Here is a 56,505-nt window from a genome sequence, read left to right as displayed (position 1 = left end):
GGTCTCGCCCTCGTGGACGGTGAAGTTCAGCTTGTCGACGACGGGGATCTCGCCGTAGCGGTCCGGGAAGCGGATCGCCAGATCGCGTACGACGAGGAGTTCCTCGGCGTCCGCGCGGACCGGCGTGATGGTGGGCTCGGTGGCGTTGATGTGCCGGGCGAGCTTGGTGAGGGCCGCGTCGATGTCGACGGTGGCGGCGGCCTCGACCGGGTCCGGTGCGGCGGTCGCGTTGGGGTCGGCGGCGGCCCGGGCGCTCTTGGGCGCCGCGGAGGCGTCGGTGAGGCCCTCGGAGAGGATGTTGAGCGCGAGCACCGTGATCAGCAGGGCGAGGCCGGGGAAGAACGTGGCCCACCAGCCGCCCGCGAGCAGGATCTGCCGGCCGTAGGCGAGGACGCTGCCCCAGCTGGGGTCGGGGTCCTGCACACCGGCGCCGATGAAGGAGAGGCTCGCCTCGAAGATGATGGCCTCGGCGACCATGACGGTCGCGAAGACCATGACCGGGGCCATGCAGTTGACCGCGACGTGCTTGAGCACGATGTAGCCGCGCCGGGCACCGATGACCTTCTCGGCGGCGACGTAGTCCTCGCCGTACTGGGAAAGGACGTTGGCGCGCACCACACGGGCCAGCGACGGGGTGTACACGAAGGCGATGGTGAAGATGATGACGGGGATGCTGGTCCCGAAGACCGCGACGAGGACGGCGGCCAGCGCGATCGGCGGGAACGACATCACCACGTCGAGGGTGCGCATCACGGACTCGTCGCCGAGCTTGCGCGAGGTGGCGGCGAGCGAGCCGAGCAGGGCGCCGGCGACCAGGGCGCAGGCCGTCGAGCCGAGGCCGATGATCAGCGAGTAGCGCGAGCCGTGCAGGACGCGGGCGAACACGTCGCGTCCCGCCCGGTCGGTGCCGAACCAGTGGTCGGCGCTGGGGGCCTGGACGGGGTTGCCCGTGGCCAGGGGGTCCTGGGTGAGCAGAGGGGCGAGTACGGCCCCGAGGATGACGACGATCAGGACGCCGAGAGCGACGCGGGAGGTTACCGGGAGGGCGCGGAAGGCGACGCCCGGTCGGGAGAGCTTCTTGGCCAGACGGCCCGTGGCGAACATGTCACACCGTCCTGATGCGCGGATTGACCAGCAGGTAGAGCAGGTCGACGATGACGTTGACCACCAGGAACGCGATGGCGATGGTCAGTACGGTGCCCTGGACCAGGGCGATGTCGCCTCCGGTGACACCTTCGAGGATGAGCTTGCCCATGCCGGGCAGGTCGAAGATCGCCTCGATGACGACGGCGCCGCTGAGCAGGTAGCCGACCTTGACGCCGAGCACGGTGAGCGGGGTGACGAGCGCGTTGCGCAGCACCGAGCGGATGACCAGGAAGACCGGCAGGCCGTTGCCCTGCGCGGTACGCACGTAGTCCCGGTCGAGTTCGGTGACCATCGAGGTGCGGATGAGGCGGGCGAGCGAGGCGGCGACGGGCACCGCCAGGGACACGGCGGGCAGGATCATCGTTCTGAGCCACCCGCCGAACGAGTCGGCGATGTTGGTGTATCCGCCGGTCGGGAAGATCTGGGAGTTCAGCGCGAACTGCTGGATGAGCAGGACGCCGAGCCAGAAGGACGGCACGGCGACCCCGGCCATGGACAGGATCCGGAAGAGCTGGTCGGGCCAGCGGTCGCGGTACATCGCGCCCAGGACGCCACCGATGACGGCGAGGACGACGGCGATGATGAGCCCGAGGATGGTGAGCTGGAGGGTGAGGGGGAAGGCGGCGGTGATCCGGTCGATCACGGGCTGGCTCGGCGGCACGGTCGACCCGAGGTCGAAGTGGATCAGCTGGCCGAGGAAGTGGAAGTAGCGCACGGGCAGCGGGTCGTTGAGCCCGTTGGCCTCGGCGAAGGCCTCCCGGGCCTCGGGGGTGGCGCTCTCCCCGAGCGCGTTGTAGGCCGGGTCGACCGGCGAGAACTGCAGCACCACGAAGACGAGCAACGCGATACCGAGGATCATCACCGGCATCATCGCGACGCGGCGCAGCGCGAGCCGGAGAAAAGCAACCATCGTCGGGTTCCTTGCGGTTGGGCGGTCATCCGGTCCAGGACACGGGGGGGGCGCTGTGCAGGACCGGGCTATCGGGCGCGCGGCGGGCGGCGCCGGTCTGTGGCTCGCGTCCGGATCGGGCCGGGGCGGCCCGGTCCGGACGCGAGTGCTGGGGGCCGGGCCGTACGGCGGCCTGTGCGGGGGCTGTCGTACGGCCCGGCGGGAATCGCCGGTCAGGCGGGGCTGACGTCCAGGAAGGACAGGCCGGTGGTCGGCAGCGGCTTGAAGCCGGTCAGGCCCTTCTCGTTCCAGGCGGTGGGCAGCTTGCGGTGGAGGATCGGGTAGAGCGGCACCTCGTCGGCGACGAGGTCGGTGACCTGGGCCCACAGCTGCTTGCGGGTCGCCTCGTCGCCGGCCTGGGCGGCCTTGTCGAGGAGCTGCTTGACCTTCTTGTACTCGGCGGTCTTGGACCAGCCGTAGCGGTTCTCCGGCCAGAAACCGTAGTAGAACCAGCGCAGCAGCAGGTCCGCGTCGTTACCGAAGACCGAGGGGTCGCCGGGTGCGACGAGGACCTCGAAGTCGCCGCTGTCGACCTTGGCGTACTGGGCCGCGGACTGGGCGATGCCCAGGGTGGCCTCGATGCCGGCCGCGGCCCAGCTCTCCTTGATCAGCGGGGCGATGTCCTTGACCCAGCCGGTGTCCGTGGTCAGGACGGTGAACTTGAGGTTCTTCACCCCGGCCTCGGCGAGCAGCTTCTTCGCCTTGGCCACGTCGTGCGTGTAGACGGTGGCGGCCTTGTGGTAGTCGGGGTGCGTGGCGGGCACGTAGCCCGTGGCGGCCGACGCGTTCCCGACCATGGCGGTCTTGATGATCTTCTCGGTGTCCAGCGCGTAGAACAGGGCCTGGCGGACCCGCTTGTCGGCGAACCGCTTGTCGGCGGTGTTGAACATCAGGAAGAGCAGACCGAAGGACTGCACCGACTCGGTCTTCGCCGTGCCGGAGAGCCCCTTCACGTCGATGTACGGAACGTCCTCGATGGCCTGGACGCGGCCGGACTGCATGGCGCTGACGCGGGCCGACTGGTCCGAGATCAGGCGCCAGACCATCTTCTTGGCCTTGGCGGGGTGCGCGCCGTTGTACTTGTCGAACTTCTCGAAGACGATCTTGTCCTCGCGGGTCGCCGAGATGAACTTGTACGGCCCCGAGCCGACGGGCTTGGCGTCGAAACCCTTGACGTCCGCCTCGACGATCTTCTTCGGGACGATCCGGGCCACGGCGATGCGGGACGGGAAGAGCGCGAAGGGGTACTTGAGCTTGAACTCCACCGTGCCGGCGTCGACGGCCTTGACCGTGTCGATGAACGGCACGAACTGCGCCATCAGCGAGGCGTTCTTCGGGTCCAGGATCCGCTCGAAGCTGAACACCACGTCGTCGGCGGTGACGGCCGATCCGTCGTGGAAGGTCGCACCCTTGCGGAGCGTGGCCCGGTAGGTGGTGGCGTTGATCTTCTTCGGCATCTCGGTGGCGAGAGCGGGCCGTGCCACGAGTGTTGCCGGATCGAGATCCACCAGACCCTCGAAGATGTGCATATTGGCGGCGTACGGGGTCGCGCCCGAGGTGATCATCGGGTCGAAGCCGGTCGACAGCGGGTAGGACAGACCGGCCTCGATGAGGTCGCTGCCGCTGCCCTTGCCCGCCGAGCCGTTGGCGGTCGAGGACGGTCCGCCGCACGCGGAAAGGCCTGCTGTGATGGCGGCTGCGGCACCGACGATGCCGGTGTAACGCAGGAAGGTGCGGCGCTCGACACCGGCTGATCTCAGCTCGGGCACGGGTCCTCCAGGGACTTTGAGGTGGGGCGGCGGGGTAAAAACGGGGGGCTGGCACAGGTTCACGGGAGACCGCGGAGCCTGAAGCATCAGACGTCAGATGTCTGATGCCTTGATAGCGTGGGAACGTAGCTTGACAATCGAGAGGGGTCAAGAGGTGGGGAGTTCACATATGTCCGAAACGAGGCCCGGCCGGCAGCTGCTCCGGCAGGAAGTCGTCGACGGCATCAAGCGGTACATCCTCGAAAAACGGCTCCGCCCCGGGGACCCGCTGCCCACTGAGCCCGCCCTGTGCGAGGCCCTCGGCGCCAGCCGCTCCAGCGTTCGCGAGGCCGTGAAGATCCTCAACGCGCTGGACATCGTCGAGGTCCGCCACGGGCACGGCACGTACGTCGGCCGGCTGAGCCTGTCCGCACTGGTGGAGAGCCTGACCTTCCGGGGGCTGCTCTCCCCCGACGACGACTTCCAGGTGATGGCCGACCTGGTCGACGTGCGCGAGCTCTTCGAGCGCGGGATGGCCGACCGGATCGTCTCGCTGCTCTCCCCGGAGCAGCTCGACGCGCTGGACGGCCTGGTGGCCACCATGCGCGAGACCGGGGCCCAGGAGGGGCACGGCTTCGTCGACGCCGACCGCGCCTTCCACGCCCTGCTCGTCGCCCCGCTGGGCAACGACCTGATCGGCCAGCTCTCGATGGCCTTCTGGGACGTGTACGCGATCGTCGCGCCGCATCTGGACGGGTTCACGCACGCCGACGAGACGGCGACGATCGCGGCCCACCAGAACATCGTGGACGCCGCCCGGGCCGGCGACATCAACGGGTTCATCAAGGCGCTCGGCGAGCACTACGCCCCCGTCAGGCGCCGGATCTCCGAGGCCCGGGCCCGGGGCTGAGCCGGGCCGCCGGCGCCGGCCCCGGGCCGAGCCGTCGAACCGTCTTCCGCCGCACTCCGGGCGGCGACGACCGTTCGACGACACGACCCGGGGCCGGCACGACCGGACCGGCGAACCCTTGACGGCCCCCGCGGCAGATGCCTAGGGTCCGTGTGCCGACAGGACATCTGACGTCATCCGTCTGATGATCAGTGCTTCACCTTGCACATGGCACTCCCGCCGCACCCCAGGAGGGCACCTCCATGCCGTTGACGGACCTCTCGCTCGCGGACTGCCGCGACTACAGGCCGACGCTGCCCGTTCCGGCGGACTTCGACGTCTTCTGGTCGCGGACCCTGGACGAGGCCAGGTCCTGTGCGGCGGACGAGCCGGCCTTCACCGAGGTGGAGACCGGGCTCACCCAGGTCCGTACCTACGACGTGACGGTGCCCGGCTTCGGCGGGCAGCCGGTGCGCGGCTGGCTGCGGATGCCGGCCGGTGCGCAGCGGCCGCTGGGCTGCGTCGTGGAGTTCCTGGGCTACGGCCGCGGCCGGGGTCTCGCGCACGAGAACCTGCTGTGGGCGTCGGCCGGCTACGCGCACCTGCTCATGGACACCCGCGGGCAGGGCTGGTCGGCCGCCGGCGGCGACACCGCCGATCCGCACGGCGGGGCGGCCGGGGTCGTACCCGGTTTCCTCACCCGGGGCATCGAGAGCCCCGAAACGTACTACTACCGGCGGCTGTTCACCGACGCGGTGCGCTGCGTCGACGCGGTGCGCGGTCACCCGGCCATCGATCCGGACCGGATCGTGGTGACCGGGGTCAGCCAGGGCGGCGGGATCGCGCTGGCCGTCTCGGGGCTCGTGCCGGGGCTGGCCGGGGTGATGCCGGATGTGCCGTTCCTCTGCAACTTCCGTCGCGGGGCCGAGATTTCGGGCCGCCCGCCGTTCACCGAGATCGCCGAGTACATCAAGCTCCACCGCGACCGCGCCGAGACCGTCTTCTCCACGCTGTCGTACTTCGATGCCGCACTGCTCGCCACCCGGGCCACGGCACCCGCCCTGTTCTCCATCGCGATGATGGACGACATCTGCCCGCCCTCCACGTGCTTCACCGCCTACAACGGCTACGCCGGGCCCAAGGACGTGAGGATCTACGCGTTCAACGGGCACGAGGGCGGCGCGGAGTACCAGCAGCGGGAGCAACTGGCCTGGGTGCGTTCCCTGTTCGCAGGCCTGCCGTCGGGGCAGGCCGGCCACTCCTGACCGGAGGCACCTTCCGTGCGCAGACGATCCATGCTTCTTGCCGCAGGCGCGGCGGCCCTGAGCACCCAGCCAGGCGGCCGCGCCTTCGCCGCCGCTTCGGGCAGCGGCCCGATCCTGGACCACGACACCCCCGTGGACCTGGACGGCAGCGAGTACGTCGACCTGTCGAACCAGGCCGGCGCACTCGCCCCGCTCACCACGGGAACCATCGTCGTCACCTTCCGCACCACCAGCCACAACGAGGCGATGACGCTGATCAGCGCCTCGGACCCCACCGCCCCCTCCTCCAACATCACGCTGAACCTGAGCGGCGGCGCCCTTCAGTTCTCCGTACGGGAGAAGGGTGCGGTCCTTATCAATGTCATGACCAGGACACGTTACGACGACGGGCTGCGCCACACCGTCGCCGTCACCGTCGGCCCCACGGGCACCAAGGTGCACGCCGGCGGGCGCGCCGTGTTCGACACGGCCCAGCGCTCCTTCTTCGGGAACGTGTCCAGGCCGACCGCCCTCACCCTGGGGCGCAACACCGACAGCGACCACCCCGGCGGGGAGTGGTTCTTCACCGGCACCATCGAGCGGGCCGCCGTCTGGGACCGGGTGCTGAGCGAAGCCGAACTGGTCGCGCAGTGCCCGCGCCCCGAACTCGCGGACCAGGGCCGGATCTCCACCATCCTCAACAGCAACACCCCGGCCACCTGGGTCATCACCGGTGACAGCATCACGCACGGCGCCCTGCACACCAACGGCTGGCGCAGCTACCCGGAGCACTGGACGGAAAGGGTCCGCTGGGAGCTGGGCAAGCCGAAGAACCGCGACTTCGTCATCGATTCCGGGGTGAGCGGCGCCACCAGCGCCGAACTCGTCGCCCAGTTCCGCGAGCGGGTCACCGCCTTCTCGCCGCAGGTCGTCTCGATCATGATCGGTACGAACGACATCGCGACGTCGGGCCTGGGCCCGGACGTCTACCGGGCCAACCTCGTCTCCCTCGTGCGCTCGGTGAGGGCCCTGCCCGGCTCCCCCGTACCGGTGCTCCAGTCACCCAACCCGGTCGATCCGGCGAAGTGGCCGGGCCGGGTGAACCTGTCGCAGTACGCGCAGGTGATGGGCGAGGTCGCGGCGCAGGAGAGCGTCCTGTTCATCGACCACTACAACGACTGGCTCGACGGCGACGGCGGCCAGGTCCCCCTGACCCTGCTCAACGACGGGCTCCACCCCAACGAGCGGGGCCACCACCGCATCGTCCTCAAAATGATCAAGGACCTGCGGATCTTCGACGCGAGCAGCCGGGTCTGCTCCCTGCACATCCCGTAGTCCCGGCGCCTCCCCCCTGTCTCCCACCCTTCGAGAAGCACCACCCCTTCCGAGAAGAGAGATCGTCCATGCAGCGAACTGTCCCTGTCGCCCTGCTCGGTGCCGCCCTGCTGGTGGTCACCACGACCGGCACCGCGCAGGCCGCGGCACCCGCCCCCGGCACGCTCACCTCGCAGGACCTCACCGTCGACGGCGTCGGCTCCCCCCACTACCGCATCCCGGCCCTGACCACCTCGGTCAAGGGCACCGTGCTGGCGGCGTACGACGCCCGGCCCACCCTCGGTGACCTGCCGTCCAACATCGGCATCGTGCTGCGGCGCAGCACCGACGGCGGTACGACCTGGCAGGCGCAGCAGGTGGTCCGCAAGGACGCCGCACCCCAGGGCTACGGTGACCCGAGCCTGCTCGTCGACCGGACGACCGGCCGGATCTTCCTCTTCTACGCGGCCGGCGTGAACCAGGGCTTCTTCGGTTCGGCCACCGGCAACGACGAGTCCGACCCGAACGTCCTTCAGGCCGACTACAGCTACTCCGACGACGACGGGGTGACCTGGACCCACCGCCGGATCACCAAGCAGATCAAGGACCCCGCCTGGGGCGGGATGTTCGCGGCGTCCGGCGAGGGCATCCAGCTGCGCAACGGGGCCCACAAGGGCCGGCTGATCCAGCAGTACGCCATCCGCAACAACGGCGCCAACTACGCGGTCAGCGCGTACAGCGACGACCACGGCGCCACCTGGAAGATGGGCACGCCGGTCGGCCCCGGCGGCGACGAGAACAAGACCGTGGAGCTGAACGACGGCACGGTCATGCTCAACAACCGCTCGGCGCCGTACCGGACGATCGCGTACTCCACCGACGGCGGGGCCACCTACACCCCGTTCGTCCAGGACACCGAGCTCCCCGACCCGGCGAACAACGCCTCCGTCATGCGCTACGCCCCCGACGCCCCGGCCGCGAACCCGCAGTCCTCCTGGCTGCTGTTCAGCAACACCGAGGCCACGTCGCGCAAGAACCTCACGGTCAAGATGTCCTGCGACAACGGGAAGACCTGGCCGATCAAGAAGGTCGTCGACGCGGGCGCATCGGCCTACTCGACCCTGACCCGGCTGCCCGACGGCCGGCTCGGCCTGCTGTACGAGCGGGGCAACTACGAGCACATCACGTACTCCTCGTTCGACCTGAAGTGGCTCGGCGGCACCTGCGCCGACATCACGATCACCCCGCCGGCCGCCCTCAAGGCGGGTGCCGCCGCCGAGGTGACGGTCCGGGTCGTCAACCGGATGGACGTGCGCCGCAGCGCCGGCACGGTCGACCTGGCCGTGCCGGCCGGGTGGACGGCCACGCGGACCGCGATCCCCGCGCTGAGGCCCGGTGAGGGCGCCAACATCAAGGTCCCGGTCACCGTGCCCGCGGGCACGACGGGGAACGCCACGCTGACCGCCACCTACTCGGCGGACGGGAAGCAGGCATCGGGCAGCGCGACGGTGACCGTCACGCCGTAGCCCGGACGAAGGCCCTGCGTCCAGCCGCCACGGGGCGGTTGGACGCAGGTTGCCGCCACGCCGTTCAATGGGCGCCACACACAGTGACCGGAGAGGGCGGTGGCGGACGTGGCGGGAGCCGGATTACGCATCGGGGTGGTCGGCGGGAGCGTCGCCGGCTGCGCGATGGCGATCGCCGGGGCCGGAGCCGGGGCCGAGGTCACGGTGTACGAGCGCAGCGACGGGGCGCTGGAGGACCGGGGGTTCGGCATCGTCGTCCCGCCGCCGCTCCACGCCGAGCTGGTCGCGGCCGGGTATCTGGACGCCGGTATGCCGACGGCCCCGGTGCCCTCGCGGGTCTGGCTGACCCGGGAGCCAGGGCGGCATCAGGCGCGTGAACTGGCCCGGCAGGAAGCGGCGGTGACGCCGTGCCACTGGGGTCTGCTGTGGCGCACACTGCGTGCGAACGCCGAGGGGGTGACTTATCACCGGGGCCGCCCCGTCACCGAGGTGCTGCGCCGGCCGTCGGGCGGCGCCGTGATCCGTACGGCGGATTCCGAGGAGCGGTACGACATCGTCGTCGGGGCGGACGGACCGCGGTCCGTCACCCGGGCGGCTGTCGCCCCGGAGGTGCGGCCGGCTCCGGCGGGGTACGTGGTGTGGCGCGGCACCCTCCCGCTCGACGCGTTCACCGGACACCCGCAGCAGCTGGAACTGGTTCGAACTGCCTGGATCACGCTGGGATTCCGTGGCGGGCACGGCGTGTTCTACCTGATCCCGGGCGCCCTCGACGGGTCCCGGCTGCTGGCCTACGCCATCTACGGCACCCCTCCCCCGCCGTCGTGGACCGCCGGGCGCGAGGAGTACGTGCGGCGCGTCGCCGAGGAGCACTTCCCCGCGGACTGGGCCGAGATCGTCGGCCGGGGTGCGCATACCTCGCTGGCCTGCCACGACGTCGCCGACTTCCATGTGCCCCGGGTGGCGAAGCCGCCGTTCCTGCTGGCGGGGGACGCCGCGAGCATCACCAGACCGCACACCGCGAGCGGCGCCACGAAGGCCTTGCAGGACGCGCTCTGCCTGGAGCGAGTGCTGCGCGCGTCGTCGTCGGCGGACGGGGCGCTGCACCGGTACGCGGACGAGCGGTCGGCCGAGGGCGCCCGTCTCGTCGCCCTCGGCCGCAGGCTGGGGCACGCCATGGTCGAGCGGACGCCGGACTGGGCCTCGATGGGGGCCGCGGAGGTGGCGGCGTGGTCCCGGGCCACGCTGGACGGCGCGGACAGCTATCTGTACGGCGGCGGCCGGCGGCAGTGACGTCGAGGGTCTGATTCAGCGGCCTGCCGGTGCCGCGCCGGCGGTCAGTGCGGCCATGTCCACGACCCGGTCGGCGGCCTCCGCCACGGCCGGGTCGTGCGTCGCCACGACCGTGACGCAGTTGTCCTGGTGGGCCCGTTCAGCGAGGAGCGCGGCCAGGTCACCGGCCTGGGAACGGTCGACAGCCGCCGTCGGTTCGTCGATCAGCAGCAGCTTCGGCGAGAGGAAGAGCGCACGAGCCAGGGCCACACGCTGGCGTTCGCCGCCGGAGAGCTGTTCGGGGCGGTGGCGCAGGCGATGGCCGAGCCCCACCCGGGTCAGGGCCTCCCCGGCCCGGGAGCGGTGCGCGCGGGGGCGTTCGCCGCCGATGTACACCGCGGCAAGCAGCTGGTCGGTGGCCGTGAGGCCGGAGAGCAGGTTGCCGCTCTGGAACATGTAGCCGATCCGTTCCCGGCGGGCCTTGGCGCGCCGGGCGTCGGAGAGCCCGGCGAGGTCCTCGCCGTCCAGCAGGACCTGGCCCGCGGTGGGCCGAAGCAGCGCGCCCGCGACGGCGAGCAGCGTGGACTTGCCGGAGCCCGACGGGCCGACGAGAGCCGTCATGCGGCCGGGTTCGAAGGTGACGTCGAGGCCGTCGAGGACGGTGGTACGGGCATCGGCGCGGCCGAACGTGACGGTGACGCCGTTCAGTTCGAGGCTCATCGGTTGGCTCCCAGCATGGTCAGCGGATCGGCTCGGGTGACCCGGCGCAGGGTCAGGGCGGTGCCCGCGAGGCCCACGGCCGCGACGGTGCACATGGTGACGGTGAGAGTGGCGGCGGGCAGGCTGAACGGCACCTGTTCGCCGACCAGCAGCCCGACCGCTCCGGCGAGCAGGGCGCCCGCGGCGGTCCCCAGGGCGACGACCAGGGCCGCCTGGAGAACGGTGTGGGCGAGGAGCCGCCTGCGGGAGGCGCCCATGGCGCGCAGCAGGGCGAGTTCGGGCTGCCGCTGTACGGTCCACACGGCGAAGAAGGCGCCGACCACGAGTGGGGCGATCAGGTAGAGGAAGACCTGGATCGAGTTCATGGTGACGCGCTCCCCGGTGTAGCCGGGGGCCGCCTCGTACGCCTTCTCCTTGGAGAGCGTGGTGGTGGAGTACCGCGCGTCGAGGGCGGCGGTCGAGGCCCCGTCCGGCGGGGTGCGCAGGGCGAGGGCGCTGAACTGGCCGGGGATCGCTGCTGTCGCGGACGCCGGGGCACCGGGGGTGCTGAAGCGGATGCGCTGCCAGGTCCTCAACGGGACGTAGGCGACGGGCACATGGCCGTAGCTTGAGCGCTCGGTCCGTCCGACGACGCGCAGTTCGATGCCGAGCCGGTCGATGACGAGGGTGTCACCGACGCGGACGCCCTCGTCGGCGAGCTTGGCGGACATCACCATGCTGTCCGCCGCCGCGCCGCCGAGACCGTCGCCCTCGGATACCGAGGGGGCGAGGAAGGAGTCGGGCTCGACGCCGAAGGCGGCGAGGTCGACCTCGGCGCCACGGTTCGTCGTGCCGCGGGTGATGGCGACCCCCAGCGGAGTCGTCTCGGTGTCCGCGTCCTCGCTCCACCCGGCGGCGGTCTTCTCGTCGAGGAGGCTGCGGGCGAACTGGTCGGACCGGGCGTCCGAGGAGAAGACCAGCTGCGAGGCGGGCAGGCGGCGCAGCGCGGAGATGGTGTCGTCACCCAGGCCGGTGGTGAAACCGGAGACGATGCCGACGAGTGCGGCGACGAGCACCACGACGGATCCCATGAGCAGGAAGCGCCCTCGGGCGGCGCGTAGCTCCAGCAGAGCGAGGAACACGGCGGTTCCCTTCGATGGATCGATGTTAGGGACAGTGCGTCGCTAACATAGATGATGGCGACGCGACGTCCCTAAGTGGGGGCCTGATGCACCGCGGGGACTTCTAGACTGGGCCGGTGCCCAGGATCAGAGCCGCGACGGTTGCCGAGCACCACGCCCAGCAGCGACTGGCCCTGGTGCGAGCGGCACGTGAGCTGCTGGAGAGCGGCGACGCCGATGCCGTGACCTTCACCGCGATCGCCAAAGCCACGGGCCTCGCCCGCAACAGCGTGTACAAGTACTTCCCGGGCCGCCCCGAGCTGCTCGCCGCGGTCGTCGAGGACGCGATGCCCCGCTGGACGGACGCCATCCGGGCCGGCATGTCGGCGGCCGGCACGCCCGAGGAGAAGATCGCCGCCTACGTGTCGTCGCAGTTGGCCCTGGTACGCGGCGGGGAGCACCGGATCGCCCAGGCGCTGGCCGGGGTACGGGACGCGGCGGTGGTGCGGGAGAGCGCGGTGCGGGCCCACCGGGAGCTGCTCACCCCGCTGATCGACGCGCTCACGGAGCTGGGCGAGGAGGATCCGCGGCGCACCTCGCTGCTCCTCCAGGGAATCGTCAACGCGGCCACGACGGCGATCGAGAACGGCGACGACCCGGCCGCGGTGACGGACCGCGCGGTACGCATGGCCGTCACCGCGATCACCGGGACGATCCCGGGACAGTGAGAGCGCCGGCCGGTGCCGGGCCCGGCACCGCGTCTACGGGACCAGGGCGGGCTCGAGGCGTTCGCGGATGCCGTCGAAGTGGGTGCGCATCGCCCGTACCGCGCGTTCGCCGTCGGCCGCCGCGACCGCCGCGACGATCTCGCGGTGCTGGACGCAGGTGACCAGCGGGTCCTGGTGGCCGTCGTCGAAGTCCTCGCGCACCCGGTCCATGGCCGCCCAGAACGCGTCGAGCACCTCGCTGAGCAGGTGGTTGTCGAGCGAGGCGTACAGCGCGAGGTGGAAGGCGCGGTCGGTGGAGCGTGCCACCCGGCCGGTGACGGCCTCCTCCTCCATCTTCGCGACCAGGGCGCGCAGCACCCCGATGTCCTCGTCCGGGACACCGGCCGCGACGGCCCCGACGAGCCCCGCCTCCAGTGCCTCGCGCACCTTCATCAGCTCGGCGAGACCCGGCTCGCCCTGGCGGTGGCGGACAGCCGCGCGGAAGGCGAGCCCCTCGGCGAACGGTGACAGGGACAGTGAGCCCACGAAGGTGCCGTACCCCCGGCGGATCTCGACGACGTTGACCGCCTGGAGCGACTTGAGGGCCTCGCGCACCGAGACCCGGCCGGCTTCGAAGAGCTCCATCAGCTCGGTCTCCGTGGGCAGAGCGTCGCCCGGCGCGAGCCGGCGCTCCAGGATCAGTTCCTTGATCCAGCGCTCGATGTCCTGAGCCATGGTGGGCCGCGCCACAACATCCTCCTGAGGTGCCGTTGCCCCTTGACCGGTTGCAGGAGCATCTGTTTAAGGTGAGCCAGACATAGGACATCTTACGTCTCACGTCTTGATCCGGGTAGCCGCTCAGGCCACGGATCAGTGTCCCGATCAGCTGGAGCCCTCACCATGCCTCTGACCGCACCCTTGCGCGGCGTCGTCCCGCCGGTCTGCACCCCGCTCACCTCCCGCGGGGAGGTCGACACCACGTCCCTCGTCCGGCTCGTCGAGCACCTCATCGGCGGGGGCGTGCACGGACTCTTCGCGCTCGGGTCCACCAGCGAGGTCGCCTACCTCACCGACGAACAGCGCGCCACGGTCCTGGAGACCGTCGTCAACGCGACCGACGGCCGCGTCCCGGTCCTGGCGGGTGTCATCGACACCACGACGGCGCGCGTGGTCGAGCACGCCAGGTCCGCCGCCGAGCTGGGCGCGGACGCCCTGGTCGCGACCGCGCCGTTCTACACCCGCACCCACGCCAAGGAGATCGCCGGTCACTTCCGCCGGCTGCGCGCCGAGGTGGACCTGCCGCTGTTCGCGTACGACATCCCGGTCGCCGTGCACAGCAAGCTGTCCGCCGCACTGGTCCGCGAACTCGCCGAGGACGGCACCCTGGCCGGTCTCAAGGACAGCAGCGGCGACGAGGGCGGGCTGCGCAGGCTCGTCGTCGAGCTCGGCGGCCGCGAGGGCCGCGCGCACGGGCCGGTGCCGGAGTTCAGCATCCTCACCGGCTCCGAACTGACCGTGGACGCGGCGCTGCTGGCCGGGGCCGACGGTGTCGTCCCCGGTATCGGCAACGTGGACCCGTCCGGCTACGTACGGCTCTACGAGGCCGCGCGGGCCGGGGACTGGACGCTGGCCGCGAAGGAGCAGGAGCGGCTCATCGAGCTGTTCGCCATGGTCGACGCCGGCCCGGAGGCGGACATGGGCCGCAGCTCCTCGGCGCTCGGCTCGTTCAAGTCGGCGCTCCAGCTGCTCGGGATCATCGAGTGCGGCGACACCGCGTTCCCGCAGATCCAGCTGTCCGCCGAATCCGTCGCGCTCGTCTCCGGACGGCTGCGCGACGCCGGTCTGCCGCCGGTCCGATGACCGCCCCGACGCAGCAGGCACCGGCCGGACGGCCCGTCGTCGGCCTCGACCTGGGCGGCACGAAGATCGCCGCCGCGCTCCTGGGCGCGGACGGCACGGTCCTGGCCCGGCACAGCCGGCCCACCCCGGCCCAGCAGGGCGCCGCAGCGGTGCTCGACGCACTCGCGGCGGCCGCCTCCGAGGTCGACCCGGGCCGAAGCGCCGAGGTGCTCGGCATCGCGGCAGCCGGGGTCATCGACCCCCGCAGCGGCATGGTCACCAGCGCCACCGACTCCATCCGCGGCTGGGCGGGCACCCCCCTGGGGGCCGGACTCGCCGACCGGACCGGATACGCGGTGGCCTGCGACAACGACGTGCGCGCGACCGCCGGGCCGGAACTCGCCGCGCTGAACGCGGAGACCGGGGGCCACGGCTCGCTGCTCTTCGCGGCCATCGGCACCGGAGTCGGCGGCGCCATCGCCGTCGACGGCCGCATGCTGCACGGCGCGTCCGGCATCGCCGGGCACCTCGGCCACCTGCCCAGCCCCGAGGCGGCCGGGCTGCCCTGTACCTGCGGCGCCACCGGTCATCTGGAGGTCATCGCCTCCGGACCCGGGATCGCCGCCCACTACGAGCGGCTGACCGGCGCCCCCGTGGACCGGCTGGAGACCGTCGCCGCGCGCGCCGCGCAGGGCGACGCCCACGCCGTCACCGCCATCACCACCGGTGCGGCCGCCGCCGGCCATGTCCTCGGCGGGCTCGCCAACGCGCTCGGCCCCGACCGGGTCGTCGTCGGCGGCGGGGTCCCGCGGATCGGCCCGCTGTACGAGGACGCCCTGCTGGCCGCCCTCGCCGCGGAGCTGATGGGCCCCCTGCGCGGGCTCGTACCCCGGGCGCCGCTCCTCGGCCACGACGCGGCCGTGCTCGGCGCGGCCGCCCTCACCACCACCCTTCCCCTCCACCACCCGGGAGCTCTTCGATGACCGCACAGGAACTGACCACCATCCTCCAGGGCAAGCTGATCGTGTCCTGCCAGGCACCTCCGGGCGATCCGATGCGGGAGACGTCCACCCTGGTCCGGCTCGCGCTCTCGGCGGTCGCCGGGGGCGGCGCCGCGATCCGGGCCAACGAGCCGGAGGTCGTCGCCGCGATCACCGCCGTCGTCGATCTGCCGGTCATCGGCCTGTGGAAGGACGGCGACGTCGGGGTGTACATCACGCCGACCGTCCGGCACGCCCTGGCCGTGGCCGAGGCCGGCGCCGCCGTCGTCGCCGCGGACGCCACCGACCGGCCGCGCCCCGACGGCTCGACGTTCGCCGAGCTCGTCGAGGCGGTCCACGCAGCCGGCGCCCTCGTCATGGCCGACGTCTCCACCCTCGCCGAGGGCGTCACCGCGGCCGCGCTGGGCGCCGACTTCGTCTCCACGACCCTGTCCGGCTACGTCCCCGGAACCCCGAAGCAGACGGGCCCCGATCTCGATCTGGTCTCGGCGCTCTCCGCCGCCATCGACGTCCCGGTGGTCGCCGAAGGCCGTATCAACACCCCCGGGGAAGCGGCCGAGGCCCTGGCACGCGGCGCCCACAGCGTCGTCGTGGGCACCGCCATCACCGCTCCCACGGCCCTGACCGCCCGTTTCGTGGCAGGCATCACCCGGCCCTGACCTGTTCCAACCCGCGGGACGGCTGTTCAAATGACCGGGCGCCGTCCCGCACCCTGGAGTCACCGTGCACGCCACAACACCCCCCGCACTCCCCTGGTACCGCCAGGTCAGCCGCACCCAGTGGAAGTCGTTCCTCGCCGCCTGGATCGGCTATGTACTCGACGGCTTCGACTTCGTGCTGATCACCCTCGTACTGACCGAGATCAGTGACGAATTCGGCCTGAGCACGGTGCAGGCGGCCAGCCTGATCTCCGGCGCGTTCATCACCCGCTGGCTGGGCGGGGCCGTGCTCGGCGCCATCGGCGACCGCTACGGCCGCAAGCTCTCCATGGTGCTGAGCATCCTGCTGTACTCGGTGGGCACCTTCGCCTGCGGGTTCGCGTGGAACTACACCAGTCTGTTCGCCGCCCGGCTGGCCATCGGCATGGGCATGGCCGGTGAGTACAGCGCCAGCTCCACGTACGTCATGGAGAGCTGGCCCGCCGCTCTGCGCAACCGGGCCAGCGGCTTCCTCATCTCCGGCTTCTCGGTCGGCTCGGTGCTCGCCGCCCAGGTCTACGACTGGGTGGTGCCCTCGCTCGGCTGGCGCTGGATGTTCTACCTGGGCCTCGTCCCGATCGCGATCGCGCTGTGGATGCGGCGCGCGCTGCCCGAGGCCGAGGAGTGGACGGAGTCCGTCGCGGACCAGGGCGCCAGGCCCAACCCGTTCCGGCCGCTGTTCCTCACCCGCGCCCGGGCCACCGTCAACACGGCCCTCGTCGTCGTCGCCACGGTCTCGCTGTTCCTCGTCTTCACCCCGGGCGGAACCGGCCTGGTGCCGGTGCTCTCGGTGATCGCCGGTCTCTCGCTCGCCGCGTTCGCCGTGCAGCTGGGCGGGAAGCGCAGCTGGGTGCTGTACCTGTCGATGATCGTGACGCTGTTCTTCGCGTTCCTGTACTCGTGGCCGATCCAGGCCCTGCTGCCCACGTATCTGAAGACGGAACTGGGCTACACCACGGACCAGGTCACCGACGTCCTGTACTTCGCGGGCTTCGGCACCATGGTGGGCTGCTGGACCGCCGGGTTCCTCGGCGACCGGATCGGCACGAAGAAGGCGTACGCGCTGACGCTGCTGGCCTCGCTCGCCTTCGTCTATCCGGTCTTCGCCGTGCAGAACAACCTGATGCTGCTCGGCATCCTGCTCTTCCTGCTCCAGGCGACGAGCTTCGGCATCTCCGGGCTGCTCCCCCGCTACATCGGCGGGCACTTCCCGACCAGGAGCCGGGGTGCGGCGCTCGGCTTCACGTACAACGTGGGCGCCCTCGGCGGGGCGGTCGCCCCGGTGCTCGGGGCGCATCTCGCCTCCGGGATGGACCTGGGGCAGGCGCTGGCCGTACTGACGTTCGCGGGCACGGTGATCGTGGTGCTGCTGGTCGGCTTCGACGTCCCCGCGCGGCTGAACCGGCTGACGGACCCGGACGGCGAGCGGGACCACCTGGCGCAAGCCCGGTCCGGGGCCGACGAGCCCGTGTACGCGGACCGGTAACCGGTGGACGGGGACGCCGGGGCGGCCTGGCTTCCCGGCGTGGACCTTCCCCGTGTCTTCACCATCCGCGAGAGCAGCCATCGCGTGCACAACCCGTTCACCGAGGCGGATCTGGCCACCCTGGGCAGGGCCCTGCGCCTGGCTCCCGGGACCCGGATCCCCGACCTCGCCTGCGGCACCGGCGAACTGCTCTGCACCTGGGCGCGCGATCACGGCACGACCGGGACGGGCGTCGACATCAGCACCGTCTTCCTCGGTACGGCCCGGGAACGGGCGGCCGAGCTGGGGGTGGCCGACCGGGTCGGCTTCGTGCACGGCGACGCGTCCGGCCATGTCGCCGACGCCCCCGTCGACCTCGCCGCGTGCATCGGCGCCACCTGGATCGGCGGCGGGGTGACCGGCACGGTCGGGCTGCTGGACCGCTCGGTGAGGCCCGGCGCCATGCTGCTGATCGGTGAGCCGTACTGGCGCAGGGAGCCGCCGGACCTCACAGCCGTGGAGGCCTGTCACACATCGGAACGGGACCAGTACTTCGCCCTGCCCGAACTCCTCGAGCACTTCGGGGAGCTCGGGCTGGGACGTGGTGGAGATGGTGCTCGCCGACCAGCAGGGCTGGGACCGGTACGTCGCGGCGCAGTGGTTCAACATCCGCCGGTGGCTGGACGCGAACCCCGACGACGAGCTGGCCGATGAGCTGCGGGCGGAGCCGGCCGCCGGCCCCGCACGGCACGTCCGCTACCAGCGCGAGTATCTGGGGTGGGGCGTGTTCGCCCTGATGAAGCGCTGATCCACGGGGCCGCCGGGGCGCCGGCAGGCCTCAGACCGCGATGCGCTCGAAGACCGCGGCGAGGCCCTGGCCGCCGCCGATGCACATGGTCTCCAGGCCGTAGCGCGCTTCGCGGCGGTGCAGTTCCCTGGTGAGGGTGGCGAGGATGCGGGCGCCGGTGGCGCCGACGGGGTGGCCGAGCGAGACGCCGGAGCCGTTGACGTTGATCCGCTCCTCGTGGTCCTTCTCGCCGAGGCCCAGTTCGCGGGTGCAGGCCAGCACCTGGGCGGCGAAGGCCTCGTTCAGCTCGATCAGGTCGAGGTCGGCGAGCGTGAGTCCGGCGCGGTCGAGCGCGGCGCGGGTGGCCGGGACGGGGCCGATGCCCATGGTGGCCGCGGGCACGCCCGCGCGGGCGAAGGAGACCAGACGCACCAGCGGGGTGAGGCCGAGGCGTTCGGCGGTGGCGGCACTGGTCACCAGGCAGGCGGCGGCCGCGTCGTTCTGGCCGCTGGCGTTGCCCGCGGTGACCGTGGCCTCCGGGTCGGACTTGCCCATGATCGGGCGGAGCGCGGCGAGCTGTTCGGCGGTGGTGTCGGGGCGGGGGTGCTCATCGGCGGTGACCACCGTCTCGCCCTTGCGCGTCTTCACGGTGACGGGGACGGTCTCCGCGTCGTACCACCCCTCGGCCGCCGCCCGGCCGGCGCGCTGCTGCGAGCGCAGGGCCAGGGCGTCCTGGTCGGCGCGGCTGATGCCGTACTCACGGCGGAGGTTCTCCGCGGTCTCGATCATTCCGCCGGGGACGGGGTGGCTGACGCCGCCCGCGGTGACCCGGCCCCGGGCGAGCGAGTCGTGGAGCTGGAGGCCCGGGCCCTTGATGCCCCAGCGGCCGTCGTGCGTGTAGTAGGGGGCGGCGCTCATCACGTCGACACCGCCGGCGATCACCACCTCGCTGAACCCGGCCCTGATCTGCATCGCCGCGTCGAGGACGGCCTGGAGCCCGGAGCCGCAGCGGCGGTCGGTCTGGATGCCGGTGACGGACTGCGGGAGCCCGGCGTCCAGGGCGGCGACCCGGCCGATGGCGGGGGCGTCGGAGGACGGGTAGGCGTGTCCGAGGATCACCTCGTCGACGCGGTCCGGGTCGACTCCGGTGCGGGCGACGACCTCGGCGATGACGCGGGCGGCGAGGGACGCCGGCGTCTGCCCGGCGAACGCTCCGCCGAAGCGGCCGATGGGGGTGCGCAGCGGTTCGCAGATCACGACATCGTTCTGGTCGGGCACGGCGGACCCTTTCCGGGGCGGGGGCAGAAGGTGACAAGGGTGTGGGACGACCTTCGCACCCGGCGACTGAGTCGGTCCAATATCCGGTTACCCCTGATTCAAGACGTGGTGCGTCTCAATGGGGCGGGCGGCTCAGCGGGGCCGGGGTGGGCAGCGCGGTCTCCGCGACGGCGAGCACACTGCGCAGGGCCGCCGACGGGTTGTCGGCCCGCCAGGCCAGCGCGGCCTGGCGTCTGATCGGGGGCCCGGCGAGGGGCCGGTAGACGAGGCCGCTCTGCTGGATGTGCTGGACGGAGGTGACGGTCAGGGTCACCCCGACACCGGCGGCGACCAGGGCCAGGATCGTGTACGAGTCGGGCGCCTCCTGCACCACCCGCGGATTGAACCCGGCGGCCTCGCAGGCCTCGACCATCGCGTCGCGCACGGTGGAGCCCGTGTTCGCGGGGAACGAGACGAACGGTTCCCCGGCCAGCACATCGATCGGAACGCTCTCCCGCGCGGCGAGCGGATGGTCGGAGGGCAGCGCGCACACCAGTTCCTCCTCGTCGATCACTCGATAGCTCACGCCCGGCTGTGTCACGGGCAGCCGTACGAAGCCGAGGTCGAGCGAGCCGTCCGCGACCCGGGCGAGCGCGACATTGGCGTAGGTCTGGCCCGTCATGACGAGTTCGATCGCGGGGTGGGCGGCGCGCACCGCCCGGGTGAGCCGGGGCAGCGTCTCGTGGCTGGAGGCGCCCGCGAAACCGATGCTGACCCGCCCGTACTCGCCGCGGCCGGCCGCCTTCGCGGCCCGTACCGCCTCGTCCAGGTCGTCGAGCACGGTCCGCACCGGCTGGAGGAAGGACTCCCCCGCGCTGGTGAGCCGCACCGAGCGGGTGTTGCGCTCGAAGAGCTGGACCCCCAGCTCCTTCTCCAGCCGGCGGATCTGCTGGCTCAGCGGCGGCTGGGCCATCTGCAGCCGCTTGGCGGCCCGGCCGAAGTGCAGCTCCTCGGCCACGGCGACGAACGCGGACAGATGACGCAGCTCCATGCCCGTCCCCTCTTCTCAGCCGTTCTGCGCACCAGTTCTCCGCACCGGTATCGACAGAATTGATTGATAGAACGTCTCGGTCCGAGCTTAATTTGGTATTGGACAGCAATCAATGGCCGCTGGCACCGTGGGACGACGCGCCCGCGCACGTACCCGCAGAGGAGCACCGTGGCCATGACGGACCGGAAAGACACGACGGGCCGGAAGGACAAGACGATGCCGATGAAGGCGGCGATCGCCTCCTTCGTCCACGACGGTGCCACCGTCTGCCTCGAAGGCTTCACCCATCTCATCCCGACCGCCGCGGGGCACGAGATCATCCGCCAGGGCCGCCGCGGTCTCACCGTCGTACGGATGACCGCGGACATCGTCGTGGACCAGATGATCGCCGCGGGCTGCGTGACCCGGCTGGTCTCCTCCTTCGTGGGCAACTCCTCGGCCGGTTCGCTCGGTGAGCTCCGCCGCCGGGTGGAGAGCGCGGACCCGGCGCCGCTGGCCTTCGAGGAGTACAGCCACTACGGAATGATCTGCCGCTATCTCGCCGGTTCGCAGCGGCTGCCGTTCTACCCGCTGCGCTCCTACGGCGGCAGCGATCTGCCCTCGGTCAACAGTGAGCTGCGCAAGGTCACTTCGCCGTACCCCGGACCCGACGGCGAGCCCGAGCAGATCTACGTCGTACCGCCCGTCAACCCGGACGTGACGATCATCCACGCCCAGCGCGCCGACCGGAGCGGCAACACCCAGATCTGGGGGCTGACCGGCGTCCAGGCCGAGGCGGTGTACGCGGCGGACAAGGCGGTCGTCGTCGTGGAGGAGATCGTCGGCGACGAGGTGATCCGCTCCGACCCCAACCGCACGCTCGTCCCCGCCCACGCGGTCGACGCGGTCGTCCACTGCCCGCGCGGGGCGCACCCCTCGTTCGCGCAGGGGTACTACGACCGGGACAACGCCTTCTACCGGGCCTGGTCCCACATCAGCAAGGACCCGCAGCGGCTCCAGGACTGGCTGGACGAATGGGTGCGCGGCACGGCGGACCACGCGGAGTACGTCGACAAGCTGGGCGAGGAGTTCTGGGCCGGGCTCGCGGTCGGCGAGGCGCTGAGCGAGCCGGTGAACTACGGGCGGCGGCTGTGAGCGCATCGTCGCTCCGTACGTTTGCGCCCACCGGACACGAGAAGGAACGGGTCATGACCACCACCGCACCGGGCACGATCACCTCGTCCGAACTGCTCTCCGTCGTCGCCTCCCGTGAACTGGCCGCGCGCCGCACGGTGTTCGCCGGGATCGGCCTGCCGACGCTCGCCACCGAACTGGCCCGTCTGACGGTCGCCCCGGACATCGAGGTGGTGTACGAGTCCGGGGTCTGCGGCGCCCACCCCTCGCACCTGCCCGAGACCATCGCCGACGCGGTCCTGATCACGGGGGCGGAGGCGGTGATCCCGATGCCCCTGCTCTTCGGCTGCGTGCTGCAGGGCGGCCATATCGACGTCGGCTTCCTCGGCGCCGCGCAGATCGACCGCTGGGGCAACCTCAACACCTCGGTGATCGGCGACTGGGACAGCCCGTCGGTGCGGCTGCCCGGCTCGGGCGGCGGCGTCGAGGTGATGGCCAACTCCCGCGAGGTGTTCGTGGTGATGCGCCGTCACCACCCGCGCTCCTTCACGGCGGAGCTCGACTTCTGCACCACCCCCGGCCCGGACCGCGCGCTCGCCGAGGGCATCCGCCCGCTGGGCGCCGGCGTCACCCGGGTCATCACCGAGCTGGGCATCATGGCCCGCGAGGGTGTGGGCGAGGAGCTGCGGCTGGTCGCCGTCCAGCCCGGTGTCACCGTCGAGCAGGTACGGGCCGCGACCGGCTGGGACCTGCGGATCGCCGACACGGTCGGCGAGGTGGCGCCCCCGACCGAGGAAGAACTGCGGCTGCTGCGCGAGGATGTCGACCCGGACCGGGTGTACCTGCGCTGAACCGCACGATTCGCAGGGTCCGCAGGATCCGTCCGTCCGCCCTCTCGAAAGGCCGTAACTGCCATGCGTATCAGGATCGTCGGAGCCGGAGCCATGGGCCGCGGCATCGCCCAGTGGGCGGCCGTCGCCGGACACACCGTCGAGCTGGGCGACGTGCGGACGGAGGCGGTGGCGGAGGCGGCCGGCTTCGTACGGTCCATGCTGGAGCGGGCCGTGCAGAAGGGCCGGATGTCCGCCGCGGACGCGGCCGCCGCCCTGGACCGGCTGATCCCGCTGGACGACCCGTGGGCCGACGGCCCGGATGTCGAGCTGGCGGTCGAGGCCGTACGGGAGGACCTCGCCACCAAGACGGACGTCTTCGGCAGGCTGGAACAGGCGCTGCCCGCCTCGGCCGTGTTCGCGACCAACACCTCCTCGCTCTCGGTGACCCGGATCGCCGCCGGGCTGAAGGACCCGACGCGCCTGGCCGGGCTGCACTTCTTCAACCCCGTTCCGCTGATGCGGATCGTCGAGGTGGTGCCCGGCGCCGCCACCCGCCCGCAGATCCCGCCGCTGCTGACGGCGCTCGTGGAGAGCTGCGGACACCGTGCGGTGACGGTCGCCGACACCCCGGGCTTCCTGGTCAACCACGCCGGGCGCGGACTGGTCACGGAGGCGCTGGCCCTGCTGGAGGAGTCGGTCGGCGATCCGGCGGACATCGACCGGATCGCGAGGGACGTGCTGGGGCTGCGGATGGGCCCGTTCGAGCTGATGGACCTCACCGGCCTCGATGTGACCGCCGCGGTCATCGACTCGATCTGGGAGGGCTTCCGCCACGAGGACCGGCTCCGTCCCTCCTATCTGACCCCGAACCGCGTGGCGGCCGGGCTGCACGGCCGCAAGACGGGGCGCGGCTGGTTCGCGTACGGCCCCGGGGCCGCCGCACCCGCGCCCCAGGCGCCGGTCACCGGCGACGCGGACCGGCCGGTGCACGTCGTGGCCGCGTCCCCGGCCGGGGAGGACGACGCCGCCGCGCTCCGCGAGGGGCTGACCGCGGCGGGCGCCACCGTCGGGACCGGTCCACGGCCGTCCGGCGAAGCCCTGGTCCTGGTTCCGGTCTGGGGCACCACGGTCGCCTCGGCGGTCGCCGCGCACGGGCTGCCCGCGGGCCGCACCTTCGGGGTGGACCCGCTGCCGGCGGCCGGGCGGCGCCGGGTGCTGGCCGTGACCCCGGCCGCGGCTCCTGCGGCGGCGCGGGACGCCCGCGCGGTGCTGGCGCGGGCGTCGGACGGCGGCGAGCCGTTCGCGGTGTCGGTGGTACGGGACACGGCGGGCTCGGTCGCACAGCGGCTGCTCGCGTCGATCGTGTCGGTGTCGGCCTCGATCGCGGAACGCGCCCTGGCCGCCCCGGCCGATATCGACCTGGCGGTCACGACCGGTCTCGGCTATCCGGTCGGCCCGCTGGCCTGGGGCGACCGGATCGGTGCGGCCCGGATGCTGGAGCTGCACCGGGCGCTGCACGCGACGACGGGCGACCCGCGCCACCGCCCGACCCGCTGGGTCACCGAACGCGCCGCGCTCGGCCTGGCCCTGACGGACCCGGGCACGTCCCCGGCGGACTGCGTGGACGGCAGGGAAGAGACCGTCAACAGCTGAGGAGGCGGGGCCCGGAACCCCGCTCAGCCCCCGAGCGGTACCAGCGCCGACAGCACCGCCGCCGTCACCGACCTGATCCCGAGCGCCCACGCACCGGGCCGCCTGGCCGGCATCCGCCGGCCGGGCGGGTCCGCCGGATCCCGCTGCCGGGCCCGGCGGACCCACTCCCCGGGCGGATGCGGCGCAGCCATCACCCGCCAGGGCTGCCCGGGGTCCCACTCGACGGCCATCGACCGTTTACTGCCTGCTTCCCGCACGTCCAGCGGGTGCAGCAGCTTCACCCGGAACGGCTCCAGGCCCTCGGGCACAACCGTGATGTCGCAAGCGAACGTGGTGCCGGGCCGGCCCGGGTCTCCCGATGTCCGTCCGGGCGCCTTGTGCACCGCCCGGACGCCATGGACCACCGAGGGTGCGAATGCCCGGGGGCGTCCCGTCCGCAGGCCCGGCGCGATGCCCGCCCGCGACACCCTGGTGAGCAGATCGACGACGGCCAGGACCGTGGCGTTCAGTCCGAGGAGCAGCAGCCACCTCGGGCCGTCGACGGCCCCCTGCACCAGTGCGGTCACCGCGCCCCCGGCGAACAGGCCCAGCAGAGCGGTCGGCGGGTTCACGGCATCCCCTTCCGCGGTGTGGAGACGCGGCTGCTCGACGCCTCGCCGGGGCGTCGCGCGTCGTACAGAACGACCGCCGGGCGTCCCAGCGCGTACTGGCCGACGACGGCCGGGAACTCGTGGCGCACTCCGTCCTCGTCCTCGAACCGCGCGACGACCCTGCCCCGCCTGCGTCCCACCCGGCTCCAGTCCCGGAGCTCCGCGTCGGCCGTGGCCAGCCGGCGGCCGAGCCGCAGCCGGTGCAGCCCGTTGGTCCGGCGCAGACTGCTCACGGCCCCCCACACGGCGGCCAGCGCGAAGACTCCGGCGGCGGTCCAGGAGAGGGTGATCCAGTCCGCGACGGTGAACCAGCCCACCAGCCACTCCGCGGACTCGTCCGCCCCGACGTCCCCGGCGTCCACGGCCGCCTGCCAGCCCGCCCCGAATCCGGCGGCGGCGAGCGCGAGGGCCACGCCCGGCGCGGCCCGGTGCAGATAGCGCCGGGACATCAGCGCCAGGGCCGCCACGACCGCCGCTCCCATCAGCGGCGCACCGGCCGCCATCTCGTTCGTGCCACAGTCCGATTCGCCGCAGCTCCACATCACGCGCGTGCTCTCGGCCGAAGTGGCGTGGAAGAGCATCCACACCTGCCAGGCCACCAGCGCGCAGGCCACCACCAGCGGTGCCTGCGCGGCAAGCCGTCCCCGTGCCATTCCTGTCCGCCCCTCGATCCCTCGCCGCCCGGACGGTCTTTCGAGTCGGTGCCCGCCCCACCGGAAATCTATGTCACGGGCCGGACATCGCCCGAGGTGGGCGGGACATGACCGATTCGTTCAAGACCGTGGGCCGGCTCCCGGCCTACGGTCGGACCATGACTCCACGACTCGACGCGATCGGCATCACCACCGCGGATCTGGCCGCATCGCTCGCCTTCTACCGCCGGCTCGGCCTCGACATCCCCGCCGGCGCGGAATCCGCACCCCATGTCGAAGTGACGCTCCCGGGCGGGCAGCGCCTGCTGTGGGACACCGAGTCCGTCGTCCGCTCCTTCGACCCGGAATGGGCCGGGGCAAACGGCGGGGAGCGGCTCGGGCTCGCCTTCCTCTGCGACAGTCCGGCGGAGGTCGACGCCGTCTACGACGAGCTGACCGGCGCCGGGTACCGGGGCCATCTGAAGCCGTGGGACGCCGTGTGGGGGCAGCGCTACGCGGTGGTGCTCGACCCGGACGGATGCGCGGTGTCGCTGTTCGCCGCGGCCGGCTGAGGGTGCGCTCCGGGCGCGGTCCCGGTGCCGCTGTTCGCCGCGTCGGCTGAGGCGGCGCTCAGGGCTCGGCGAAGTACGCGGTGAGGGTGGTGCCGGCCAGTTCGCGCATCTCCCGCGCGAGATGTGCCTGGTCGGCGCAGCCCGCCCCGGCCGCGGCGTCGGCGTACGGCGTCCCGGACCGTACGAGAGCCAGCGCCCGCTGGAGGCGGAGCACCCGGGCGAGCGTCTTGGGGCCGTATCCGAAGGCGGTCAGGGAACGGCGGTGCAGCTGGCGGGCGCCGAGTCCGACCGCCTGAGCCGTCTGCGCGACGGTGCGTCCGCCGGCCAGCTGCGCCGCGACGGACCGCATCGCCGGGTCCGGCGGCGCGGCGGCGGCCGCCCGGCGAACGGCGATGTCCTCCAGGGCCGCCGCCGGGTCGACGGCCCCGGCAACGCGCTCGGTGAGCTCGCGGACCAGCGGGCCCGGCCACAGCTCGGCGAGTGCGACCCGGCGGTCGCGCAGTTCGTGCGCCGGTACGCCCAGCAGGGCGGGCGCGGTGCCGGGGGCGAAGCGGATGCCCGTGAACGTGCCGCCGCCCGTGCCGGCCGGGGGTTCGGCGTGGGTGTCGGGGCCCGCGACGAGCAGCCGGCCGCCGATCCAGAGCAGGTCCATACAGCCGTCGGGCAGTACCGGATGGACCGAGCCCCGCGGCACGGTCAGGGTCCAGACCTTCGCACCGTCCAGCCGCGACACGCGCTCTTCGTACCTGTCGCCCATGGCACTAGTCTCGTCGACGGACACGACGCAATGCGCAACGACGGCCGGAGTCACGGCCGTATCGACGGGCGGAACCGGCATCCGGGGGCGGTCATGGCGGCACTGATGGAGTTCACCACCGAGAGCGGCGCGACGGTGACGGTGGAGGTCGACCGTCACGTTCCCGGTGCGCAGCTGGTCGCGCGCGACGGCCATGCGCTGGCCCGGGCGGAGCGCACCTTCGACAGCGCGCTCCAGGGGATCCGGTCGGCGGCCGAGTCGGCGCTGGCGGTGTTCCGGGACGGCACCCTGAAGCCGGACGGGGTGGAGCTCGAATTCGGTGTGAAGATCACGTCCGAGGCCGGGGCGGTCATCGCGAAGAGCGCGCTGGAGGGCCATCTGACGATCAAGCTCTCGTGGTCGCCCGGCGCGTCCGCCGAGGCACCGCCTGCCCCGGCGCCGGCCGCGGCGCCGGCCCCCGGAGTTCCGCCCGCCGTCTGACCGCCGTTCTCACTCGCCGTGCGGCTGCGGCTTGTCCGTCTCCTTCTCGCGGCTCGGCTGCAACCGGGACTTCACATCGTCCGGCGGCAGGAACCGCGACCACCGTTCGGGGAACTCGGACGGCATGTACGGGCTGTCGCCGTCGTCCATGTCGTCGTCCGGCCCGCCGTCCCAGCTCTCCGCCTGGGTGCGGGCCACGAACTCGGCCGCCTGGACCGCGCGCACCCGGTCGTTGGCCGCACGGGCCGCGGCGGTCGCCACCGAGGGCCACACCCGGTCGATGGCCGCGTTGACCGCCGCCCCCACCAGCACCGCGAAAGCGGAGATGCCGATCCACAGCAGCACCGCGATCGGGGCGGCCAGCGATCCGTAGATCGTGGGGCCCTCGACCGTACTGGTGAGGTAGATCCGCAGCACGAAGCTGCCGAGCACCCACATCGCCAGCGCCATCAGGGCGCCCGGCATGTCCTCGATCCATGGCGACCGGACGGGCACGGACACGTGGTACAGCGTGGTGAGGAAGGAGATCGACAGCAGGATCACCAGGGGCCAGTACAGGACGCTGATGACCTCGGTGCCCCAGGGGATGAACTCCACGACCCGGTCGGGGCCGACCACGAGCAGCGGCAGGACCACCGCGCCCAGCAGCAGCGCCACCACGTACAGGAGGAAGGCGAGCATCCGGGTCTTGACGATGCCGCGCTGGCCGTCGAGTCCGTACATGACGGTGATGGTGTCGATGAAGACGTTGACCGCGCGGGAGCCGGACCAGAGCGCGATCGCGAAACCGATCGAGATGACGTCGGGCCGGGCCCCGGTGGTGACGTCCTCCAGGAGCGGCTTGGCGAAGTCGTTGACGCCCCGCTGGGAGAGCACGGTCTGTGCGGCGCCGAGGATGTTGCGCTCGATGGAGGCGACCGTGGTGGTGCTGGTCCACTCGTCGACGTAACCGAGCAGACCGATCAGTCCGAGCAGCAGGGGCGGCAGGGACAGCAGGGTGAAGAACGCCGCCTCGGCCGCGAGTCCCAGAATGCGGTACTCCATGCACGAGTTGACGGTGTCCTTGAGCAACTGCCAGGCCAGCTGCCGCTTGGAGACGTTGCGGTAGAGGACTCGGGCCCGGTGGAGCCGGCCCGGTGGCCGCTCGGGTGTTTCATTTGCTGCCTGCACGTCCTTACCGTATCGGCATGGCAGCCACCACCCACACCGTGTCCAACCAGGTCCCTCCCCTCCTCGGCTACGACGTCTTCGACGCGGACCGGGTCCTCACCGAAGCAGTGGAGCGGCACCTTCCTCCGGAGCTGCTCGACGGGGCCCTGGACGGGCTCTCCGAACTCGGCCGGGCCGCCGGTTCGGCCCAGGTCCAGAAGTGGGGGGCGCAGGCGAACGAGAACCCGCCGAGGCTGCGCACCCACGACCGCTACGGGCACCGCGTCGACGAGGTGGAGTTCCATCCGGCCTGGCACCGGCTGCTGGGCCACGCGGTCTCGGCGGGCCTGACCGACGCCTGGGACCGGCCCGGCGGGCATGTGCGCCGGGCGGCGGGCTTCCTGGTGTCGACGCAGGCCGAGGCGGGCCACGGCTGCCCGCTGTCGATGACGCATGCGGCGGTGCCCTCCCTGCGCACCGATCCGGCCCTGGCCGCCGAGTGGGAGCCGCTGCTGACCTCGCACGTGTACGAGCAGGGGCTGCGGCCGGCCGGGCAGAAGGCCGGGGCACTGCTCGGGATGGGCATGACGGAGAAGCAGGGCGGTACGGACGTACGGTCCAGCACGACGCGCGCCGAGCCCCTGTCCGGCGAGGGCGAGTACCTGCTCACCGGGCACAAGTGGTTCTGCTCGGCCCCGATGTCCGACGGGTTCCTGGTGCTGGCGCAGGCACCCGGCGGGCTGACCTGCTTCCTGCTGCCCCGGGTGCTGCCGGACGGCACCCGCAACGGGTTCGCGATCCAGCGCCTCAAGGACAAGCTGGGCAACCGGTCCAACGCCTCGGCCGAGGTCGAGTTCGACGGTACGTGGGCCCGGCGGGTCGGTGAGGAGGGGCGCGGGGTGCGCACGATCATCGGCATGGTGGCGGCGACCCGGCTGGACTGTGTGACCGGCTCGGCGGCGCTGATGCGGCAGGCGGTGGCGCAGGCGGTGCACCACGCCACGTACCGCAGCGCGTTCGGCGGGGTGCTGGTCGACAAGCCGCTGATGCGCAATGTGCTGGCCGACATGGCGCTGGAGTCGGAGGCGGCGACGGCCTTGGCGATGCGGCTGGCGGCCGCTTACGACGCCGGGTCCGAGAGCGAGTCGGCGTTCCTGCGGATCGCGGTGCCGACGGCGAAGTACTGGGTGACGAAGCGGTGCACGCCGCTGGTGGGCGAGGCGCTCGAGTGCCTCGGCGGCAACGGGTACGTGGAGGAGTCGGGAATGCCCCGGCTGCTGCGCGAGGCGCCGCTCAACTCGGTCTGGGAGGGCTCGGGCAACGTACAGGCGCTCGATGTGCTGCGGGCCCTGCAGCGCGAGCCGCTGGCGTTCGACGCGTTTCTCCAGGAGGTGGGCAGGGCGCGCGGCGCCGACCACCGGCTCGACCGGGCCATCAAGGACCTGCTGACGGAGCTCGCCGATCTGCAGGGGATCGAGGCACGGGCCCGCCGGCTCGTGGAGCGGATGGCGCTGGTGCTTCAGGGTTCGCTGCTGGTGCGCTGGGCTCCGCCGGAGGTGGCCGACGCGTTCTGCGCGTCACGGCTGGGCGGTGACTGGGGCTCGGCGTTCGGGACGCTGCCGCACACCCTGGACCTGGCGTCGGTCGTGGAACGGGCCCGGCCCGTGGAGCGTTGACCCGGAAGGGTTCCGAGCAGCAACAGGGGGTGGTGCTGCGCCGACACGGCACCACCCCCCATGCTGTACACACCGGACTTCGGGGACGAATCCCCGCCGTCCGGTGTATCGCCACTCTTGTACGGTCGAAGGGCCGTCGCCAGAGTTGCAGAGGGTTGCAACCATTGTGTGGAGTTGCGGTGCCGGGGCACCCGCGGCGGCAGGATGGACGCGGCGGCCCTTGGCACGGTCCCGGCACCGGCACGGCACTGGCACCTAGGGGGAATCCGACGTGGAGACAGGTCCTGTCGATGTGAGGCGGCTCGCCGCGCAGGAGTCCGACCGCGCCACGCGCCTGCTCCACCGGGCCCGCGAGGCGCGGATGGCGGGCGACAGGATGCCGGTCCGGCCACGGGCCGAGATCGGGGCCTCGTGGGACCGGGTGCTGCGCAGCGGCATCGATCCCGAACAGTCCACCGAGAGCGTCCTGCTGGAGCTGGAGGAGATCGAGCACCGGCGCCGCAGTTCCACGCTGGGCGAGGTGATGCCGCTGCTCAGCGACGGTCTGGTGAGCATCGCGGACGCCTCGCAGCAGATCATGGTGGTCACCGATCTGGACGGCCGCGTGCTGTGGCGCCAGGGCAACCCGGGGATTCTGCGCCGGGCCGACGACATCTGTCTGGCCGAGGGCGCCGCCTGGTCGGAGGAGATCACGGGCACCAACGCGATCGGCACGGCCCTCGCATCGCGCGCCCCGGTGCAGGTGCACTCCGCGGAGCACTTCGTGCGCAGTCTGCACGGGTGGACGTGCGCGGCGGCCCCGGTGCGCGATCCGCGCGACGGCCGGCTGATGGGGATCGTCGACATCAGCGGACCGGCGGCCACCTTCCATCCCACGACGCTCGCCCTGGTCGGTTCGGTGGCCCGGCTGGCCGAGAGCGAGATCAGGACCCGGCATCTGGAGTCGATCGACCGGCTGCGCTCGGTGGCGGCGCCGATGCTGTGCCGGCTGGGGGGCCGGGCGCTGGCGGTGGACAGCAACGGCTGGCTGGCCGCGGTCACCGGGATGCCGCCGGTGGACCGGCTGCCGCTGCCGAAGTCGCTGCAGCCGGGCCGGGTGTGGCTGCCGTCGCTCGGGATGTGCCGGGTGGAGCCGCTGCCGGGCGGCTGGCTGGTGCAGGTGGCGGACGGGGCGATGGACAGCCCGCCCCGCCGGGTGGTGCTCGATCTGAGCCTGCCGCGCGGTCTCGCGGTGAACGTGGTGAGCCCGGTGGGCACCTGGACGCAGCGCCTCTCGCCGCGCCATGCCGAGCTGCTGTACGCGCTGGCCCTGCACCGCGAGGGGCGCACCGCGTCCGAGCTGGCGGAGGACCTCTTCGGCGATCCGACCAGGACGGTGACGGTCCGGGCCGAGATCTCCCGGCTGCGGCGCCATCTCGCGGAGGTGCTGGAGCACCGCCCGTACCGCTTCGGCGAGGGGGTCGAGGTGGAGGTGATCCATCCGGAGCACCCCGGTGATCTGCTGCCGCGGTCGAAGGCTCCGGTGGTGGTCGCTGCGCGCGGCCTGCCCTGAATGGCGTTCTCGCAGGTCCCGGCTTGGGCCGGGAGTGAAGGACATGGTTTTCTGGCGGTCATGAGCAACCCCGAGCGTCCCGCCGAGCCCACCGTCGCCGAGGTGACCGTCTGGTCCCTGGAGCAGACCTCCCCCGACGACCTGAGGCCCTCCGCCGTGCCGGAGCCGGACGTGCGGATCGTACGGTCCGAGGTGCCGCTGCCCGAGTTCAGCCGGTTCCTCTATACCGCGGTCGGCGGTGACATCCAGTGGACGGACCGGCTGCCGATGACGTACGCGCAGTGGCAGGAGGCGCTGGAGCGGCCCGGTGCGGAGACCTGGGTGGCGTACGTGAACGGGACGCCGGCCGGATACATCGAGCTGGACCCGCAGGACGACGGCGTGGTCGAGATCATGTACTTCGGCCTGATCCCGGCCTTCCGCGGGCGCCGGATCGGCGGGCATCTGCTCTCGTACGGCACGGCGCGCGCCTGGGACCTGGCCCAGCGGTGGCCCGGGCGGCCCGCGACGAAGCGGGTGTGGGTGCACACCTGTTCCAAGGACGGGCCGCACGCCATGGACAACTATCTGCGCCGCGGCTTCCGGCTCTTCGACACCAGGACCGAGCTGGAACCCGATGTCACCACCCCCGGTCCGTGGCCGGAATCCGGCCGCACGCTGTTGCCGTAGCCGGCCGGGAAATCTCGCGTAAGAAATGCACACGGTTGTCCGGGTTTCCGGGGAACCCGGCGCCCGTCACTGAAGTGACGGGCGCCACATTGTCTCACCTGTCGGGACAGTCTCGTCCACATCATGGATAGTGGTGGACTGCCCCGAGATCCCCGTGACACGCTTCCGTCATGTCTGGAACTGGAATTGCCTTGGTGAGTCGACGCCACGTCGACCTCGGCCGCATGTCCAGCGCCATCTGTCCGGCGAGCTGAGAGTTCCAGCACCGCCGCGATCCCCCTTTTCTCTGCAATCCCTGCGCACCGCCGCGCCCAGACGCGAGTGTGCAGTTCAGAGCCGCCCTCCTGCAGTCCCGAAGGACGTACTGTCATGGCCGCTACCCCGGAACAGCCTGCGCCCGCCACGCCCCGCCGCAAGGCAGGACGCCACCGTGGCGAAGGCCAGTGGGCCCTGGGGCACTACACCCCCCTCAACGGCAATGAGCAGTTCAAGAAGGACGACGACAGTCTCAATGTGCGGTCGCGCATCGAGACGATCTACTCCAAGCGCGGGTTCGACTCCATCGACCCCAACGACCTTCGCGGGCGCATGCGTTGGTGGGGCCTGTACACGCAGCGCAAGCCCGGGATCGACGGCGGCAAGACCGCTGTGCTGGAGCCGGAGGAGCTGGACGACCGCTACTTCATGCTCCGGGTCCGCATCGACGGCGGCCGGCTGACGACGGCTCAGCTCCGGGCGATCGGTGAGGTCTCGCACGAATACGCGCGGGGCACCGCCGACATCACCGACCGGCAGAACATCCAGCTGCACTGGATCCGCATCGAGGACGTCCCGGCCATCTGGCAGAAGCTGGAGGCCGTCGGCCTGTCCACGACCGAGGCCTGCGGCGACTGTCCCCGCGTGATCATCGGTTCCCCGGTGGCGGGGATCGCCGCCGACGAGATCATCGACGGGACCCCGGCGGTCGACGAGATCCACGACCGCTACATCGGCAGCAAGGAATTCTCGAACCTGCCGCGCAAGTTCAAGACCGCGATCTCCGGCTCGCCCGTGCAGGACGTGGTCCACGAGATCAATGACATCGCCTTCGTCGGCGTCGTCCACCCCGAGCACGGACCCGGCTTCGACCTCTGGGTCGGCGGCGGGCTCTCCACCAACCCGCGGCTGGCCGAACGGCTCGGCGCCTGGGTGCCGTTGGACGAGGTCGCCGATGTCTGGGCCGGTGTCGTCGGGATCTTCCGCGACTACGGCTACCGGCGGCTGCGCACCCGCGCCCGGCTGAAGTTCCTGATGGCCGACTGGGGCCCCGAGAGGTTCCGCCAGGTGCTGGAGGACGAGTACCTCAAGCGCGCGCTGCTGGACGGTCCCGCGCCCGCTGAGCCCAGCAGCCGGTGGCGCGACCACATCGGTGTCCACCAGCAGCAGGACGGCCGGTTCTACGTGGGCTTCGCGCCCCGGGTCGGACGCGTCGACGGCTCCACCCTGGCGAAGATCGCCGATCTCGCGGAGGCGCACGGCTCCGGCCGGGTGCGTACCACCGTCGAGCAGAAGATGATCGTCCTCGATGTGGAGCAGGACCAGGTGGAGTCCCTCTCCGCCGGTCTCGAGGAGCTCGGCTTCCAGGTGAGGCCGTCCTCCTTCCGCCGCGGCACGATGGCCTGCACCGGCATCGAGTACTGCAAGCTGGCGATCGTCGAGACGAAGGCGCGCGGCGCCGCGCTCATCGACGAACTGGAGCGCCGCCTGCCGGAGTTCGACGAGCCGCTCACCATCAACATCAACGGCTGCCCCAACGCCTGCGCCCGCATCCAGACCGCGGACATCGGCCTCAAGGGCCAGCTCATGCTGGACGAGGAGGGCAACCAGGTGGAGGGCTACCAGGTGCACCTCGGAGGCGCACTCGGCCTGGAGGCCGGCTTCGGCCGCAAGGTCCGCGGCCTGAAGGTCACATCCGCCGAACTGCCCGACTACGTCGAGCGGGTCCTCGGGAACTTCCAGAAGGAGCGCGAGGACGACGAGCGCTTCGCGGCCTGGGCCGCGCGGGCCAGTGCGGAGTCGCTGTCATGAGCGAGCGCGCCGCACCGTTCCACTGCCCGTACTGCGGCGACGAGGATCTGCGCCCGCACGAGAGCGGGCACGGCGCCTGGGAATGCGCCTCCTGCAACCGAGCGTTCCAGCTGAAGTTCCTGGGCCTGCTGACCCGGGGAGTGAAGCGCAACGACGTTGAAGGGGACGGGATATGACGGACACCCTGCAGACCGGCAACCTCACCGCGACGGAACTCCGGGAGCTGGCCGAGCACGCGGGCCGGGAGCTGGAGAACGCCTCCGCGCTGGAGATCCTCCAGTGGGCGACCGCGACCTTCGGCAAGCGGTTCTGTGTCACCTCGTCGATGGAGGACGCCGTCGTCGCCCACCTCGCCTCCCGGGCCCTGCCCGGGGTGGATGTGATCTTCCTCGACACCGGCTACCACTTCCCCGAGACGATCGGCACCCGCGACGCGGTGGAGGCGGTGATGGACGTCAACGTCATCACCCTGACCCCGCGGCAGACCGTGGCCGAGCAGGACGCCGAGTACGGCGCGCAACTGCACGACCGCGACCCGGACCTGTGCTGCAAGCTGCGCAAGGTCACGCCCCTGGAGGAGGGACTGACCTCGTACACGGCCTGGGCCACCGGGCTGCGCCGCGACGAATCCCCCACCCGGGCGAACACCCCGGTGGTCGGCTGGGACGAGAAGCGCCAGAAGGTCAAGATCTCGCCGATCGCCCGCTGGACCCAGGACGACGTCGACGCCTACGTCGCCGAGCACGGGATTCTCACCAACCCGCTGCTGATGGACGGTTACACCTCCGTAGGCTGTGCCCCGTGCACCCGGCGGGTGCTGGAGGGCGAGGACGCACGGGCCGGCCGCTGGGCCGGGCGCGGCAAGACCGAGTGCGGGCTGCACAGCTGATGACGACTGATCAGGAGAATTCGATGAGCGTGACGGAGACGGGAGCCACCGTCTGGCTGACCGGTCTGCCGAGCGCCGGCAAGACCACCATCGCGTACGAACTCGCCGGCCGGCTGCGCGGCGAGGGCCACCGGGTCGAGGTGCTCGACGGCGACGAGATCCGGGAGTTCCTCTCCGCGGGCCTCGGCTTCTCCCGCGAGGACCGGCACACCAACGTGCAGCGGATCGGCTTCGTCGCCGAACTGCTGGCGGCCAACGGCGTGAAGGTGCTTGTCCCGGTCATCGCCCCGTACGCGGACAGCCGGGACGCGGTCCGCAAGCGCCACCTCGCCGAGGGCACCGCCTATCTGGAGGTGCACGTCGCCACTCCGGTCGAGGTGTGCTCGGAACGCGATGTGAAGGGGCTCTACGCCAAGCAGGCGGCGGGCGAGATCAGCGGGCTGACCGGGGTGGACGACCCCTACGAGGCTCCCGAGTCGCCCGACCTGCGGATCGAGTCGCACCGCCAGACCGTGCAGGAGTCCGCGGCGGAGCTGTACACGCTGCTGAGCGAGAGGGGTGCAGCGTGACCACCGTCGCGACTGTGTCGGAAGGCACCGCCAATCCGTACGCACTCAGCCACCTGGACTCCCTGGAGTCCGAGGCGGTGCACATCTTCCGTGAGGTGGCGGGAGAGTTCGAGCGGCCGGTGATCCTGTTCTCCGGCGGCAAGGACTCGATCCTGATGCTGCACCTGGCGCTCAAGGCGTTCGCGCCCGCGCCGGTGCCGTTCACCCTGCTGCACGTGGACACCGGGCACAACTTCCCCGAGGTCCTGGAGTACCGCGACCGCACGGTCGCCGAGCACGGGCTGCGCCTCCATGTCGCCTCCGTGCAGGAGTACATCGACGCCGGGAAGCTCCGTGAGCGCCCCGACGGCACCCGCAACCCGCTGCAGACCGTGCCGCTGACCGAGGCGATCCAGCAGCACCGCTTCGACGCCGTGTTCGGCGGCGGCCGCCGCGACGAGGAGAAGGCGCGCGCCAAGGAGCGGGTCTTCTCGCTGCGCGACGAGTTCTCCCAGTGGGACCCGCGGCGCCAGCGCCCCGAGCTGTGGCAGCTGTACAACGGCCGGCACGCCGCCGGCGAGCACGTCCGGGTGTTCCCGATCTCCAACTGGACCGAGCTCGACGTGTGGCAGTACATCGAGCGCGAGGGGATCGAGCTCCCGGAGATCTACTTCGCCCACGAGCGCGAGGTCTTCAACCGTTCCGGCATGTGGCTGACCGCGGGCGACTGGGGCGGCCCCAAGGAGCACGAGCGGACCGAGACCCGTCAGGTGCGCTACCGCACGGTCGGCGACATGTCCTGCACCGGCGCCGTCGACTCCGACGCCACCACGCTGGACGCCGTCATCACCGAGATCGCCGCCTCCCGGCTCACCGAGCGGGGCGCGACGCGCGCCGACGACAAGATGTCCGAGGCCGCGATGGAAGACCGTAAGCGCGAGGGGTACTTCTAAGATGACCACCACAACCGAGCAGTTGTCGGCCACCACCCTGCTGCGGTTCGCCACCGCGGGGTCCGTCGACGACGGCAAGTCCACCCTCGTGGGACGCCTTCTGCACGACTCCAAGTCGGTCCTCACCGACCAGCTGGAGGCGGTCGAGGCCGCTTCCCTCAGCCGTGGCCAGGAGACGCCGGACCTGGCGCTGCTGACCGACGGGCTGCGGGCCGAGCGCGAGCAGGGCATCACCATCGATGTCGCCTACCGCTACTTCGCCACCACCCGGCGCCGGTTCATCCTCGCCGACACCCCGGGCCATGTGCAGTACACCCGCAACATGGTGACGGGCGCCTCCACGGCCGAGCTCGCCGTCGTCCTGGTCGACGCCCGCAACGGTGTCGTCGAGCAGACCCGCCGGCACGCCGCCGTCGCCGCGCTGCTGCGCGTCCCGCACGTGGTGCTGGCCGTCAACAAGATGGACCTGGTCGACTACGCGGAGCCGGTGTTCGCCGCCATAGCCGAGGAGTTCACCGCGTACGCGGCCTCCCTCGGCGTCCCGGAGATCACCACGATCCCGATCTCCGCACTGGCCGGCGACAACGTCGTGGAGCCGTCGGCGCACATGGACTGGTACGGCGGCCCGACCGTCCTGGAGCACCTGGAGACGGTCCCGGTCAGCCACGACCTCACCGGCTGCCACGCCCGCTTCCCCGTCCAGTACGTGATCCGGCCGCAGACCGCCGAGCACCCCGACTACCGGGGCTACGCGGGCCAGATCGCCGCCGGTGTGTTCCGGGTCGGCGAGCCCGTCACCGTGTTGCCCTCGGGCCGCACCTCGACGATCGCCGGAATCGACCTGCTCGGTGACAGCGTGGACATCGCCTGGGCCCCCCAGTCGGTGACCGTGCGGCTGGCCGACGACATCGACGTCTCGCGCGGCGACCTGATCGCCCCGGCCGACGACGCGCCCGCGGTCACCCAGGACGTGGAGGCGACGGTCTGCCACGTCGCGGACCAGCCGCTCACCGTGGGCCAGCGGGTGCTGATCAAGCACACCACCCGCACGGTCAAGGCGATCGTCAAGGACATCCCGTCGCGCCTCACCCTGGACGACCTCTCGCAGCACCCGGCCCCCGGGCAGCTCGTCGCCAACGACATCGGCCGGGTCGTGGTCCGCACCGCCGAGCCGCTCGCGCTCGACGCGTACGCCGACTCGCGCCGCACCGGCTCCTTCCTGCTGATCGACCCGGCGGACGGCACCACGCTCTCGGCCGGCATGGCGGGCGCCTCCTTCGACGCGGTGACGCAGGTTCAGGCGCCGGCGGACGACGACGCCGAGTGGGACTTCTGATGAGCACCGACATCTTCTCGACCTTCGCGAAGGAGGGCGGCCGGGTCGGCAGCGGCGCCCTCGGCAGCGGCCAGGGCGGGGTGGCGCGATGTGCGCGATGACGTACGCGCACTGCCTGCGCGCCCGGCAGCACCAACCGCACCGCCTGCACCGCCAGTTCAGACGAAGACCTGCCGACCTCCCGGCCGCCTCCCCGGACTTCCGAGGGACGTGAGCACCGGGCCTCCGAGAGGAAACCCTCCCGTGCCTGCCCCCCGTTTCACGCTTCGCCGCAGCGTCGCCGCTGCCGCCGCCCTGCCGCTGCTCGCCGTGGCGCTCACCGCCTGCGGCTACGGCTCCGACGCGAAGGACGACGACGCCAAGAAGGCGAACGTCTCCTCCAACGGCAAGAAGCTCTCCACGGACACCGTGAAGATCGGGTACTTCCCGAACCTCACGCACGCCACCGCCCTGGTCGGCATCCAGGAAGGCATCATCGCCAAGGAGCTGGGCTCCACCGAGGTCAAGCCCTCGACGTTCAACGCGGGCCCCTCCGAGATCGAGGCGCTCAACGCCGGTTCGATCGACATCGGCTTCATCGGCCCCTCGCCCTCCATCAACGGCTTCACGAAGTCCGGGGGCAAGAGCCTTCGCATCATCGGCGGTTCGGCCTCCGGCGGCGTCAAGCTGGTCGTCGACCCGAAGAAGGTCAAGACCCTCGACGACCTCAAGGGCAAGAAGATCGCCACCCCCCAGCTCGGCAACACCCAGGACGTGGCGTTCCTGAACTGGATCTCCGAAAAGGGCTGGAAGGTCGACGCGAAGAGCGGCAAGGGCGACGTCTCCGTCGTCCGCACCGACAACAAGGTGACCCCGGACGCCTACAAGTCCGGTTCCATCGACGGCGCCTGGGTGCCCGAGCCGACCGCCTCCAAGCTGGTCGCGCAGGGGGCGAAGGTGCTCCTGGACGAGTCGACGCTCTGGCCGGACAACAAGTTCGTGATCACGAACATCATCGTGTCGCAGAAGTTCCTCACCGAGCACCCGGACGTCGTCGAGGCGGTGCTGCGCGGCTCGGTCAACACCAACACGTGGATCAACGCCAACCCGGACAAGGCGAAGGCATCCGCCAACGCCGCGCTCAAGACACTGTCCGGCAAGGAACTGCCGGCGGACGTCCTGGACCCGGCGTGGAAGTCGATCCAGTTCACCGATGACCCGCTGGCCGCCACGCTCGACACGGAGGCCAAGCACGCGGTGAAGGCCGGGCTGCTGGACGAGACGGACCTGACGGGCATCTACGACCTGAAGCCGCTGAACAAGATCCTCAAGGCCGCGGGCAAGCCCGAGGTCGCCGACGCCGGTCTCGGCGTCAAGTAACCACCCGACCGTTCCAGGATCTCCCAGGAGGTGACGACCATGGCGACGACCACGCTCACCAAGGCCGAGGACCGTACGGCGGTCGGGCACGCCGCCCGGATCGACCACGTCTCGAAGTCGTTCGGCGGACCGGACGGACAGCAGCTCGTCCTGGACGACATCACGCTCGATGTCGCTCCCGGCGAGTTCGTCACCCTCCTGGGAGCTTCCGGGTGCGGCAAATCGACGCTGCTCAACCTGGTCGCGGGACTCGACCGTCCGACCGCGGGGTCCATCGAGACCCCCGGCGGGCGGCCGGCCCTGATGTTCCAGGAGCACGCCCTCTTCCCGTGGCTGACCGCGGGCAAGAACATCGAACTGGCGCTGCGGCTGCGCGGCGTGCCGAAGTCGCAGCGCCGCTCCGAGGCGGAGCGGCTGCTCGAACTCGTGCGGCTGGGCGGCTCGTACGGCAAGCGGGTGCATGAGCTGTCGGGCGGCATGCGCCAGCGGGTCGCGATGGCCCGGGCGCTCGCCCAGGACAGCCAACTGCTGCTGATGGACGAGCCGTTCGCCGCGCTCGACGCCATCACCCGCGATGTGCTGCACGACGAGCTGACCCGGATCTGGCGCGAGACGAAGGTCTCCGTCCTCTTCGTCACGCACAATGTGCGCGAGGCGGTCCGGCTCGCCGAGCGGGTCGTCCTGCTCTCCTCGCGGCCGGGCCGCATCGCCCGGGAGTGGACGGTCGACATCGACCAGCCGCGCCGCATCGAGGACACCGCGGTGGCGGAGCTCTCCGTCGAGATCACCGAACAACTGCGTGGGGAGATCCGCCGACATGGCCAGCACTGAGACCACCGCCAAGGACTCGGCCCCGAGGGACGAGGCCCAGGATCTGGCCGGCCTCGAAGCGGGGCTCGACGCACTGGACGCGGTACGGGTGAGCCGGACCCCGGTGCGCCAGGTACTGACGCAGAAGGTCCTGCCTCCGGTGGTGGCCGTCGCACTGGTGCTGCTGGTCTGGCAGATCCTGATCTGGGCGAAGGTCACCGACGACTACAAGCTGCCCTCGCCCACCCAGGTCTGGGACGAGGTGTCCAACGCCTGGGCGCAGGGCACCCTGCTCGGTTACATCTGGACGAGCGTCTCGCGCGGCCTGCTCGGCTTCCTCCTCGCCCTCGTGATCGGCACCCCGCTGGGGCTGCTGGTCTCGCGGGTGAAGGTGGTGCGCGCGGCGATCGGTCCGGTGCTCTCCGGTCTCCAGTCGCTGCCGTCGGTGGCGTGGGTGCCGCCCGCGGTCATCTGGCTGGGGCTGGACGACAAGATGATGTACGCGGTGATCCTGCTGGGCGCCGTCCCCTCGATCGCCAACGGCCTCGTCGCGGGCGTCGACCAGATCCCGCCGCTGCATCTGCGGGCCGGCAAGACGCTGGGCGCCACCGGGCTGCGCGGCACCTGGCACATCGTGCTGCCGGCGTCGCTGCCCGGTTACCTGGCGGGGCTGAAGCAGGGCTGGGCCTTCTCCTGGCGCTCGCTGATGGCTGCCGAGATCATCGCCTCGTCGCCCGATCTGGGCGTGGGACTCGGGCAGTTGCTGGAGCAGGGCCGTGAGACCAGCAGCATGTCGATGGTCTTCCTCGCCATCTTCCTGATCCTGATCGTCGGCATCGCCATCGACCTGCTCATCTTCAGTCCGCTGGAGCGGTGGGTGCTGCGCAGCCGCGGTCTCCTCGTCAAGAGCTGAGAGGGACGACATGACTTCCCCGGTCCTCCTCGTCATCGCCCACGGCAGCCGCGACCCGCGGCACGCGGCGACCGTGCACGCGCTGACCGCGCGGGTGCGGGCGCTGCGGCCGGGGCTGCGGGTGGAGACCGGCTTCCTGGACTTCAACGCGCCGTCGGTGCCGCGGGTCCTGGAGCGGCTGGCCGCACAGGGGGCGGATGACGTGGTGGCGCTGCCGCTGCTCCTCACCCGGGCGTTCCATGCGAAGTCCGACATCCCGGCGGTGCTGCGGGAGGCCCGCGGCAGGCTGCCGCGGCTGCGCGTGAGGCAGGCCGAGGTGCTCGGCCCGTCGCCGCTGCTGAACTGCGCCCTGGAGCGGCGGCTGTACGAGGCCGGGGTCCGCCCCGGCGACAGAGGCTCGACCGGGCTCGTCCTGGCCTCGGCGGGCTCCACAGACCCGGAGGCGATCGCAGTGATCGCTGAAATCGCGCGGGAGCTGCGGCACACCGGTTGGTGTTCCGTGCGGCCTGCGTTCGCCTCCGCTGTTACTGCCGGGGGCATCCCCCGCACCGAGGACGCGGTACGGGCCCTGCGGGCCGACGGTGTGCGCCGGGTGGCCGTGGCCCCGTACGTGATCGCGCCCGGCCGCCTCCCGGACCGGATCGCGGCGGGGGCGGCCGAGGCCGGTGCGGATGTACTGGCCGGTGTGCTGGGCCCGTCGCCGGAGCTGGCGCGGCTGCTGCTGGACCGGTACGACGTGGCGCGTGTCCCGGCCTCCCGGACGGCCTCGCTCAGCGCATAGCCGCAGGTCCGCAGGTCCGCAGGTCCGCAGGTCCGCAGGTCCGCAGGTCCGCAGGTCCGCAGGTCCGCAGGGAAGCCTCGGGGACGCCCGTACTACTGTTCCTGGCATGGCTGAAGCGCTTGCATCCCCCGATGCCCCCTTCCTCCTCGGCGGCGAGCTGCCCGTACGCCGGCTCGGCTACGGCACCGCCCAGCTGACCGGCCCCGGGTACTGGGGCCCGCGCGGGGACCGGCAGGACGCACTGGCCGTGCTCCGGGCGGCGGTGGAGCAGGGTGTCACCCTGATCGACACGGCCGACAACTACGGCCCCGGAGTGGCCGAGGAGCTGGTGGCCGGGGCGCTGCATCCGTATCGCGAGGAGCTGGTGATCGCGACGAAGGGTGGTGTCGTACGCACCAGTGACAGCGCCTGGCACATCGCGGGGCGGCCGGAGCAGTTGCGGGCGATGTGCGAGGCCAGTCTGCGGCGGCTGCGGACCGACCGGATCGATCTCTACCAGTTGCACCGGCTGGATCCGGCGGTACCGATGGCCGATCAGCTGGGCGCTCTGGATGAGCTGCGGCAGGAAGGTAAGATCCGGTACATCGGTCTGGACACCCTCACCGCCGACCAGCTGGAGCAGGCGCTCTCCCTGACCGGGATCGCCTCGGTGCAGAACCGCTTCAACCTGCTCGACCGTTCGTCGGACGCGGTGCTGAAGGTGTGCGAATCCCATGGCCTCGCCTTCCTCCCCTGGTTCCCGCTGGCCAACGGGGCGCTGACCGGCGAAGGGGCCGCCGCGCTCGACGGTGTCGCGCGGGGCCACGGCGCCACCCGCGGGCAGATCGCCCTCGCCTGGCTGCTGCACCGCTCCCCCGTCCTGTGCCCGACCCCGGGCACCGGTTCGCCCGCGCATCTGGCGGAGAACCTGGACGCGCGGGAGATCCGGCTGACGTCCCAGGACATGAGCCGCCTGGAGCCGCTCGCATCCGTATGAAGGAGCACCCGCACGTGACCACCACCGCGCCCCTCGCCGGTTCTGTCCCCATGGCCCCGGTGCCCGTGATCCGGGCCGACCGTGTCGCTCTCGTACGGGACGGGAACGTGCTGCTCGACTCGGTCTCACTGACCGTGCGCAGCGGGGAGCACTGGGCGCTGCTCGGCGCCAACGGGGCGGGAAAGAGCACCCTGCTGGGGCTGCTCGGCGCGGTCACCCACCCGACCCGTGGTTCGGTGGAGGTGCTGGGCCGCACGCTCGGGCGGGTCGATCTGCGGGAGCTGCGGACCCTGCTGGGGCACGTCAATCCGCGTCATCCGCTGCGTTCCCCGCTGACGGTGAGCGAGGTGGTGCTGACGGGTCTGACCAACTCGGTGGAGCCGGTGCCGCGCTGGTCGCCCGGCCCGGAGCAGCGGGACCGGGCGGAGCGGCTGCTGAGGATGCTGGGCATGGGAGGCAAGACGTTCGCGCGCTGGCCGTCGCTCTCCCAGGGCGAGCGCGGCCGTACGCTCATCGCCCGCGCGCTGATGCCGCAGCCCCGGCTGCTGCTCCTGGACGAGCCGGCGACGGGGCTCGACCTGGCCGCCCGGGAGCAGTTGCTGGACAGTCTGGACGCCTTGCGCGAGGAGCATCCGGAGCTGGCGACGGTGCTGGTCACCCACCATCTGGAGGAGCTGCCCGCCTCGACCACGCATGCGATGCTGCTGCGCGGCGGGCGGTGTGTGGCCTCGGGGCCGGCCGACGAGGTGCTGACCACGGATCAGGTCAGCGACTGCTTCGGACATCCGGTACGGATCACCCGCACGGACGGCCGGTGGACGGCGCGGGCGCAACGGGCCGCGCGTCGCTGACAGCGCCTCACTCGTGGGCGGCACATCCGGTGACGAACGGGGTGGCCTGGTGGTAGTAGAGCAGCCAGCCCGTCCCGGTGAGCCGCCACAGCGAACTGCGGTGGGCGCGCATCCCCTTGGCCTCGGTGTCGAAGGTGACATGGACGAGTTCGTCGGCGAGCTGGACCCCGTGCATCCGTGAGGCGGTGAGCTGGCCGGGGCGCGGGGCCTCGTCCGAGATCAGCGAGGTGATGACCATGGCGCGGTCCCAGCGGCGGCCAGTGGTGTCGATCTCGTGGAAGTCGGGGTGCAGGACCTGGACGAGGAGTTCGGTGGAGGCCCGGACCGCCGGGTCGAGGAGGCGCAGTTCGCCCTCGACCGCCGCGGCCACGCCCGGCGACGGCTCGCTCATGCGTCGCCTCCGCTCGTCCTGGCGCGTCCGGCGGGAAGCGCACGGAGTCCGGCCGCCAGGGGCTCGTTGTGGCCGGTCCCGTTGATCCCGCGCAACGGTGCCGCGTACATCATCATGGGCACACCATAGGACGATCTTCCCGCGCCGTGCGGCCGCCGCGCCCCGTGGGGGAGAGCACGGCGGCCGACGGCCGCGGTGGGGCTGTTACTCGACGACCTTCAGCAGCTTGTTCGCCGTTCCTTCGGTGGCGTTGCTGATGGCGTCCGGGGTGGCGCCGTCGGTGAGGGCGGTGGCGACCTCGTCCGGGGTGGCGTCCGGGTGTCCGGCCAGGTAGACGGCGGCGGCACCGACGACGTGCGGGGTCGCCATGGACGTACCGGAGATGGTGTTGGACGCGTCGTCGCTGTCGTTCCAGGACGAGGTGATGTCCGAGCCCGGGGCGTAGATGTCCACGACCGAGCCGTAGTTGGAGAACGACGACTGCTCGTCGTCCACCGTGGACGAGGCGACCGTGATCGCCTCGGGGACGCGGGAGGGGGAGCCCTCGCTCGCGTCGCCCGAGTCGTTCCCGGCGGCCACCGCGAAGGTGACGCCCGAGGCGATGGCCTTCTGGACGGCCGCGTCGAGCGCCTCGTCCACGCCGCCGCCGAGGCTCATGTTGGCGACGGACGGGCCCTGGTGGTTCTCGGTGACCCAGTCGATACCGGCGACGACCTGCTCGGTGGTGCCCGAGCCGGAGTCGTCGAGGACCCGGACGGCGACGATCTTGGCCTTCTTCGCGACGCCGTACGTCGCCCCGGCGATGGTGCCGGCCACGTGCGTGCCGTGGCCGTTGCCGTCGTCGGCGCTGTCGTCGTTGTCCACGGCGTCGAAGCCCGAGCTCGCCCGGCCCTCGAACTCCTGGTGCGTGGTGCGGACACCGGTGTCGATGACGTACGCGGTGACACCCTCGCCCGCACTGTCCGGGTAGGTGTACGCGTTGTCCCCGGCGGTCTCCGCCTGGTCGATGCGGTCCAGGCCCCACGACGGCGGGTTCTCCTGGGTGGCGTCGATGTGGAACTTCTTGTTCTGGACGACCTTGGAGACGGCCGGGTCGGCGGCGAGGCGCTTGGCCTCGGTCTCCGAAAGGCCGCTGGCGGAGAAGCCGTTGATGGCGGAGCTGTAGTTGCGCTTCAGCTTGCCGCCGTACTCCTTGGCGAGCTCCGCCTTGTCGGCCTTCTGGTCCAGCATCACGATGTAGCTGCCGGAGACGGCGGTTGCCGCGTCGGCGCCGTAGATCTTGCCCGTCGCGGGGACGGGTGCCGCTCCGGCGAACGGGCTGCCCAGCAGGGTGACTCCGGCCGCGGCGGCCACCGCGGTGATGGCGGCGGTCAGCTTGAACCGGCGTGCGCGCTTGTGAATTGCCATGAAGAGGGGTCTCCTCGTCATTCTTTGTGGGGGGATTGGCCCCCGGCCGGAGGATCTCCGGGGGCTGGCTCGAAACCCTGACCGATTGACGCGCCCAGATCAAGACCCTCCCTGGGCCTGTGCCCGCCTGTGCGGGATTTCGTCACAAGAAGTCGACCAGGCGCACCCAAGTCCGTCACAGGCACGGACCGTTACCGACGGACACACCATCGGCCACACCCCCGTTCACACCCCCGCACGGCACTCCGCACAGCACTCCGCCCCGTTCGTGACGCTTTCTCACGAACGGGGCGGGGCGGGCGGAGCGGGTTCAGCGCTGGACGATCCGTACCCCTGTCACACCCATCAGCCCGGCGAGGGGGACATCGGAGGCCGTCTGCGCGGGGTCCACGGTCAGACCTCCGCCGCGCACCATATCGAGCAGCATCTCGGCGAGCGGCATCACCATGTGCCGCCCCCAGCAACGCTCGGACACATGGCCGAAGGGCAGGTAGCCGGGCTGATCGTCCGGGTCGAGACCGTCCCAGCGCTCGGGCAGGAACACATCGGGATCCTCCCAGAGCGCGGGGTCCCGGTGACTCAGCAGGGGCAGGAGCAGGATGTCGTCGTCCGCGCCGATCCCGGGGTCGAGCGCGGGGTACTCCGGGGACGCCCTTCGCAGGATGTTCCAGGAGGGCGGCAGCAGCCGCATGGACTCGTACAGGATGTTCCGGTTCGAGGTCGCGTCGTCGAACGGCGCTCCGAGCCAGAGCGCGTTGGCGACGAGTGTCGAGACGGTGAAGCAGACCGGGGCTGCGCCCCTGCGGTACAGGCCCATGGCGTAGCGGCGGTCGCCGTAACCCTTGGCCTCGGCGGTCAGACCCGCGATGGCGGATACGGGGGCGCCCGGCCGGAGCCGCCCCGGCAGGGCCGCCCCCGCGACGATGACCGACCAGGTGAGTTTGGGCGTCAACTCCAGGGCGCGGTCCATGAGGATGCGGAGCCGGTAGGGATCGGCGCCGAGAATCAGGTCACGCAGATATACGTGGCCCACATGCGGCCATTCACCCCGGAGGTCGGCATTCCCGGGAACGGGCTTCTTCAGGGCTGTCCGCACATCGCGGCCGATGGCCTGCATGACGGTGGCGGCCTCGGCGCGCGGAATGGACCGCCCGTGGAGGGGTTTGAAAGTGGGGCGCTCGTCCTCGGTGGCCGGCCTCGCCGCGAGGATGCGGTCGGTCAGGCCGGCCCCGGCGACGCCGACGGTGCCGGGGTCGAGCCGGAAGGCCTCCGCACCCCGGTGGTCTCGCAGGAGCGCCTGGAGTCTCGGCGCGAAGACGACGTCCCGGGCGCGGCTGCCGGTACCGGATATCTGCATCGTGGTCTCCAAGAAGCGGGAGGCCCCCATGCCCGGCAGGCCGGTGCGGCCACGCCGGGCACGGGCGCCGGCCGAGGGACCGTGTCCCTCAGCGAGCTGGACTCGTGCGCCGGTTTAGTACCAGTGGTACCAGGCGTACGCCTTCAGGCTCTTCTCCGGCGTCATCTTGTCCTTCAGCAGAAAAAGGAACTTCATAACAGCACCTCCATCTTTGACTCTGAATTTGCTCTTCCAGGGCGTGACTCGGCCGTCCCTGCGATAAGAACTCCCCGCCTCGGCAGGAATTTCGAACCGCCGCTGACCGCCGACAGGAGTACAGCCCAGAGCAATTGACGTTGTCAATGATCTCCCCTTCGGCCGAAAGCGCCCACGCGTTCCGTTTCAGACTGCATCCATCGAGTGGAAGAGAAACGGCCCGTTTCCCCGGCCATATCCGTACGCGCACGTGGGGGCAAGACCATGAAGAAGCGGATTCAAGCCGATGGTTGTCTGAATCGCCGTTGTTCAGAAACGTCTTGCCGTGGCTCCGGGCCGGCGCCCGGCGGCCGGATCGCCCGCACCCCGGCACGGGAAAGATACGTACCGGTCGGTAATTCCGTTCCTGCCGCCGGAGTCGCCAAAAGTCATCTCTGGTATCGGGCCAGGACCCGGTTGCCGTCCTCGACCAGGCGCTTCTTCAGTTCGTCCGCGTCGATCGCCCCGCTGTAGTACTCCTGGAGCGCGGGGGTGGCGACCTTGTCCTTCCATTCGGGGTAGCCGCGCACGGACTGGGCCGGTGCGGGTCGCAGCGCGGTCGCGAGGGCGGCGCCGGTCGCCCAGCCCCGGTCGGCGGTGTGCAGCGAGGGGTCCGCCAGGGCGGCCGTGCCCGTCGGCAGCATCCAGTCGCCCTTGGCCAGGCGCACCATGCTGGCGGGCCGCAGCAGGAAGTCGATGAACTCCACGGCCTCCTTCTTGTGCGGGCTGTCCTGGGCGACGGACAGGGTCTGCGGGCTCACCCCCTGGGCCGGTCCCTCGCTGCCGGCCGGGGCGGGCAGCACCGTCCACTCGAAGCCCTTCGGGGCCTGCTCTACCACCTGTTGGCGGTAGGAGAACCCGAGCGGCACCATGGCGTACTTGCCGCCGAAGAGACCGGGCAGCGTGTCGCCGCCGCCCATGCCGAGCGCGGTGCGGGCGGCGCTGTGGTCGGTGTTGACCTGGTCGTGGATGGTGCCGGGGACCACCTGGTCGCCCTCGTCCATCGCGACGGTCACCTTTCCGCCGGCGGCACGGTGGAACAGCTCGCCGCCCGCCGAGAGACCGAGGTTGAGGGTGACGGAGACCGGTTCCTTGAGCGGCCAGGCGATCCCGTAACGGCCCTTGCCCGTCAGCTCCTTGGTGACCTGCCGGAACTCCGGCCAGCTCCAGGGTTTCTCCGGGGTGGGGATACGGACCCCGGAGGCCTTGAGGATCTTGGTGTTGGCGATCAGGACGCGCGGCTCCTGGAGGAAGGGCACCCCGTAGACACCGCCGTCGAAGGTGGCGGTCTGCCAGCTCTGGCGGGGGATGTCCGCGGCCAGCCGGTCCGGCAGGAGTGTGCGCAGGTCGGCGAGGTAACCGCCGTACGCGAAGTCCGCGAGGTCGTCGGACGCGTCGTGGATGACGTCCGGGGCCTCGTCCCCCTCGAAGGAGGTGAGGAGCTGGTCGTGGACGCTGTCCCAGCTGCCCTGGACGTACTGGACCTCGACGTCGGGGTGGCTCGCGTTCCACTCCTTCACCAGCCGCCTGTTGATGTCGACGGACTCCTTCTGCCAGGCCAGCGACTGGAATCGGATCCGGATCCTCCCGTCCGTCCCGCCGTCGCCGCCCCCGCCGCACCCGGTGAGCAGCAGGGCCAGTGCGGTGGCCGCCGCGGCCGCTGTACGTACCACTGCGCGCATCAGCTCTTCACCGCCCCGGCCAGCATACCGCCCGTGATCCGCCGTTGGATGACCGCGAAGAGGACGAGCGAGGGGAGCGTGGCGAGGAACGCGGCGGCGGCGAGCGGTCCGAGGTCGCTCGCACCCTCCGCGCCGAGGAAGTGGGTCAGTACGACCGGCAAGGTCTGCTTCTCCGGTGTCTTGAGCAGGACGAGCGCGAAGAAGAACTCGTTCCATGCGGTGATGAACGCGAAGAGTGCGGTGGCGACGATCCCGGGGGCGAGCAGCGGGGCGGTGACGGAGACGAGCGTCCGCAGCCGGCCGGCTCCGTCGACCGCGGCCGCCTCCTCGAGTTCGGCCGGCACGGCCCGTACGTAGCCGACCAGCATCCACAGCGCGAACGGCAGTGACCACACGACGTACACCATGATCAGCCCCCACAGGGTGTTGATCAGATGCAGGTGCTTGAGGACCAGGAAGAGCGGAATGATCAGCAGGACGAACGGGAACGCCTGGCTGACCACGACCCATCCGGTGGCGGCCGTGGACAGGCGCGAGCGGTGACGGGCCATCACATAGGCCATCGGGGTCGCGATGACGACGGCGATGACTCCGGCCGAGAGCGCCGCGATCAGCGAGTTGCCGGCGGCCCGCAGCAGCGGCTGTTCGTCGAAGGCCTGGCGGAAGTTGTCCAGCGTCGGATGCTCGGGGATCCAGGTGGGGTGCAGGGAGCCCAGCTCGGTCGCGGGCTTGAAGGCGGTGGAGATCAGCCAGAGGAACGGGAACGCCAGGAAGACGAGGTAGCACAGCAGCGCGGCGTACTGTCCGGCGCGCACGGGCCTGCTGGTACGCAGACTCATCGGTCCTCGCCTCCCCTGAGCCGCCCGGCGAGGTACACGGCGAGGATCACGGAGATCACCGCGACCATCACACAGCCCATCGCGGCGGCGTAGCCGAACTGTCCGTACCGGAAGGCCTCTTCGTACGCGAAGAGCATCGGCAGCCGGGTGCGGCCGCCGGGACCGCCGTTGGTCAGCACATAGACCAGGGCGAAGGAGTTGAAGTTCCAGATGAAGTTGAGCGCGGTGATGGAGAGGGCTACCGGCTTGAGCGCGGGCCAGGTGACGGTACGGAACCGGCGCCAGGCGCCCGCTCCGTCCAGGGCGGCCGCCTCGTGCAGTTCGTGCGGGGTGTTCTGCAGGCCGGCCAGCAGGGCGACCGTGGTCTGCGGCATTCCGGCCCAGACCCCGACCAGGATCACCGCGGGCAGTGCGGTGGCGAGCCCGGTCAGCCAGTCCCGGCCGTCACCGAGTCCCAGGTCGCGGATGGTCTCGTTGAGGATTCCGGCGTCCGGGTTGTAGACGAGCCGCCACATGATGCCGACGACGACCTCGGGCATCGCCCAGGGGATGATCGCCAGGGCGCGGGCCAGCCAGCGCATCCGCAGGTTCTCGTTGAGCAGCAGGGCGAGGCCGAGGGCCAGCACGAACTGCGGGACGGTGACGCCGACCGCCCAGACCAGGCCGATCCGGAACGACTCCCAGAACAGTCCGTCGTGCAGCAGGTCCTGGAAGTTCAGTGAGCCGACCCACTGGGTGGACCGGGTGCGGCCCGACTGGGAGTCGGTGAAGGCCAGCGCGATGCCGTAGAGCAGCGGGCCGACGCTCAGGACCAGGATCGGGATCAGGGCGGGCAGGACCAGGAACCAGGTGCCGGCGTTCCGGCCGGTCCGCACGGCCCGCTTGCCGGGCGGTTCCCCCGGCGGCGGCCCGTGCCGCCCGGACTGCACGGTTGCACTCGCCAATGTCATGGATGCGACCCCCTCGCGTCATCCGCCGGATATATCCCGTTCTGGCCGCTCAGGTGGCCCCCGTCATCGTGCTGACGCCCCGTCGGTTCGTCAAGACAGCCTGCACGGATGCGAAAATCGGATCCATGAACGAGATGCGAGCGCGCGAGGTACTGACCGCTGCCGGACTGTCCGGCCGCTCAAAGCTGCTCGCGCTGGGCGAGAACGCGGTGTTCGCCGACGGCGACCTGGTCGTCAAGGTCGGCCGGGACGCCGAGCGGAGTCCGGAGCTGCGCGTCCGGGCCGAGCGCGAGGTGGCCGTCGCGCAGTGGCTCGCCGCGTCCGGGGTCCCCGCCGTGCGGGCGGCCGAGCCCGGGGCGCGGCTGGTCGAGGGGCACCCGGTGACCCTGTGGCACCGGCTGCCCGACGCGGTCCGGCCGGCCGAGCCGCGGGATCTGGCGCCGCTGCTCACCGCGGTGCACGCGCTGCCCGCACCGGAGGGACTCACGCTCCCCCGCCGGGAGCTGCTGGGCGGGGTCGAGCGGTGGCTGAGCCTGGCGGGCGGGGCGATCGCCCCGGCCGACGCCGCGTATCTGCGCGAGCGCCGCGACGGCTTCGCGGCGGCGGCCGCCGCACTGGTCCCGCACCTGGTCCCCGGCCCGATCCACGGCGACGCCCTCGCGCGCAATGTCCACGTCGGCCCGGACGGCCCGGTCCTGGTGGACCTGGAGACCTTCTCCACGGATCTGCGCGAGCACGACCTGGTGGTGCTCGCCCTGTCCCGCGACCGGTACGGGCTGGCGGCCGGGGCCTATGACGCGTTCACCTCGGCGTACGGCTGGGACGTCCGGGAGTGGGACGGCTGCGCGGTGCTGCGCGGGGCCCGGGAGACGGCGAGCTGCGCATGGGTCGCGCAGCACGCCCCGGCGAACCCGAAGGCGCTCGCGGAGTTCCGCCGCCGGGTGGCCTCCCTGCGCGACGGGGACACGGCAGTGCGCTGGTACCCCTTCTGACCGCTTTGTCCTTAATCGCCGGACGGGCTCGATTCCACCTGGAGCGCCGGTTCCCGTACCGGCCAGCGGCCGTCGATGACCGCGTCCGCCGTGCCCTTGCGGCGCAGGAACTGCTGGAAGTCGGCGGCCCACTCCGCGTACCAGGCGATCTGGCGCTCATGGAGCTCCGGCGCCGACAGCGCGGCGACCGAGCCGTGCCGGGCGGCTATCGCGTACGCCACCCGTACCGCGGCCAGCGCGTCCGCCCCCGCGTCATGGGCTCCCCCGTGGACCACGCCGTACTCGACGCAGACCGCTTCGAGGTTGCGCTTGCCCTTGCGGTAGCGCTCGACGGCCCGGTCGATGGTGTACGGGTCGATGACCGGCCCGATCCCGGCGCCGCCGAGCCGTTCACCCAGCGAGGGCAGCCCGTGGCGGTGCAACTCGGCCGTCAGCAGCGTCAGGTCGAAGGCCGCGTTGTACGCGACCACCGGGACGCCCCTGCGCCAGTACCCGGCCAGTGTGTCGGCGATCTCGTCGGCCACCTCGCGCACCGGCCGGCCCTCCGCCGCCGCCCGCTCGCTGCTGATGCCGTGGATCGCGGAGGCCTGGGCGGGGATCCGGATGCCCGGATCGGCCAGCCAGGTGTGCCGCCGCACCGGATCGCTGTCGCTGCCGTCCACCGCGATGACCGCGGCCGTCACGATCCGGGCCTCCAGCGGTTCCGTACCCGTCGTCTCCAGGTCGAAGCCGACCAGCGCCTGCCGGTGCCAGCTCATCCCGTACCTCCTTCGTGGTGCTCCCCCAGATGACGACCACCCTCGCACGGGCCACTGACAACGCCCCGGGAGCCCCTCAGGAGACGGGACGGGAGTCCGTCCACACGGACTCGAACTCCTCGCGGTACGTCTCGAACAGCCCGTGCTCATACCCCTGCCCCGCCCGGACCACGGCCCGGCCGCCTCCCCGCAGGACGAGCACCGGCGCCTCCATGCCGCGGGCCCGGCGCAGATAGGTCTGGACGACCCCCACGGCGTCGGCGCCGTCACCGTCCACCAGGTACGCCGTGAAGCGCGGCGTCTCGTCGAAGACGTGGATCTCGAAGGCGCCCGGGTCGCGGAGCTTGGAGCGCACCCGCCGCATATGGAGGATGTTCATCTCCACCGACCGGCTCAGCTCGCCCTTCTTGAGCCCCAGCTCCCGCTCGCGGCGCTTGACCGCGCTGCTGGCCGGATTGATGAAGAGCAGCCTGATCCGGCAGCCCGACTCGGCGAGCCGGATCAGCCGGCGGCCGGAGAAGTTCTGCACCAGCAGATTGAGCCCTATGCCGATCGCGTCGAGGCGGCGCGATCCTCCGAAGAGGTCCTCGGCGGGCAGCTGACGCTGCAGGCGCACCCGGTCGGAGTGGACGGAGACCACGTCCGCGTACCGGTCGCCGACGAGCTCCTCGACGGCGTCGACGGGGAGCCGGTCCGCGGACGGGACGGCCGCGCCGCTGCCGAGGATCTCCAGCAGCCGCGCGGAGGCGCGCTCGGCCTGGGCCAGTACCGCTTCGTTGAGCGCACGGTTGCGCGAGACGACGTTGCGGGCGACCTCCAGCTCGTCCAGCGCCAGCTCGACGTCGCGGCGGTCGTCGAAGTAGGGCTCGAAACAGGGCCAGTGCTGGACCATCAGCTCGCGGAGCTGGGGCAGCGTGAGGAAGCTCAGGACGTTGTCGTCGGCCGGGTCGAGCAGATAGCCCTTGCGGCGGGAGACCTCGCGCACCGCGACGGCGCGCTGCACCCACTCCTGCCCGGCGGGCCCCGCCGCGGCCACCACCCAGTCCTCGCCGTGGACCGGTTCGTAGATGGGCCGGAGCACCGCGGCGACCACGGCGCGCAGCCGCTGCTCCACCAGATTCAGCCAGATGTAGGCGCGCCCGGCCCGCTGGGCGCGGGTACGCACCTCGCTCCAGGCCTCCGCGCCCCAGTCCAGTTCCGCACCGATCTCCAGGGGCTGCGCAAGCGAAACCGCCCCGGGCGGGACATCGGCCAAGTCCCCCTCGTGACCCGTGTCACCTGGGGGCAGCTCGAACCCTCCCGAGCTCACCCGCGCACCGCCTTCCACTCCCCCACCAACGATCAAGGAAGGGTACTCCGGGAGCGGGAGCCGGTGCAGCCGGATGCCCAGGCTGCTTTCCCAACTCCCCTACGGGACAGGCTCGTTCCGTGCGGCGAGATCTGCCGGAGTGAGCTGATTCATAGTGATTAAACACCCCATCGCAAGCCGCATACCGGACAGCGGGCCGGGTGGGCCCGCCGGACTGCGGTTCCGGGCGACGCGAAGGGGCCCGATGTTGACCGGCCCCGGGGCCCGGTGCTGACCGGACCGGGCGACGTCCTGGACCGGCCGGCAAACGGAGCGGGCGGCCGGCCCCGCGACGCCGTCCCCCGTTTGTCGGCCGGTCCTAGGTAAGGGCGGCTCTTTCGGGGAAGATCTGCCCCAGGGAGCCCGCATTCCCCAGGCAACCGCACCAGAAGGGGAAGAGTCGAATCCATGCAGGTCTGGCCGGGACAGGCGTACCCCCTCGGTGCCACGTACGACGGCGCCGGGACCAACTTCGCGGTCTTCTCGGAGGCCGCCCACCGAATCGAGCTGTGCCTGCTGCACGACGACGGTTCCGAGACGGCGGTGGAACTGAGGGAGACCGACGCCTTCGTCCGTCACGCCTACCTGCCCGGGGTGATGCCCGGTCAGCGGTACGGGTTCAGGGTGCACGGGCCGTACGAACCGCAGCGCGGCGTCCGCTGCAACTCCGCCAAGCTGCTCCTCGACCCGTACGCACGGGCCGTCGCCGGGCAGATCCAGTGGGGCGAGGCGGTGTACGGCTATCCGTTCGGCCGGCCCGACGCGCGCAACGACCTCGACTCGGCGCCGCACACCATGAGCTCCGTCGTGGTCAACCCGTACTTCGACTGGGGCGACGACCGGCGGCCCCGTACCGACTACCACCGCACCGTGATCTACGAGGCCCATGTGAAGGGCCTGACGATGCTCCATCCGGGGCTGCCGAAGGAGCTGCGCGGGACGTACGCCGGTCTGGCCCATCCGGCGGTCATCGCGCATCTGACGGAGCTCGGCGTCACGGCGATCGAGTTGATGCCGGTGCACCAGTTCGTCCAGGACCACCGGCTGGCGGACGCGGGCCTCGCCAACTACTGGGGCTACAACACCATCGGCTTCTTCGCGCCGCACAACGCCTACGCCTCCTGGGGAGACCGGGGCGAGCAGGTGCTGGAGTTCAAGCAGGCCGTCCGAGCCCTGCACCAGGCGGGTATCGAGGTGATCCTCGACGTGGTCTACAACCACACGGCCGAGGGCAACCACCTGGGGCCGACGCTCTCCTTCCGCGGGCTGGACAACGCCTCGTACTACCGGCTCGCCGACGACCAGCGCTACTACATGGACACCACGGGGACCGGCAACTCCCTGCTGATGCGCTCCCCGCACGTGCTCCAGCTGATCATGGACTCGCTGCGCTACTGGGTGACCGAGATGCACGTGGACGGGTTCCGCTTCGACCTGGCGGCCACGCTGGCGCGTCAGTTCCACGAGGTGGACCGGCTGTCGTCGTTCTTCGACCTGGTGCAGCAGGACCCGGTGGTCAGCCAGGTGAAGCTGATCGCCGAACCGTGGGACGTGGGCGAGGGCGGCTACCAGGTGGGAAACTTCCCGCCGCTGTGGACCGAGTGGAACGGCAAGTACCGGGACACGGTGCGTGACCTGTGGCGCGGCGAGCCCCGGACCCTGGCCGAGTTCGCGGGCCGGCTGACCGGGTCCTCCGACCTGTACCAGGACGACGGCCGGCGGCCGCTCGCCTCGATCAACTTCGCCACCTGCCACGACGGATTCACGCTGCACGACCTGGTCTCGTACAACGACAAGCACAACGACGCCAACGGCGAGGGCAACCGGGACGGCGAGAGCCACAACCGGTCCTGGAACTGCGGCGTGGAGGGCGAGACGGACCGGCCCGAGGTGCTGGAGCTGCGCGAGCGGCAGATGCGGAACTTCATCGCCACGCTGATGCTGTCGCAGGGTGTGCCGATGCTGAGTCACGGCGACGAGTTCGGCCGTACCCAGCTGGGCAACAACAACGGCTACTGCCAGGACAGCGAACTGTCGTGGGTGCACTGGCCCGAGCCCGCCGGGGCCGCGGGCGACAGCGACGACGACGGCGAGGAGCAGGACGGGCAGGCCGGCGAAGGGCCCGGCAGCAGTCTGCTGGAGTTCACCCGGGCCATGGTGTGGCTGCGCCGCGACCATCCGGTCTTCCGGCGCCGCCGGTTCTTCCACGGGCGTCCGGTCGAGGGCACCCACGACGAGCTCTCGGACATCGCCTGGTTCACACCCGAGGGCCAGGAGATGGCCCAGCGGGACTGGCAGGCGGCCCACGCCAAGGCGCTGACGGTCTTTCTGAACGGGCACGCCATCTCGGAACCCGGTCCGCGCGGTGAGCGGATCTCCGACGACTCGTTCCTGCTGATGTTCAACGCGAGCGCCGAGACGCTGGAGTTCGCCGTACCGGTCAACCACGGGCGGCAGTGGCACGCGGTCGTCGACACCGCGCGCCCGGCCGGGGTGCTGACCGGTGCGGGGCCGAAGGTGGCGGCGGGCGACCGGGTGACGCTGGTGGGGCGGAGCATGGTGGTGCTCCAGCGGCCGGCCTGAGCGGACGGGACCGGCGGAGCGCGGTGGCGCTCGGC

General features: G+C 71.5%; 54 protein-coding genes and 1 pseudogene (1 of these 55 only partly in view). 34 read left to right on the top strand and 21 right to left on the bottom strand.

Translation table 11 applies throughout. From position 1 onward, the window contains the following. From OG782_RS30410 to OG782_RS30400, 3 genes are all read right to left on the bottom strand, one after another. On the bottom strand, positions 1-1,104 hold the 5' portion of the coding sequence (locus tag OG782_RS30410) for a dipeptide/oligopeptide/nickel ABC transporter permease/ATP-binding protein (protein ID WP_406456405.1). It extends 870 nt beyond the left edge of the window; only the first 1,104 of its 1,974 coding nucleotides appear in the window; it begins with the start codon at positions 1,102-1,104; its stop codon lies beyond the left edge, outside the window. Between the two features lies 1 nt (position 1,105). Then, positions 1,106-2,056 (bottom strand): ABC transporter permease, encoded by a 951-nt coding sequence (locus OG782_RS30405; protein WP_406456403.1) that lies wholly within the window; start codon positions 2,054-2,056, stop codon positions 1,106-1,108. A gap of 212 nt (positions 2,057-2,268) precedes the next feature. Further along, positions 2,269-3,864 carry an ABC transporter substrate-binding protein gene (locus tag OG782_RS30400; RefSeq protein ID WP_406456401.1) on the bottom strand — a complete coding sequence of 532 codons (1,596 nt, stop codon included), beginning with the start codon at positions 3,862-3,864 and terminating at the stop codon, positions 2,269-2,271. Positions 3,865-4,033: 169 nt separating this feature from the next. On the opposite strand from OG782_RS30400, the gene OG782_RS30395 reads away from it, so the two are divergent. The 5 genes from OG782_RS30395 to OG782_RS30375 all read left to right on the top strand — a co-directional run bounded on the left by OG782_RS30395 (position 4,034) and on the right by OG782_RS30375 (position 10,106). Then, positions 4,034-4,753 carry a FadR/GntR family transcriptional regulator gene (locus OG782_RS30395; protein ID WP_406456399.1) on the top strand — a complete coding sequence of 240 codons (720 nt, stop codon included), beginning with the start codon at positions 4,034-4,036 and terminating at the stop codon, positions 4,751-4,753. Between the two features lie 242 nt (positions 4,754-4,995). After that, complete coding sequence (locus OG782_RS30390) at positions 4,996-5,997, top strand: acetylxylan esterase (RefSeq protein WP_406456397.1); 1,002 nt, start codon at positions 4,996-4,998, stop codon at positions 5,995-5,997. A 30-nt stretch (positions 5,998-6,027) separates the two neighbouring features. Beyond that, a complete protein-coding gene (locus tag OG782_RS30385; protein ID WP_406456395.1) occupies positions 6,028-7,311 on the top strand; it encodes a GDSL-type esterase/lipase family protein in 1,284 nt (427 codons plus the stop codon). Between the two features lie 68 nt (positions 7,312-7,379). Next, positions 7,380-8,816 (top strand): exo-alpha-sialidase, encoded by a 1,437-nt coding sequence (locus tag OG782_RS30380; protein ID WP_406456393.1) that lies wholly within the window; start codon positions 7,380-7,382, stop codon positions 8,814-8,816. A gap of 99 nt (positions 8,817-8,915) precedes the next feature. Next, complete coding sequence (locus OG782_RS30375) at positions 8,916-10,106, top strand: FAD-dependent monooxygenase (protein WP_406456391.1); 1,191 nt, start codon at positions 8,916-8,918, stop codon at positions 10,104-10,106. A gap of 15 nt (positions 10,107-10,121) precedes the next feature. Here OG782_RS30375 and OG782_RS30370 read toward each other — a convergent pair whose 3' ends face one another. Both OG782_RS30370 and OG782_RS30365 read right to left on the bottom strand, forming a co-directional pair. Continuing rightward, complete coding sequence (locus OG782_RS30370) at positions 10,122-10,805, bottom strand: ABC transporter ATP-binding protein (protein ID WP_406456389.1); 684 nt, start codon at positions 10,803-10,805, stop codon at positions 10,122-10,124. Then, the gene (locus tag OG782_RS30365) at positions 10,802-11,926 is read right to left on the bottom strand and encodes an ABC transporter permease (RefSeq protein ID WP_406456387.1); all 1,125 of its coding nucleotides are present in this window, start codon (positions 11,924-11,926) and stop codon (positions 10,802-10,804) included. The genes OG782_RS30370 and OG782_RS30365 overlap by 4 nt, the downstream gene beginning before the upstream one ends. A gap of 116 nt (positions 11,927-12,042) precedes the next feature. On the opposite strand from OG782_RS30365, the gene OG782_RS30360 reads away from it, so the two are divergent. After that, positions 12,043-12,633 (top strand): TetR/AcrR family transcriptional regulator, encoded by a 591-nt coding sequence (locus tag OG782_RS30360; RefSeq protein ID WP_406456385.1) that lies wholly within the window; start codon positions 12,043-12,045, stop codon positions 12,631-12,633. Positions 12,634-12,666: 33 nt separating this feature from the next. On the opposite strand, the gene OG782_RS30355 is transcribed toward OG782_RS30360, so the two are convergent. Beyond that, the gene (locus OG782_RS30355) at positions 12,667-13,362 is read right to left on the bottom strand and encodes a FadR/GntR family transcriptional regulator (RefSeq protein ID WP_406456383.1); all 696 of its coding nucleotides are present in this window, start codon (positions 13,360-13,362) and stop codon (positions 12,667-12,669) included. Between the two features lie 150 nt (positions 13,363-13,512). Between OG782_RS30355 and OG782_RS30350 the strand changes: the two genes are divergently transcribed. From OG782_RS30350 to OG782_RS30330, 5 genes and pseudogenes are all read left to right on the top strand, one after another. Further along, positions 13,513-14,472 (top strand): dihydrodipicolinate synthase family protein, encoded by a 960-nt coding sequence (locus OG782_RS30350; protein ID WP_406456381.1) that lies wholly within the window; start codon positions 13,513-13,515, stop codon positions 14,470-14,472. After that, entirely contained in the window at positions 14,469-15,434 is a 966-nt protein-coding gene (locus tag OG782_RS30345; RefSeq protein WP_406456379.1) for an ROK family protein, read from the top strand. Before OG782_RS30350 ends, OG782_RS30345 begins: the two co-directional genes overlap by 4 nt. Beyond that, the gene (locus OG782_RS30340; protein ID WP_406456377.1) at positions 15,431-16,111 is read left to right on the top strand and encodes an N-acetylmannosamine-6-phosphate 2-epimerase; all 681 of its coding nucleotides are present in this window, start codon (positions 15,431-15,433) and stop codon (positions 16,109-16,111) included. Before OG782_RS30345 ends, OG782_RS30340 begins: the two co-directional genes overlap by 4 nt. Positions 16,112-16,175: 64 nt before the next feature. Then, complete coding sequence (locus OG782_RS30335; RefSeq protein ID WP_406456375.1) at positions 16,176-17,636, top strand: sialate:H+ symport family MFS transporter; 1,461 nt, start codon at positions 16,176-16,178, stop codon at positions 17,634-17,636. A 39-nt stretch (positions 17,637-17,675) separates the two neighbouring features. Further along, positions 17,676-18,423, top strand: a pseudogene (locus tag OG782_RS30330) (SAM-dependent methyltransferase). A 30-nt stretch (positions 18,424-18,453) separates the two neighbouring features. Here OG782_RS30330 and OG782_RS30325 read toward each other — a convergent pair. Both OG782_RS30325 and OG782_RS30320 read right to left on the bottom strand, forming a co-directional pair. Continuing rightward, complete coding sequence (locus OG782_RS30325) at positions 18,454-19,680, bottom strand: acetyl-CoA C-acetyltransferase (protein ID WP_406456373.1); 1,227 nt, start codon at positions 19,678-19,680, stop codon at positions 18,454-18,456. 115 nt (positions 19,681-19,795) lie between these two features. After that, complete coding sequence (locus OG782_RS30320) at positions 19,796-20,710, bottom strand: LysR family transcriptional regulator (RefSeq protein ID WP_406456371.1); 915 nt, start codon at positions 20,708-20,710, stop codon at positions 19,796-19,798. A gap of 174 nt (positions 20,711-20,884) precedes the next feature. Here OG782_RS30320 and OG782_RS30315 point away from each other — a divergent pair, with 174 nt between their 5' ends. The 3 genes from OG782_RS30315 to OG782_RS30305 all read left to right on the top strand — a co-directional run bounded on the left by OG782_RS30315 (position 20,885) and on the right by OG782_RS30305 (position 24,309). Then, positions 20,885-21,844: a CoA transferase subunit A gene (locus tag OG782_RS30315; protein WP_406456369.1), complete on the top strand. Its 960-nt coding sequence runs from the start codon at positions 20,885-20,887 to the stop codon at positions 21,842-21,844. A 53-nt stretch (positions 21,845-21,897) separates the two neighbouring features. Continuing rightward, positions 21,898-22,674, top strand: a complete 777-nt coding sequence (locus tag OG782_RS30310) for a CoA-transferase subunit beta (protein WP_406456368.1) — start codon at positions 21,898-21,900, stop codon at positions 22,672-22,674. Positions 22,675-22,737: 63 nt separating this feature from the next. Then, on the top strand, positions 22,738-24,309 hold the full coding sequence (locus OG782_RS30305; RefSeq protein WP_406456366.1) for a 3-hydroxyacyl-CoA dehydrogenase: 1,572 nt from the start codon (positions 22,738-22,740) through the stop codon (positions 24,307-24,309). 23 nt (positions 24,310-24,332) lie between these two features. Here the strand turns inward: OG782_RS30305 and OG782_RS30300 are convergent, their stop codons facing one another. Next, on the bottom strand, positions 24,333-24,920 hold the full coding sequence (locus OG782_RS30300; RefSeq protein ID WP_406456364.1) for a hypothetical protein: 588 nt from the start codon (positions 24,918-24,920) through the stop codon (positions 24,333-24,335). Further along, positions 24,917-25,612 (bottom strand): hypothetical protein, encoded by a 696-nt coding sequence (locus OG782_RS30295; protein ID WP_406456362.1) that lies wholly within the window; start codon positions 25,610-25,612, stop codon positions 24,917-24,919. The genes OG782_RS30300 and OG782_RS30295 overlap by 4 nt, the downstream gene beginning before the upstream one ends. A gap of 107 nt (positions 25,613-25,719) precedes the next feature. Here OG782_RS30295 and OG782_RS30290 point away from each other — a divergent pair, with 107 nt between their 5' ends. Beyond that, on the top strand, positions 25,720-26,163 hold the full coding sequence (locus OG782_RS30290) for a VOC family protein (RefSeq protein WP_406456360.1): 444 nt from the start codon (positions 25,720-25,722) through the stop codon (positions 26,161-26,163). Between the two features lie 58 nt (positions 26,164-26,221). On the opposite strand, the gene OG782_RS30285 is transcribed toward OG782_RS30290, so the two are convergent. Then, positions 26,222-26,920: a DUF6597 domain-containing transcriptional factor gene (locus OG782_RS30285; RefSeq protein WP_406456358.1), complete on the bottom strand. Its 699-nt coding sequence runs from the start codon at positions 26,918-26,920 to the stop codon at positions 26,222-26,224. A gap of 93 nt (positions 26,921-27,013) precedes the next feature. Here OG782_RS30285 and OG782_RS30280 point away from each other — a divergent pair, with 93 nt between their 5' ends. Then, positions 27,014-27,400, top strand: coding sequence for a CU044_2847 family protein (locus OG782_RS30280; RefSeq protein WP_406456356.1), 387 nt, complete (start codon positions 27,014-27,016; stop codon positions 27,398-27,400). Between the two features lie 9 nt (positions 27,401-27,409). On the opposite strand, the gene OG782_RS30275 is transcribed toward OG782_RS30280, so the two are convergent. Next, positions 27,410-28,570, bottom strand: a complete 1,161-nt coding sequence (locus OG782_RS30275) for a YihY/virulence factor BrkB family protein (RefSeq protein ID WP_406456354.1) — start codon at positions 28,568-28,570, stop codon at positions 27,410-27,412. A 17-nt stretch (positions 28,571-28,587) separates the two neighbouring features. Here OG782_RS30275 and OG782_RS30270 point away from each other — a divergent pair, with 17 nt between their 5' ends. From OG782_RS30270 to OG782_RS30195, 16 genes are all read left to right on the top strand, one after another. Next, positions 28,588-30,225 (top strand): acyl-CoA dehydrogenase family protein, encoded by a 1,638-nt coding sequence (locus OG782_RS30270; RefSeq protein ID WP_406456352.1) that lies wholly within the window; start codon positions 28,588-28,590, stop codon positions 30,223-30,225. Between the two features lie 361 nt (positions 30,226-30,586). Further along, positions 30,587-31,777 (top strand): GAF domain-containing protein, encoded by a 1,191-nt coding sequence (locus OG782_RS30265; protein ID WP_406459348.1) that lies wholly within the window; start codon positions 30,587-30,589, stop codon positions 31,775-31,777. 60 nt (positions 31,778-31,837) lie between these two features. Next, the gene (locus OG782_RS30260; RefSeq protein WP_406456350.1) at positions 31,838-32,446 is read left to right on the top strand and encodes a GNAT family N-acetyltransferase; all 609 of its coding nucleotides are present in this window, start codon (positions 31,838-31,840) and stop codon (positions 32,444-32,446) included. A 170-nt stretch (positions 32,447-32,616) separates the two neighbouring features. After that, positions 32,617-32,700 carry a putative leader peptide gene (locus OG782_RS30255; RefSeq protein WP_309486338.1) on the top strand — a complete coding sequence of 28 codons (84 nt, stop codon included), beginning with the start codon at positions 32,617-32,619 and terminating at the stop codon, positions 32,698-32,700. A gap of 115 nt (positions 32,701-32,815) precedes the next feature. Beyond that, positions 32,816-34,513 carry a nitrite/sulfite reductase gene (locus OG782_RS30250; RefSeq protein ID WP_406456348.1) on the top strand — a complete coding sequence of 566 codons (1,698 nt, stop codon included), beginning with the start codon at positions 32,816-32,818 and terminating at the stop codon, positions 34,511-34,513. Continuing rightward, positions 34,510-34,689 (top strand): hypothetical protein, encoded by a 180-nt coding sequence (locus OG782_RS30245; protein ID WP_406456346.1) that lies wholly within the window; start codon positions 34,510-34,512, stop codon positions 34,687-34,689. The genes OG782_RS30250 and OG782_RS30245 overlap by 4 nt, the downstream gene beginning before the upstream one ends. After that, entirely contained in the window at positions 34,686-35,402 is a 717-nt protein-coding gene (locus tag OG782_RS30240) for a phosphoadenylyl-sulfate reductase (RefSeq protein WP_406456344.1), read from the top strand. The genes OG782_RS30245 and OG782_RS30240 overlap by 4 nt, the downstream gene beginning before the upstream one ends. Then, positions 35,402-35,971 (top strand): adenylyl-sulfate kinase, encoded by a 570-nt coding sequence (gene cysC, locus OG782_RS30235; protein ID WP_406456342.1) that lies wholly within the window; start codon positions 35,402-35,404, stop codon positions 35,969-35,971. The genes OG782_RS30240 and cysC overlap by 1 nt, the downstream gene beginning before the upstream one ends. Then, positions 35,968-36,903 (top strand): sulfate adenylyltransferase subunit CysD, encoded by a 936-nt coding sequence (cysD, locus tag OG782_RS30230; protein ID WP_406456340.1) that lies wholly within the window; start codon positions 35,968-35,970, stop codon positions 36,901-36,903. Before cysC ends, cysD begins: the two co-directional genes overlap by 4 nt. Before the next feature lies 1 nt (position 36,904). Beyond that, on the top strand, positions 36,905-38,239 hold the full coding sequence (locus OG782_RS30225; RefSeq protein ID WP_406456338.1) for a sulfate adenylyltransferase subunit 1: 1,335 nt from the start codon (positions 36,905-36,907) through the stop codon (positions 38,237-38,239). Between the two features lie 243 nt (positions 38,240-38,482). Beyond that, a complete protein-coding gene (locus OG782_RS30220; RefSeq protein ID WP_406456336.1) occupies positions 38,483-39,598 on the top strand; it encodes an aliphatic sulfonate ABC transporter substrate-binding protein in 1,116 nt (371 codons plus the stop codon). Positions 39,599-39,637: 39 nt separating this feature from the next. Further along, positions 39,638-40,429, top strand: coding sequence for an ABC transporter ATP-binding protein (locus tag OG782_RS30215; RefSeq protein ID WP_406456334.1), 792 nt, complete (start codon positions 39,638-39,640; stop codon positions 40,427-40,429). Continuing rightward, a complete protein-coding gene (locus OG782_RS30210) occupies positions 40,416-41,321 on the top strand; it encodes an ABC transporter permease (RefSeq protein WP_406456332.1) in 906 nt (301 codons plus the stop codon). The genes OG782_RS30215 and OG782_RS30210 overlap by 14 nt, the downstream gene beginning before the upstream one ends. Before the next feature lie 10 nt (positions 41,322-41,331). After that, positions 41,332-42,102 (top strand): sirohydrochlorin chelatase, encoded by a 771-nt coding sequence (locus tag OG782_RS30205; protein ID WP_406456330.1) that lies wholly within the window; start codon positions 41,332-41,334, stop codon positions 42,100-42,102. A gap of 106 nt (positions 42,103-42,208) precedes the next feature. Next, a complete protein-coding gene (locus OG782_RS30200; RefSeq protein ID WP_406456329.1) occupies positions 42,209-43,078 on the top strand; it encodes an aldo/keto reductase in 870 nt (289 codons plus the stop codon). 14 nt (positions 43,079-43,092) lie between these two features. Next, positions 43,093-43,929 carry an ABC transporter ATP-binding protein gene (locus tag OG782_RS30195; protein WP_406456327.1) on the top strand — a complete coding sequence of 279 codons (837 nt, stop codon included), beginning with the start codon at positions 43,093-43,095 and terminating at the stop codon, positions 43,927-43,929. A gap of 7 nt (positions 43,930-43,936) precedes the next feature. Here the strand turns inward: OG782_RS30195 and OG782_RS30190 are convergent, their stop codons facing one another. The 7 genes from OG782_RS30190 to OG782_RS30160 form a co-directional block, all read right to left on the bottom strand. Beyond that, the gene (locus tag OG782_RS30190) at positions 43,937-44,320 is read right to left on the bottom strand and encodes a DUF4440 domain-containing protein (RefSeq protein ID WP_406456325.1); all 384 of its coding nucleotides are present in this window, start codon (positions 44,318-44,320) and stop codon (positions 43,937-43,939) included. 204 nt (positions 44,321-44,524) lie between these two features. After that, the gene (locus tag OG782_RS30185) at positions 44,525-45,727 is read right to left on the bottom strand and encodes a S8 family peptidase (protein ID WP_406456323.1); all 1,203 of its coding nucleotides are present in this window, start codon (positions 45,725-45,727) and stop codon (positions 44,525-44,527) included. Positions 45,728-46,037: 310 nt separating this feature from the next. Next, positions 46,038-47,084 (bottom strand): cytochrome P450, encoded by a 1,047-nt coding sequence (locus tag OG782_RS30180; protein ID WP_406456321.1) that lies wholly within the window; start codon positions 47,082-47,084, stop codon positions 46,038-46,040. 114 nt (positions 47,085-47,198) lie between these two features. Then, positions 47,199-47,279 carry a tryptorubin family RiPP precursor gene (locus tag OG782_RS30175; RefSeq protein ID WP_350985409.1) on the bottom strand — a complete coding sequence of 27 codons (81 nt, stop codon included), beginning with the start codon at positions 47,277-47,279 and terminating at the stop codon, positions 47,199-47,201. 428 nt (positions 47,280-47,707) lie between these two features. Further along, positions 47,708-49,000, bottom strand: a complete 1,293-nt coding sequence (locus OG782_RS30170) for an extracellular solute-binding protein (RefSeq protein ID WP_406456319.1) — start codon at positions 48,998-49,000, stop codon at positions 47,708-47,710. Beyond that, positions 49,000-49,839, bottom strand: a complete 840-nt coding sequence (locus OG782_RS30165) for a carbohydrate ABC transporter permease (protein ID WP_406456317.1) — start codon at positions 49,837-49,839, stop codon at positions 49,000-49,002. Before OG782_RS30165 ends, OG782_RS30170 begins: the two co-directional genes overlap by 1 nt. Then, positions 49,836-50,789 carry a carbohydrate ABC transporter permease gene (locus OG782_RS30160; RefSeq protein WP_406456315.1) on the bottom strand — a complete coding sequence of 318 codons (954 nt, stop codon included), beginning with the start codon at positions 50,787-50,789 and terminating at the stop codon, positions 49,836-49,838. The genes OG782_RS30165 and OG782_RS30160 overlap by 4 nt, the downstream gene beginning before the upstream one ends. Before the next feature lie 125 nt (positions 50,790-50,914). On the opposite strand from OG782_RS30160, the gene OG782_RS30155 reads away from it, so the two are divergent. Then, positions 50,915-51,781 (top strand): phosphotransferase enzyme family protein, encoded by an 867-nt coding sequence (locus OG782_RS30155; protein ID WP_406456313.1) that lies wholly within the window; start codon positions 50,915-50,917, stop codon positions 51,779-51,781. Positions 51,782-51,792: 11 nt separating this feature from the next. Here OG782_RS30155 and OG782_RS30150 read toward each other — a convergent pair whose 3' ends face one another. Continuing rightward, positions 51,793-52,539: a 3'-5' exonuclease gene (locus OG782_RS30150; protein WP_406456311.1), complete on the bottom strand. Its 747-nt coding sequence runs from the start codon at positions 52,537-52,539 to the stop codon at positions 51,793-51,795. 76 nt (positions 52,540-52,615) lie between these two features. Then, entirely contained in the window at positions 52,616-53,848 is a 1,233-nt protein-coding gene (locus tag OG782_RS30145) for an SAV2148 family HEPN domain-containing protein (RefSeq protein ID WP_406456309.1), read from the bottom strand. Positions 53,849-54,295: 447 nt separating this feature from the next. On the opposite strand from OG782_RS30145, the gene glgX reads away from it, so the two are divergent. Next, complete coding sequence (gene glgX, locus OG782_RS30140; RefSeq protein WP_406456307.1) at positions 54,296-56,470, top strand: glycogen debranching protein GlgX; 2,175 nt, start codon at positions 54,296-54,298, stop codon at positions 56,468-56,470. Positions 56,471-56,505 lie beyond the last annotated feature (35 nt).

Source organism: Streptomyces sp. NBC_00876 (assembly GCF_045207435.1).
In the GTDB taxonomy this organism is placed as follows: Bacteria; Actinomycetota; Actinomycetes; order Streptomycetales; family Streptomycetaceae; genus Streptomyces.
This window is presented reverse-complemented; position numbering and strand designations above follow the sequence as displayed.

Coding starts and splice junctions, on each gene's coding strand:
- OG782_RS30210 (WP_406456332.1), top strand. CDS start 40,416: ATGGCCAGCACTGAGACCACCGCCAAGGACTCGGCCCCGAGGGACGAG.
- OG782_RS30240 (WP_406456344.1), top strand. CDS start 34,686: ATGACGGACACCCTGCAGACCGGCAACCTCACCGCGACGGAACTCCGG.
- OG782_RS30170 (WP_406456319.1), bottom strand. CDS start 49,000: ATGCGCGCAGTGGTACGTACAGCGGCCGCGGCGGCCACCGCACTGGCC.
- OG782_RS30405 (WP_406456403.1), bottom strand. CDS start 2,056: ATGGTTGCTTTTCTCCGGCTCGCGCTGCGCCGCGTCGCGATGATGCCG.
- OG782_RS30255 (WP_309486338.1), top strand. CDS start 32,617: ATGTCTGGAACTGGAATTGCCTTGGTGAGTCGACGCCACGTCGACCTC.
- OG782_RS30245 (WP_406456346.1), top strand. CDS start 34,510: ATGAGCGAGCGCGCCGCACCGTTCCACTGCCCGTACTGCGGCGACGAG.
- OG782_RS30270 (WP_406456352.1), top strand. CDS start 28,588: ATGGCAGCCACCACCCACACCGTGTCCAACCAGGTCCCTCCCCTCCTC.
- glgX (WP_406456307.1), top strand. CDS start 54,296: ATGCAGGTCTGGCCGGGACAGGCGTACCCCCTCGGTGCCACGTACGAC.
- OG782_RS30370 (WP_406456389.1), bottom strand. CDS start 10,805: ATGAGCCTCGAACTGAACGGCGTCACCGTCACGTTCGGCCGCGCCGAT.
- OG782_RS30155 (WP_406456313.1), top strand. CDS start 50,915: ATGAACGAGATGCGAGCGCGCGAGGTACTGACCGCTGCCGGACTGTCC.
- OG782_RS30340 (WP_406456377.1), top strand. CDS start 15,431: ATGACCGCACAGGAACTGACCACCATCCTCCAGGGCAAGCTGATCGTG.
- OG782_RS30260 (WP_406456350.1), top strand. CDS start 31,838: ATGAGCAACCCCGAGCGTCCCGCCGAGCCCACCGTCGCCGAGGTGACC.
- OG782_RS30165 (WP_406456317.1), bottom strand. CDS start 49,839: ATGAGTCTGCGTACCAGCAGGCCCGTGCGCGCCGGACAGTACGCCGCG.
- OG782_RS30290 (WP_406456360.1), top strand. CDS start 25,720: ATGACCGATTCGTTCAAGACCGTGGGCCGGCTCCCGGCCTACGGTCGG.
- OG782_RS30380 (WP_406456393.1), top strand. CDS start 7,380: ATGCAGCGAACTGTCCCTGTCGCCCTGCTCGGTGCCGCCCTGCTGGTG.
- OG782_RS30180 (WP_406456321.1), bottom strand. CDS start 47,084: ATGCAGATATCCGGTACCGGCAGCCGCGCCCGGGACGTCGTCTTCGCG.
- OG782_RS30280 (WP_406456356.1), top strand. CDS start 27,014: ATGGCGGCACTGATGGAGTTCACCACCGAGAGCGGCGCGACGGTGACG.
- OG782_RS30350 (WP_406456381.1), top strand. CDS start 13,513: ATGCCTCTGACCGCACCCTTGCGCGGCGTCGTCCCGCCGGTCTGCACC.
- OG782_RS30185 (WP_406456323.1), bottom strand. CDS start 45,727: ATGGCAATTCACAAGCGCGCACGCCGGTTCAAGCTGACCGCCGCCATC.
- OG782_RS30295 (WP_406456362.1), bottom strand. CDS start 25,612: ATGGCACGGGGACGGCTTGCCGCGCAGGCACCGCTGGTGGTGGCCTGC.
- cysC (WP_406456342.1), top strand. CDS start 35,402: ATGACGACTGATCAGGAGAATTCGATGAGCGTGACGGAGACGGGAGCC.
- OG782_RS30285 (WP_406456358.1), bottom strand. CDS start 26,920: ATGGGCGACAGGTACGAAGAGCGCGTGTCGCGGCTGGACGGTGCGAAG.
- OG782_RS30265 (WP_406459348.1), top strand. CDS start 30,587: ATGGCGGGCGACAGGATGCCGGTCCGGCCACGGGCCGAGATCGGGGCC.
- OG782_RS30390 (WP_406456397.1), top strand. CDS start 4,996: ATGCCGTTGACGGACCTCTCGCTCGCGGACTGCCGCGACTACAGGCCG.
- OG782_RS30320 (WP_406456371.1), bottom strand. CDS start 20,710: ATGGAGCTGCGTCATCTGTCCGCGTTCGTCGCCGTGGCCGAGGAGCTG.
- OG782_RS30225 (WP_406456338.1), top strand. CDS start 36,905: ATGACCACCACAACCGAGCAGTTGTCGGCCACCACCCTGCTGCGGTTC.
- OG782_RS30250 (WP_406456348.1), top strand. CDS start 32,816: ATGGCCGCTACCCCGGAACAGCCTGCGCCCGCCACGCCCCGCCGCAAG.
- OG782_RS30175 (WP_350985409.1), bottom strand. CDS start 47,279: ATGAAGTTCCTTTTTCTGCTGAAGGACAAGATGACGCCGGAGAAGAGC.
- OG782_RS30345 (WP_406456379.1), top strand. CDS start 14,469: ATGACCGCCCCGACGCAGCAGGCACCGGCCGGACGGCCCGTCGTCGGC.
- OG782_RS30205 (WP_406456330.1), top strand. CDS start 41,332: ATGACTTCCCCGGTCCTCCTCGTCATCGCCCACGGCAGCCGCGACCCG.
- OG782_RS30190 (WP_406456325.1), bottom strand. CDS start 44,320: ATGAGCGAGCCGTCGCCGGGCGTGGCCGCGGCGGTCGAGGGCGAACTG.
- OG782_RS30150 (WP_406456311.1), bottom strand. CDS start 52,539: ATGAGCTGGCACCGGCAGGCGCTGGTCGGCTTCGACCTGGAGACGACG.
- OG782_RS30395 (WP_406456399.1), top strand. CDS start 4,034: ATGTCCGAAACGAGGCCCGGCCGGCAGCTGCTCCGGCAGGAAGTCGTC.
- OG782_RS30305 (WP_406456366.1), top strand. CDS start 22,738: ATGCGTATCAGGATCGTCGGAGCCGGAGCCATGGGCCGCGGCATCGCC.
- OG782_RS30200 (WP_406456329.1), top strand. CDS start 42,209: ATGGCTGAAGCGCTTGCATCCCCCGATGCCCCCTTCCTCCTCGGCGGC.
- OG782_RS30215 (WP_406456334.1), top strand. CDS start 39,638: ATGGCGACGACCACGCTCACCAAGGCCGAGGACCGTACGGCGGTCGGG.
- OG782_RS30160 (WP_406456315.1), bottom strand. CDS start 50,789: ATGACATTGGCGAGTGCAACCGTGCAGTCCGGGCGGCACGGGCCGCCG.
- OG782_RS30310 (WP_406456368.1), top strand. CDS start 21,898: ATGACCACCACCGCACCGGGCACGATCACCTCGTCCGAACTGCTCTCC.
- OG782_RS30385 (WP_406456395.1), top strand. CDS start 6,028: ATGCTTCTTGCCGCAGGCGCGGCGGCCCTGAGCACCCAGCCAGGCGGC.
- OG782_RS30315 (WP_406456369.1), top strand. CDS start 20,885: ATGACGGACCGGAAAGACACGACGGGCCGGAAGGACAAGACGATGCCG.